Raw genomic sequence first — 55,891 nt, 5'->3', positions numbered from 1 at the left:
CAAGCCTGTTATTGCTCGCTGTGCTGATCCTGCTGTACGGCGAACGCCGTGCCCGCGGTGCAAGCCGTCCGACCAACGAGCGCCCACGCGGCAGTGCGCTTTACCACCTGCGCGGCATCAAGGCGCTTGCAGCCACGATGTGGTGTGGCCTGGTGTTTCTCTGCGCATTTGTAGTCCCGATCCTGCAACTGGTTGTCTGGGTCTGGCAGCGCGGACGGTTCGACCTGGACGAACGCTACACCGGCCTGATTCTGCATACCCTTTATCTCGGCGGCATGGCAGCGATGATCACTGTCAGCGTGGCGTTGATTCTGGCGTTCGCTCGCCGCATGGCACCGACGCCTGCGATCCGCTCCGGCGTCAGCCTCGCCAACCTCGGCTACGCGTTGCCGGGTTCGGTGCTGGCGGTGTCGATCATGCTGGCGTTCAGTTATCTGGACCGTGAATGGGTAATTCCGCTGTCCGGCTGGCTGGGTGGCGCGGGCAAGCCGTTGCTGCTGGGCAGTCTGTCCGCACTGCTGCTGGCTTATCTGGTGCGCTTCATCGCCGTAGCGTTCGGGCCGCTGGAAAACAGCCTGTCGCGCATTCGCCCCTCACTGCCAGAGGCGGCTCGCAGTCTGGGTGTCAGCGGGCCTAAGTTGTTTCTCAACGTGTATCTCCCGCTGCTGGTTCCGGGCGCCCTGAGCGCCGCGCTATTGGTGTTCGTGGATGTGCTCAAGGAAATGCCTGCCACGCTGCTGATGCGCCCATTTGGCTGGGATACGCTGGCTGTGCGCATTTTCGAAATGACCAGTGAAGGGGAATGGGCGCGAGCTGCTTTGCCTGCATTGACCCTCGTACTTGTAGGATTACTGCCTGTCATTGGGCTGATTCGGCGTTCAGCCCGGCAGATTGGCTAGGTGCGGGGCTCTCACCTTGCGGCTACAATGCGCCGCAATTGGTGCGGTCTGTCAGATCATTCGTCCAGCTGTCATGTGCTTCAAACCCCGGTTTATTGGGGGCTTGCCGTGATGTCCCTGCGCGCACCTTCGCCACGCCCGGAAGGAGAAACCCATGGGACAGCGCACCCCCCTGTATGACCTGCACCTCGCCCTGGGTGCGAAAATGGTCGACTTCAGTGGCTGGGACATGCCGTTGCATTACGGATCGCAGGTCGAGGAGCACCACCAGGTGCGCCGCGATTGTGGAGTCTTCGATGTCTCCCACATGAACGTGATCGATGTGGTTGGCAGTCAGGCCAAGAGCTGGCTGCGTTACCTGCTGGCAAACGATGTCGACCGCCTCAAAACCCCGGGCCGTGCGCTGTACAGCGCCATGCTCGATACCCAGGGCCGAATCATCGACGACATGATCGTCTACCTCACCAGCAGCGGCTATCGGCTGGTGGTCAACGCGGCGACCGGCACCAAGGACCTCGCCTGGATGCAGTCCCAACTGGCTGGCTTCGACGTGCAATTGATCGAGCGCAGCGAAATGGCCATGCTGGCAATTCAAGGGCCCAAGGCCAGAAGCAAGATAGCTGAGCTGGTCAGCAACGACCGTGCCGAGCTCATACGCCAGCTCAAGCCGTTTGAAGGCCTGGACAACGCCGACTGGTTTATTGCACGCACCGGCTACACCGGCGAGGACGGTCTGGAGATCATGCTGCCTGCCGAACAGGCACCAGGCTTTTTCAACGATCTGGTCGGCGCAGGTATTTCGCCAATCGGTCTGGGGGCCCGCGATACGTTGCGACTGGAAGCAGGCATGAATCTGTATGGCCAGGACATTGGCGAACAGGTAACGCCGCTGGTCTCCAATATGGCCTGGAGCATTGCGTGGGAACCCGTAGAGCGCGATTTTATCGGTCGTGAAGCGCTTCAGGGCGAAAAATCCGAAGGCGTTGCCTCGAAACTGGTCGGGCTGGTGCTTGAAGAGCGCGGCGTACTGCGGGCTCATCAAGTGGTACGGGTCGCAGAAATTGGCGAAGGAGAGATCACCAGTGGTAGCTTCTCTCCTACGCTGAGCAAGTCAATCGCTCTGGCGCGCGTTCCAATGGCAACAGCCGACCGGGCAGAGGTTGAAATCCGTGGCAAGTGGTACCCGGTGCGGGTGGTACAACCCGCGTTTGTGCGTCACGGCAAGACCCTGATCTAACTTAATCCGGCGGGTTTTCCGCTGACCCGATGTTGAGGATGACTAAATGAGCAATATTCCCGCCGAACTGCGTTTCGCCGAAAGCCATGAATGGGCACGTCTGGAATCGGATGGCACAGTAACCGTCGGCATCTCGGATCATGCGCAAGAAGCACTGGGCGACGTGGTATTCGTTGAGCTGCCGGAAATCGGCAAAGTGTTCGCAGCCGGTGATGCCGCTGGCGTCGTCGAGTCGGTCAAGGCTGCCTCTGACATCTACTCGCCCGTTGCGGGCGAAGTGTTTGCTGTCAATGAAGCACTGGGTGACGCGCCTGAAACGCTCAACAGCGAGCCTTACAGCGCGTGGATCTTCAAGCTCAAGGCAAGCAATGCAGATAGCGATGTGGCAAAACTGCTGGACGCTGCCGGTTACAAAAGCGCCATCGGCGAATAACCGACAGGCAAAAAAATGCCGCTCAATCGAGCGGCATTTTTTATGAGCGTGACTTATTGGTTTTCTGCGACCAGGTTCTTGTCCAGGATCGCGTTCGCCAACTCCATGTCAGAGGCTTTCAAACTTGGGTTGTCATTGCGCACTTGCTGGATGGCCGCGTCAAGGAATGGCCCACGAATGTCACCGTTACTGGCGACGAAACTGCTGGCGTCATCCTGCGCTGCGACGATCAGTTTGTGGTCCTTGAAAGTCAGATAGGTCGAGCCGGTGGTGGCACCCGAGGAAATCACGTTACGCCAGAAACTGTCAGCCATCGCTGAACCAACTGGGAGAGACAGCAAGGCTAACGTGGCTACAGCGAACTTGAGACGCATGGTGAGGTACTCCAACTGTGGTTGTTCTGAGGGGTTGGATAGCCAGAGTCGCTAACTAGTTCAATTCAATCTGTACCGCTGTGTTCACTTAAGCCGCCGTACCCTCGACAAGGGTGCTGTTTCTGCACCCAAAGCTCGATGCGAGGTTACGTGCAGCCGTGTTCAGCGCTGCTCACTCTGTGGCGTCACGCGCAGCACTTCTTCCAGTGTAGTCAGCCCTGCCGAGACTTTTTGAGCACCCGACAGCCGCAAGCTGCGCATGCCTTCCTTGAACGCCTGTCTTCGCATGGCCGTCAGATCCAGATCTGAGCTGATCAACGCTTTGACACTGTCAGTCATCATCATGATTTCATACACCCCCGCACGGCCTCGATAGCCGGTTTCGCGACACTCCACGCACCCTACCGCCTGATGTGCGCCGGACGGAACAGGGGCCTGCCATGGTCGGGTCAGGGTCTGCCAGTCGGTCTCATTCAGCGTGATCGGGGCCTTGCAGTGCGGACACAGAGTCCGCACGAGGCGCTGCGCCATGACGCCGAGAATCGTCGCCTTGAGCAGATAATGCGGCACGCCCAGTTCAAGCATCCGGCTGATGGCACTGGGCGCGTCGTTGGTGTGCAGCGTCGAAAGCACCAAGTGACCGGTCAATGCCGCCTGGATAGCCATCTCGGCTGTCTCCAGATCACGGATTTCTCCGATCATGATGATGTCCGGGTCCTGACGCATCAGGGCGCGTACACCGCTGGCGAAGGTCAGGTCGATATTGTGCTGCACCTGCATCTGGTTGAAGGCAGGCTCGACCATTTCGATAGGGTCTTCGATGGTGCAGAGATTGACCTCTGACGTCGCCAGCTTTTTCAGAGTTGTGTAAAGAGACGTGGTTTTGCCTGACCCGGTTGGACCGGTCACCAGAATTATTCCATTCGGTTGCCGGGTCATTTCCTGCCAGCGGCGCAGATCATCAGTGGAAAAGCCCAACTGATCGAAATCCTTGAGCAGCACCTCGGGGTCGAAAATCCGCATGACCAGTTTTTCGCCGAAGGCCGTGGGCAGTGTCGACAGACGCAGCTCCACTTCGCCGCCTTCGGGCGTGGTGGTCTTGACCCTGCCGTCCTGTGGCTTGCGCTTTTCAGCCACGTTCATGCGGCCAAGGCTCTTGAGGCGACTGACAATCGCCATCACCACCTGCGCCGGAAATTGATAAACGTTGTGCAGCACGCCATCGATACGAAAGCGAACCGTACCCTGTTCACGGCGAGGTTCGATGTGAATGTCACTGGCGCGCTGCTGGAAGGCGTACTGGAACAGCCAGTCGACGATATTGACGATATGAGCATCATTGGCGTCTGGCTCCTGGTCACTGGCGCCGAGCTTGAGCAACTGTTCGAAGTTGCCCATGTTGCTCATTTTCTGCTCAGTGGAACTGGCGCCGCTGACCGACTTCGCCAGCCTGAAAAACTCCACGGCCATGCGCTGGATATCAGCCGGGTTGGCGACCACGCGCTTGATCTGCAGCTTCAGCACATGCGCCAGATCGGCCTCCCACGAGCGCACGTACGGCTGCGCGCTGGCAATCGTCACGGTTTCCCGGTCAACGGCCACCGCGAGGATCTTGTGACGCTGGGCAAACGCATAGGACATCAGTGGCATGACCGCTGCCACGTTGATCTTGAGCGGATCGATACGCATGTAAGGCTGGCCACATGCATTCGCAAGCCACGCTGTCAGTGTTTCCAGATCAAGCTTTTTGCCGGGACGTTTCAAGTCATCGAACTGTTGAGACGCCAGAAACTCCAGCGGATGCAGCTGAATATTGGCTGCGCTGCGGCGCTGTGCGACCGCTGTTTCGGCGTCGTCCTGACCGAGAAGGCCCTGAGCGACCAAATCACGCAAAACGTCGTTCAGATCGAGCCAGCGATCCTGAGAAGAGGGGGCCAGGGCTGCCATGCGCGCTCCTTGAGGCAATTCATCATCGAATAGTGAGCAAGCGTAGCCCTCAAGCCTGACAGCGTTGCTCTCTCTATGCGACCAGGAATTTCAGCCGCAGCTCAATGCAATTACCCAGCGGCAAGGGCAACGTGCGTTTGAGCCGGCTCGTGCCGGTCGACTTCATCGAGTTGCACCGAGCAGACGTCGATCAGGTTGCGCATTTTTTCACCCACCACCTGGGCGCGATGCCAGCTCAGTTTATCCACCTGAACATCAATGCTCAGTAGCCCGTCGCGCTGCACGGCACTGACTTGAGAGGGCACCAGGTATTGCATCGCAAACAGGTTGAGGACCTGACACAGCAGGGCAGGCTCGGCCTCGGCGAGGATCTGATAGCGCGCGCAGCACAGGCTGTTATTGGCCGACCAGTGGTCCGGACGGTGGGCGACGACGGTAACGGCTTCGAGATTCGGCATGCAGGCATCTCCTTGGGATTGGGAGAAATTCTTGCACGCACAAAAAGAAATTTCTGGTCCATGATCAGTTGAATTAAGCTCTGTACGACTTGATTATGCGCCAACCGAACTTAATGGGAATAGATAATGCAAATCGACCTGGATGTTTACGATCGTAAAATCCTGGCTCTGCTGCAGGAGGACGCCTCGCTCTCCAGCGCGCAGATTGCCGAACAGGTCGGCTTGTCGCAGTCGCCCTGCTGGCGCCGCATTCAACGGCTCAAGGACGAGGGCGTCATCCGGCGTCAGGTTTCGCTGCTGGATCGCAAGAAGATCGGGCTCAACACGCAGATTTTTGCCGAGGTAAAACTCAACGCGCATGGGCGCTCCAACTTCACCGAATTCACGGATTCGATTCGAGGCTTTCCCGAGGTGCTGGAGTGCTACGTCCTGATGGGCTCAGTGGATTTTCTGCTGCGTATCGTGACGCCCGACATCGAAGCGTATGAGCGGTTCTTTTTTGAAAAGCTGTCGCTGGTGCCCGGGATTCAGGAAGTGAATTCGACCGTCGCGCTGTCGGAAATAAAATCCACAACCAGCCTGCCATTGCTGCGCTGACTGATCGCCATGTTGAATTGAAGCCAGCCCCGAACCGGACGCTGCCCCCGACAAAGCCATGCCTGCACATGCGAAAAGGCCCGCAAACAGAAAGTTTGCGGGCCTTTTTTACAGCAGTTTAAACGCGGTGCATCAAGCCGGTACGGCCTTGGCCTTGGGCTCGCGGTCCCAGACCCGGTGCTGCGAGATGGCCTTGAAGAACGCTTCGAATGATTTCTCATCGGAAACAGTCAGCAACCCGGCGTCCTCGTCCAGCTTCAGCAAGCTCAACAGCTCCTTGGCTTCACCGGCAAGGGAGATAGCCTTGAGGTGCTTGTAGGCTTCCAGAATGAAGTGCAATGCCACACCATCGCCGCTCAACGCTTTCACCGAAGCAGCGCCGCCTGGTACGAATACCGCGTCGAACGCCACCGAAGGCAGGCCCTCGGCTGAAGCGTCCACTGGCAGGCTTTTGCCATCAGCTGTTTTGACCGGTGCAGAAGTCGGGCCGAGTACCTTGGCATGTGCGCCTTTGGCTTGCAGCGCGGCTTTCATCACCTCGACCGCTTTGCCGTCCACACCGTTGGCAACCAGAATCGCCACCTTGCGCGATGCAATATCACCGGACAGCAGATTGACCTGGCTGAGCGCTGGCGACTCTTTGACCGATGTCTTGCGCGCTGGCACGGTTCCGGCTGTCGGGGCTGGCAAGCCGAGGTTTTCAGCCACTCGCTTGGCCAGTTCAAGATCGATGTTGGCCAGGATCTCGTTGACCTGACGGGCGCGAATGTACTCGCGATCGACCTTGCCCAACTCGAAGCTGTACGCCGCGATGATGTGTTCTTTCTCGTGGTGGCTCATGCTCTGGAAGAACAGGGTCGCCTGCGAGAAATGGTCGCCGAACGACTCACTGCGCTCACGAACCTTGTGCGCTTCGACACGCTCAGGGTACGTCTCGAAGCCGCCATCCTGCGGACCTGCCGGGGTTTCTTTCGGCCAGCCGCCATCGATGGAGTTCGGCTCGTAGGAGGCGCGACCCTTGTCGATGGTGGTGCGGTGTTGCGCATCACGCTGGCCGTTATGGTTGGGCGCGATCGGACGATTGATCGGGATCTCGTGAAAGTTCGGCCCACCCAGGCGGCTGATCTGCGTGTCCGTATAGGAAAACAGACGGCCTTGCAGCAGCGGGTCGTTGGAGAAGTCGATACCCGGCACGATGTGGCCTGGGCAGAACGCGACCTGCTCGGTCTCGGCGAAGTAATTGTCCGGGTTGCGGTTGAGCACCATCTTGCCCAGCGGCGTCACCGGGACCAGTTCTTCCGGGATAATCTTGGTCGGGTCGAGCAGATCGAAGTCGAACTTGTGCTCGTCTTCCTCGGCGACGATCTGCACGCCCAGCTCCCATTCCGGGTAGTCGCCCATCTCGATGGACTCCCACAGATCGCGGCGATGGAAATCAGTGTCTTTGCCCGCGAGCTTCTGCGCTTCATCCCAGACCAGCGAGCACACGCCGTATTTGGGTTTCCAGTGGAACTTGACGAAGCTGGACTTACCTTCGGTGTTGATCAGGCGGAAGGTATGAATCCCGAAGCCTTGCATGGTGCGCAGGCTTTTCGGGATGGCGCGGTCGGACATGGTCCACAGCACCATGTGCGCGGACTCAGGCACCAGCGATACAAAGTCCCAGAACGTATCGTGGGCCGAACCGCCGGTAGGGATTTCATTGTGCGGCTCGGGTTTCACGGCATGGACGAAATCTGGAAACTTGATCGCATCCTGGATGAAAAAGATCGGCATGTTGTTGCCCACCAGGTCGAAGTTGCCTTCGTCGGTGTAGAACTTGACCGCAAAGCCGCGCACGTCACGCACGGTATCACCCGAGCCACGCGGGCCCTGCACGGTGGAAAAACGCACGAAAACCGGCGTCTTGTGCCCCGGATCACGCAGGAAACCCGCCTTGCTCAGCGCGCTGTGGTTCTCATAAGTCTGGAAATAGCCATGCGCTGCGGTGCCGCGGGCGTGGACGATACGCTCCGGGATACGCTCATGGTCAAAGTGCGTGATTTTTTCACGCATGATGAAATCTTCGAGCAGCGACGGGCCACGGCTGCCTACTTTGAGGGTGTTCTGGTTGTCGGCAATCTTGACGCCATGATTGGTGCGCAGCGCCTGGCTGGTGGCGTCCGAGCGGAACTGCTCAAGGCTATCCAGCTTCGCATTGGTGTTGCCTCGGTCGAGCGTATCAGTGCCGGCCATCTCGCTTTTGGGCGTTTCGGTCACGGGTGGTTTTTTCTCGCTAGCCATCAAAAAAATTCCTCATGTTCGACCCAATCATTGAGTTGGGTTCGCTGAATACGACTTCGCAGGCCTTGGCCGGAAATCACGGTATCCAAGAAGTGACCGGGCTGAAAAACAGCCGTTCCGTTTAATTTCCCACCTTTGGCACCAACGGTCGCGTTATGCCCATTCCACAGGCGATCCAGCAAATAAATGCTAAGCACTGTGGGCCGGACAGGCTAAAATGCGCGCCCGGCCCAACCCGGCCGAGGTAACGAAGCAAGTGGCATCCAGCCCACTGCGCTGATTTTTTAACGCGCCCCCACAAGGTTCGCTCCGTGATCGAGTTTCATAACGTCCACAAAACCTATCGGGTGGCAGGCAAGGAAATACCGGCCCTGCACCCCACCAGCCTGCGCGTCGAAGACGGCCAGGTGTTCGGGCTCATCGGTCATTCCGGTGCTGGCAAAAGTACGCTGCTGCGTCTGATCAACCGTCTCGAAACCCCGAGCGGCGGACAGATCGTGGTCGACGATGAAGACGTCACCGCGCTCGACGCCAACGGTTTGCGGCGCTTTCGCCAGCAAGTCGGGATGATCTTCCAGCACTTCAATCTGCTGGCGTCCAAGACCGTGGCTGACAACGTCGCCATGCCGTTGACCCTGGCCGGTGATATGTCACGCAAGGACATCGACCGGCGCGTAGCCGAACTGCTGGAGCGGGTCGGCCTGTCCGATCACGCCAGAAAGTACCCGGCGCAACTGTCGGGCGGTCAGAAACAGCGCGTCGGCATTGCTCGCGCACTGGCGACCAAACCCAAGATTCTGCTCTGCGACGAAGCCACCAGCGCACTGGACCCGCAGACCACGGCGTCGGTCCTGCAACTGCTGGCCGAGATCAACCGTGAGCTGAAACTGACCATCGTACTGATCACTCACGAGATGGACGTGATTCGTCGCGTCTGCGATCAGGTTGCCGTCATGGACGCTGGTGTGATTGTCGAGCAGGGCAACGTCGCTGATGTGTTCCTGCACCCGAAGCACCCGACCACCAGGCGCTTCGTACAGGAAGACGAGCAGGTCGACGAGAACGAACAGCGCGATGACTTCGCCCACGTACAAGGCCGCATCGTGCGTCTGACGTTCCAGGGTGACGCCACCTACGCGCCGTTGCTCGGTACCGTGGCCCGCGAAACCGGCGTCGACTACAGCATCCTGGCCGGTCGCATCGACCGCATCAAAGACACGCCTTATGGGCAACTGACGCTGGCCATAACCGGCGGCGACATGGACGCCGCGTTCGCACGCTTCACCGCAGCGGATGTTCATATGGAGGTGCTGCGCTGATGGACGCGTTTCTGAATCTGTTTTCCAACGTTGACTGGTACGAGATCTGGGTCGCCACGGGTGACACGTTGATCATGCTGGGTGTTTCGCTGGGCTTCACCATACTGCTCGGCCTGCCGTTGGGCGTATTGATGTTCCTGACCTCGCCACGTCAGTTGCTTGAAAACAAGCCGCTGTACGCCACGGTCGGGCTGGTCGTGAACATGCTGCGTGCCTTGCCGTTCATCATTCTGCTGATCGTGATGATGCCGTTGACCGAAGTGATCACCGGCACGTCGCTGGGCATTCTCGGGACGCTGCCGCCTTTGATTGCAGGCGCCACGCCGTTTTTCGCACGACTGGTGGAAACCGCCTTGCGTGAAGTGGATCGCGGCATCATCGAAGCCACTCAGGCCATGGGCGCGACTACTCGGCAGATCATCCTCAAGGCGCTGCTGCCTGAGGCACGGCCTGGCATTCTGGCGGCGATCACCGTCACCGCCATTGCGCTGGTGTCGTTCACGGCCATGGCAGGTGCAGTGGGTGCTGGCGGACTGGGCGACCTGGCAATCCGTTACGGATACCAACGCTTCCAGAACGATGTGATGTTTGTGACGGTCGTATTGTTGCTGGTGCTGGTGCAGATCCTGCAAACCATCGGCGACAGACTGGTCGCGCATTTCACACATCGTTGATCGAAACAGTTGGCATCGGCCCGCCACAGGCGGGCCTCAAAGGAGTTGTTGCATGAAAAAGCTATTGGCCGTATTTGCCGCTGTGACCGCATTGTCTGCACAGGCCAACGAAACCCTCACGGTCGCGGCCTCAGCAGTGCCGCACGCCGAGATCCTGGAGTTTGTGAAGCCGACCCTGGAAAAGGAAGGTGTGGACCTGAACATCAAGGTCTTCAACGATTACATCCAGCCAAACGTGCAGGTTTCGCAGAAGCGCATGGATGCCAACTTCTTCCAGCACCAGCCGTACCTCGATGAGTTCAACAAGGGCAAGGGCACCGATCTGGTCGCCGTGGCCAAGGTGCACGTAGAACCCTTCGGCGCTTACTCGGACAAGTTCAAGAAGCTCGAAGACTTGCCAAATGGTGCGAACGTCGCGCTGCCAAATGACGCCACCAACGAAGGCCGTGCCTTGTTGCTGCTGGCAAAGGCAGGCTTGATCACGCTGAAGGACCCGACCAGCATTCTGGCCAAGCCTTCTGATGTGGTGAACAACCCTAAAGACCTGAAATTCCGCGAGCTGGAAGCGGCTACGTTGCCGCGCGTGCTGACTCAGGTCGATCTGGCGCTGATCAACACCAACTATGCGCTGAGCGCCAAGCTTGATCCGACCAAGGACGCGCTGATTATCGAAGGTGCCGAATCGCCTTACGCCAACATCCTTGTGGCCCGCCCGGACAACAAGGATTCTGACGCGATGAAAAAACTGGTCGCAGCGCTCAACAGCCCTGAAGTCAAAGCGTTCCTGATCGAGAAGTACAAAGGCGCGGTCGTTCCGGCGTTCTAAGCTGTACCGTTTGCAGATGAAGAAGCTGGTACATCCATTCGAGATGTATCAGCCTGCAAACGCCCTTCATACCATCAATCTCTTTCCAGCAAACGTGGCAGTTGCGCCAGCAGCTTCTGGCTGTTCAACGGCGCGCGGATGAAGCCTCGCTGAGTACCGTCCGGGCCTATCAGGGCCAGGTTTCCGCTGTGATCGACGAAGTAGTTCGGCTTGCTGGTGTCTGGCGGGATGAACGGGATACTCACCGCATTGGACAGCTTCTGAATATCCCCGACCGGCGCACTCAGGCCTACATATTGAGCATCGAAGTAGCCCAGGTACTGTTTGAGCTGCTGCGGTGTGTCGCGATTCGGGTCAACGCTGACCAGCACCACGCGCATGCGATCAACTGACTCTTTGGGCAGCTTGAGCCGGATGTCGCGTATCTGCGCCAGCGTCGTCGGGCAGATATCGGGGCAGAAGGTGTAGCCGAAGAACATCAGCGTCCACTTGTCTTTCAGCTCGTTCAGAACAACCGGCGCGCCATTCTGATCGACCATGCCCAAGGGCGGCAGCTTGCGGCTTTGTGGCAGCAGGATCACCCCCGCATCAACCAGTGCAGTCTGATCGCCCGGTCTGTTGCCGGACAGAACCTGGCTGACGACAAGGCCCATGATCAGCGCGACGATGGCAACAACGATGAAGACGGTTTTCTGAGTTCGAGTCATGGCATCAACGGTGGCTGAGTCGGCGGGGAGCGTATTGAACCAGAAACCCGTACCGGACAGCACACAAGATGGCCGTGGAGAGACGGATGACCGGCCTCATCCGCCGCTTTTGAGCACGGGTCTATCCGCTGATGTCTCGCGGACCGTGATGTCGAAGAGGGTGTAGCTCAGGGTCAGATGCGTCACGTCACGGGGCAGGTCGCGGTCGACGATGAAACGCACCGGCATTTCAATGCGTTCGCCCGGCCTCAACGTTTGCTGGGTAAAGCAGAAACATTCGGTCTTGTGAAAGTAGGCACCGGCCTGGCTCGGCGAAATACCCGGTACTGCCTGGGCCTTCATGTTGTTGTCAGTAGGGTTCTGTGCCACGAACAGCATCTCGGTGGTGGCGCCAGGATGAACATCGACATGCTCGGCCTTGGGATAAAAGGTCCAGGTCATGCCTGCAGCATTGGCAGACACGAATTGCACCCGCACCTGACGGCTTTCATCCACCGGCTGCAAGGTCTGCTCAACGCCATGCCCCGAGAGACCAACCGCGCTGCGCAGCGACTGATAGAGCGGCATCAGGGCCAATCCGCAGCCAAACATGACGGCCGCCACCGCCAGCAGCCGAACAACATTCCCTGTAGAAACCCGGCGTTTACTCATGGGCAGCTCACTTCGGACAGGCCAACAGCGCCAAGGCAATCGACCAGCCGCAAGGCTGATCACCACAGCTCTGACGATAGCTGGAATAAGCAACGGTCGCAGGCCAGCAAATCACGTGGCTGCCAACACCTCGTCAATCGCTGTGCCCAGACAAGCCCCACAGTCGTCAATCGACGTGCTCTACCAACCGCATACGCTATTTGGAACCCAGGCACCGGTAAAAAACACGCAAAAAGGCGCATTTAAAACCAATTCATATAAACGTTACGTTGTTATGACAAATTCGTCTTAGGCATTTAGTTAAGCAAGCTAACGTATGACATTCCATCCACCACCCCTGGTCATATGTCTTCAGGAGCCCTTACCGTCATGAACACGGCCGCATTGCGCGAGCAGATACAACGGGCACATCAACACGAGGCCGATACGGGTCACTTGTTGCAACAGCTGGAAAAACAGCTTCCACACCTTCACCCCGCCATCCACTTGCCGGATGTCGATGCACGAGGAGTCTTGACGCGTTTTGTAACGGCCTACATCGATCTGGTCCCGGACCTGCTCGATGCTGCCCACCAGGTAGCGATCGAAGCAGGCATAGAAGGGCAGATAAAACCGGTGCTGAAAATTGCCGAGCAGTTTTTCACCACACCACCCGCCATCATGGCTGGGCATGAAGGGCTGGACAGCCTGCTGGATGAGGCTTATCTGGCGCATCGCCTGGTTGAAGAAGTGAATGATCTGTACATCACGCATTTCGGTCAGCCGCTGATCCCGTCCAACACCACGGTTGCCAGCGTGATCGCCCACCAGTTGATCGGTGAAGATTTCGCCAATCAACTTGATGAAGCCGTTCATCATGCCGTCGATCAACTGCTGGACAAGGAAGACTTTGCGCTGGACTCGGTTGAGGCCTATCGCGAAAAGCTGAACAGTCCCGACACGGAAGCAGCGTGGAAACGCTGGCCGAGTCTGTCGCGACAATTGGGTATCGGTCTGGAACTGGAACGTTCCGTGGTCTGAGTGCCGCCGAATCTCATGTCTTCGCCAGCAATGGAAGGGGCCGATAGTGCTCCGCTGCTTCGCGAAGACCCATCAGCCCCTTTTTGGCATCGATCAGGCGGCGCCCGAGCCAATCCCCGTCGTAGTGTGAATTCGTCCTTCCAGACGACGCTTCAGGCCACGAGACTCGATCACCAGCTTCGTACCGTGAGCGGCATTGGCACGTCCCCATTCCTCCAATAGCTCCAGGCAGGAATGGTCGATATAGGACAGGTTGCTCAACGGCACATGTACGGTGCTGCCTTGCGGGATAGTGCCCAATACACGCGTCAACGCGGGCACCTTGAGAAAGGTCGCAGCGCCGACCAGACGCAATTCATACTCTTTCTCGCCACTCAGCTCGACAAGGTTGATCTTCAACCGCGCGGCCTTCAGTGCCAGCTTGACCAGAGTCAGTCCGAAGCCGACCAGCACGCCGGTTAACAGGTCAGTAAAGATAATCGCGCCAGCGGTCGCCGCGTAGGTGAACATCGGCATACGACCATAACGACCCAGCCCACGGAAGGTTTTCAGGTCCACCAGCTTCAAACCGGTATAAACCAGAACACCTGCCAGACTCGCGACCGGAATACTCTGCAGTACGCTCGACAGCAGCAGCACGAATGCCAGCAGCCAGAGGCCGTGGAAAATCGTCGAAAAGCGCGTCGTTGCACCGGCCTGAACGTTGGCCGAGCTGCGCACGATAACGCCGGTCATCGGCAGCGCACCCAACAGTCCGCAAAGCATGTTGCCCAAGCCCTGGGCACTCAGTTCCTTGTCAAAATCCGAGCGCTGGCCACTGTGCATACGGTCCACGGCGGCGGCAGAGAGCAGCGTTTCGGCACTGGCGATAAAGGCGACGGCAATGGCTGCGATCAGAATCGAAGGGTTTGCCAGGCTCAGCAGGTCGCCCGGACGCAACCAGTCAATCGCGTCAGCCAAATTGTCAGGCACCTCGACACGCTTGACCTCAAGCCCCATGAACAGGCTGATGGCTGTTGCGATGCCCACGCCCAACAATGCACCCGGCACGAAACGCAGAGACTTGGGACGCAGTTTGTCCCAGCCCCACATGATCAGAATGGTACCCAGACCCAGCATACCGGCCTGCATCCCTGTGCCTGGCCCGATGGCTTGAATCAGCGTGGATGGAAAACCGATCAGGTTACTGAGCCCGGAAGGTTTGGGTCCGCTGTCGAACATGACATGCGCCTGTGACAGCACAATGAGCACGCCGATACCGGCCAACATGCCGTAGACCACCGCAGGCGCAGTTACCCGGAACCAGCAGCCCAGCTTGAAGCGGCCCGCCAGCAACTGGAGCAGACCCGCCAGCAACAGGATAGGGCCCAGCATGGCCATCCCGTGTTCGCGTACCAACTCAAATACCAGTACCGCCAGGCCAGCAGCCGGACCACTTACCTGCAACGGCGAACCCGCGACCCAGCCCACGATAAGGCCACCGATGATACCGGTGATCAAGCCTTTGGCCGGTGGCATGCCGGAAGCGATTGCAATACCCATGCACAGCGGCAAGGCAACGAGGAAAACAACCACGGAAGCGAGTAGCTCCCGTGGCAGGACGGATTTCAATTCTGTAACACCCATGGCGCTTCTCCGGGGGATTCTCCAGACGAGGCAAAGCTGGCGGCGCGCGTTGAGCGCAGCCGCCACCAGCTATAAAGCTTTACCGTCAGTCGTGACTGAAATCAGTCGGTTGAAAAACGAGCTTTCGGGGAAGCCATCGGCACAGGACCGGAGCCATCGAGCGGCACGAAACGATCCTGCTCGGCGTCGTAAGCCAGAATTTCACTGGTTTCGATGCTGTAGACCCAGCCATGTATGAACAGTTGACCGCTGGCCATCTTGGCCGCGACCGACGGGTGAGTGCGCAAATGATGCAGCTGGGAAATGACGTTTTCCTGAGTCAGAACCTGCATGGTTTCCAACTCGCCGCTGCAATTGCAGTTTTGCTCGACGACGGTGCGAGCGACCTCAGCGTGACGCAGCCAGGCTTTTACCGTTGGCATCTTGTCCAGGCTGTCGGGGTTGAGCACGGCGCGCATGGCACCGCAATCGGAGTGTCCACAGACAATAATGTGTTGAACACCCAAGGCTACGACCGCGTATTCCAGCGCAGTGGAAACACCACCGTTCATCTGGCCATACGGCGGAACCACGTTGCCCACGTTACGGGTTACGAAAAGGTCGCCGGGCGAACTTTGAGTAATCAGCTCAGGCACGATGCGCGAGTCGGCGCAGGTGATGAACATGGCGCGAGGCGACTGGGCGGTTGCCAGTTTTTTGAAGAGCTCTTCCTGCTGAGGGAAGACCTCCTTACGAAAATGTACGAAACCATCCACGATGTGTTTCAACGCTACGTCGGCGCTTTCCGCGTGGCTTTGTGTACTGGACGACGTAGCCGACGGCTGTTTATCAGTATCTCTCATGTCTTCATCCTCTCTGACGGATTGATAGTGGACTCTTACGCTGTTTAACCAGAGCCGGATGTGATCCCTGTTATTTGGCATGGCGCACAAATCCTTTGAGCGCTACCGCTGGTGTCACTCCGAGTTACACACTAAACGCCGAAGCTTAAGTGAAACTGAATGCGATGGCTCTGGGACGCGGGTTTGCACGATAGTCCCAATTTCATTACAACAATGACATCTGTCCACCAGGCGGACAAAAAGCCTCACAATCGAGTACAAAACTGCCCCTTTGGTTCAGTCCCAGCCGTTTGACAGCCATGGCGTAACGCTGCGCCAGCAGGTCTGCAAATGGGCCTTCGCCGCGCATTCGTGACCCGAACGCGCTGTCGTACAGCGCGCCGCCCCGACTCTGCCGAATCAGGCTCATGACATGATCCGCACGCTGCGGGTAATGCGTCTTCAACCACTCATCGAACAAAGGCGCAACTTCCAGTGGCAAGCGCAGCATCACGTAGCTTGCGCTCAACGCGCCGGCGGCCTTGGCCTCGCTCAGCAGCGCTTCGAGTTCGCTGTCATTGATCATCGGGATCATCGGTGCGCACAGCACACCGACCGGCACGCCAGCCTGACGCAACACGCGAATCGCACGCAAACGAGCCTTGGGCGCTGCGGCTCTGGGCTCAAGAATGCATTTGAGTTCGTCATCCAGCGTGGTCAGGCTGATGAACACCGAAACCAGCCGCAACTTCGCCATCTCGGCCAGCAGATCCAGGTCACGCAGGATCAACGACCCCTTGGTAATGATGCTTACCGGATGACGATAGCGCAGCAACACCTCAAGCGTGGCGCGGGTAATTCTGTATTCGCGCTCGATGGGCTGATAGGGGTCGGTGTTGGCGCCCAGGGTAATGGGTGCACAACGATAGCCAGGCTTGGAAAGTTGCTGCTCCAGCAAGGCCGCCGCGTTGGTCTTGGCGATCAGCTTTGTCTCGAAGTCCAGCCCCGGCGACATGTCCCAATAGGCGTGACTGGGTCTGGCGAAACAATAAATGCAGCCATGCTCACAGCCCCGATACGGGTTGATTGACCGATCAAAGGGAATGTCGGGTGAGCTGTTACGCGTAATAATGCTCTTGGCCGTTTCACTGGTGACCTGCGTGCCCTGCGTCAGCGGGACTTCCTGGTACCAGCCGTCATCCTCGGCCACGGTGCGGTTGGGAGCGAAACGATTGTGCGGGTTGCTGGCCGTGCCACGACCTCTTACTGCTGGTGAGCTGGACATCGGCAGATACTCGAATACTGTTTATCCATACAGTACAGTATTCTTCGGCGGGATCTCCAGCGCCGGCCGTTGAAAACCCTGCGCGCCTGACCGGCGGCGTCCAGACACCGCTGTATAAATATTCACCTGTCATTTCTGTCAGTAGACGACTTTTTAATCCGGGACTAGCTTAAGCGCACGCCAGATTCGACCCGACGCTGGCAACTACCTGACAGCGAGGTGGGCAATGGCGAGTTATGAGATCCGGTTGACGGCAGACGACTTCAAAAAAACGAGGTATCCAAAAATAGAGGCTGAACTGTACGAAAATAATGAATTGCTGAGTTCAATTTTTATGTCAGTGGATACACAGCCCGAAGAAGAGATCGCTTTTGAGGGAGACTCATATATAGCCAAGCATGTCCTCGTCGACGTGGCTTTTTCATTCAGGAAAAAGATCTCAAAGCTCCCGCACGCATGAGCTTTGCCGAGCGTCAGTGAATATAAAAACCCGGATTGATGCTCCAGGCACACAGGTGCGTATATTGATGCGCACCTGTGTATCCAGCTGCATGTTCAGCTCGGATCAACCGGCTTCTTCAACTTCGGATTTGGAAAGAACTGCACGCCCTGGACCTTGGGATCGGCCGGTTTGACCACCGGCTTGTTGACCCGTGTGCCGAGCTCTTTCGGGACCGAAAGACCCTGTTCGTTGAGGGTGTCGCTATAGCCGCAACCCACGCATTCGCGGTGGGGCACGTCGTTTTCGCTCCACATCATCAGCTTGTCAGGCTCGCTGCACGCCGGGCACACAGCCCCGGCGATGAAGCGTTTTTTGGTAATGACTACCGGTGTATCGGTCATGCTGCCGCGTCCTCGCTCAAACCACTGTGGCGCAAGAGTGCGTCAATCGAAGGCTCGCGTCCGCGGAAGTCGACGAACAGCACCATCGGTGCCTGCGAACCGCCACGCGCCAGAATAGCCTCGCGGAAGGCTCGTCCGGTTTCGGCATTGAGCACGCCGTCTTCTTCAAACCTGGAGAACGCATCGGCAGACAGCACTTCAGCCCACTTGTAGCTGTAATAACCCGCGGCATAACCGCCGGCAAAGATGTGCGCAAAGCTGTTCGGGAAGCGGTTATAGGCAGGTGGACGCATGACCGAGACTTCATCACGAATGCCTTCGAGCACTTGCAACACGCCGCGCCCGTCGCCGTGGGTAGCGTGCAGTTCGAAGTCGAACAGCGAAAACTCCAGTTGACGCACCATCATCAGGCCCGACTGGAAGTTGCGCGCAGCCAGCATCTTCTCCAACAAGTCCTGTGGCAGTGGCTCGCCAGTTTCATAGTGACCGGAAATCAGCGCCAGACCTTCCGGCTCCCAGCACCAGTTTTCCATGAACTGGCTTGGCAGTTCGACTGCATCCCACGCCACGCCATTGATACCCGAAACACCGGCATGCTCGACACGGGTCAGAAGGTGATGCAGACCGTGGCCGAACTCGTGGAACAGCGTGGTGACTTCATCGTGCGTCAGCAGAGCAGGCTTGCCGCCTACCGCAGGTGTGAAGTTGCACACCAGGTTGGCGACCGGGCTCTGCAATGTGCCTTCGGCAGTACGACGACGATCGCGCGCACCGTCCATCCACGCGCCACCACGCTTGTTGGCGCGCGCATACAGGTCGAAGAAGAAACGTCCGACGTGCTGGCCGTTTTCCTTGATTTCAAACAGGCGAACATCCGGGTGCCAAGTGTCGAAACCTTTCTGTTCGGCAATTTCAATACCGTACAACCGCTGAACGATGGCAAACAACCCGCCCAGCACTTTGTCGATCGGGAAATAGGCACGCAGGATTTCCTGTGAAACGCTATAGCGCTGCTCACGCAGTTTTTCACCGTAAAAACCGCTGTCCCAGCTTTGCAGGTCCGGGCAGCCCTGTTCGGCGGCATAGGCTTTCAGCTGTTCCAGGTCCTGCCTGGCAAATGGCTTGCTGCGCTTGGCGAGGTCGCGCAAAAAGCTCAGCACCTGATCGCTGGACTCAGCCATTTTGGTGGCCAGGCTCAGCTCGGCAAAATTGTCATAACCCAGCAACTGGGCAAGTTCCTGACGCAGGTCCAGGATCTGCTCCATCACCGGACCGTTGTCGTTGTTGCCCGCGTTGGGGCCTTGATCCGAAGCGCGCGTGCAGTAGGCTGCATACACTTCTTCACGCAGAGCGCGGTCTTCGGCGTAGGTCATTACCGCGTAGTAGCTCGGAAATTCCAGAGTGATCAGGTAGCCTTCCAGATCCTTGGCCTTCGCAGCGTCGGCCATCTGCTCCTTGGCAGAGTCGGTCAGACCGGCAAGGGCTGACTCGTCGGTGACCAGTTTGGTCCAGGCCTGAGTCGCGTCCAGCAGTTGGTTGGAAAACTGGCTGCCCAGCTCGGAAAGCTTGCTCTGTACTTCGGCATAGCGCTTCTGCTGCTCGGGCGGCAGATCGATACCGGACAGGCGGAAGTCACGCAGCGACTGTTCAAGAATGGTTTTCTGGCCGACATCGAAACCGGCCGCTTCCGGGCCGTTGGCCAAGGCTTCATAGGCCTGGAACAGCGCGCGGTTCTGACCCATTTCGGTCGAGTAGGCGCTCAGCGCTGGCAGGCAGGACTCGTAGGCCTCACGCAGCTCGGCGCTGTTGCGCACGGCATTGAGATGGCTGACCGGACTCCAGGCAGCGCCCAGACGATCATTCAGTTCGTCCATGGTCAGCACCAGGCCAGCCCAGCTCGGAGTCGAACCCTGTTTGGCAAGAATGTCGGCAATGGCAGCGCGGTTGTCAGCCAGAATCTGTTCGATGGCAGGTTTGACATGCTCGGCACGGATCGCCGAGAAGGGTGGCAGGTCGTACGGTTGCAGAAGAGGGTTGTTCGCGCTCACGGTTTTGCACCTTGGCTGGAAGAAACACTCAGCCATCTTAATTACAATCGACGCTGACCGCAGCATCGAAACCTGTTGCACGCACCTATCAGTGCCAAAGAAGGAGCCTATCGTGGCCATTCGCAAGTTTCAGGACCATACCCCAGCCCTCGGCGAGCGGGCGTTTGTCGATTATTCAGCGGTGCTGATCGGCGATGTCGAAATCGGTGCAGACAGTTCTGTCTGGCCGCTCACTGTCGTGCGTGGCGACATGCACCGCATCCGTATCGGTGTCCGCACCAGCGTGCAGGATGGCAGCGTGCTGCACATCACCCATGCCGGTCCCTTCAACCCTGACGGCTTTCCGTTGTTGATCGGCGATGAAGTCACCATTGGCCACAAGGCCATGCTGCACGGCTGCACCATTGGCAACCGGGTCCTGATTGGCATGGGTACGACCATCATGGACGGCGCGGTGGTAGAAGACGAAGTCATCATCGGGGCGGGCAGCCTGGTACCACCGGGCAAAGTGTTGGAGAGCGGCTTTCTGTACGTGGGTCGCCCAGTCAAGCAAGTGCGTGCGCTGACCGAAAAGGAGATCGCGTTTTTCCCGTACAGCGCGACCAATTACGTGAAACTCAAGGATCAGCATCTGGCTGAAGGTTACGATCAACCATGCTGATTTCCGCGCCATTCAAACCGCCGCTGCATTATCAGAACATTCTGTTCGACCTGGACGGCACGCTGACCGACCCGCGCCTTGGGATCACCCGCTCGATCCAGTTCGCGCTGGCGCAACTGGGTATCGATGAGCCAGACATAACCCGGCTAGAGCATTTCATCGCCCCGCCACTTTTGCAGGCTTTCATGCAGTTTTACCACATGGACGAAGCCAGAGCCTGGCAAGCCGTAGGCTTTTACCGTGAACGGTTCAGGGTGACCGGGCTTTACGAAAACCAGATGTTCGAGGGCGTTGTACCGTTGCTTGAAGCATTGGGCGAGCAGGGCAGACAGTTGTACATCGCAACGTCCAAACCATGGGAGTTCGCCAGAGAAATTGCCCGCCACTTCGATTTCGCCCGGCACTTCAAGGTGATCTACGGCAGCGAGCTGGACGGCACCCGTACCGACAAGGTCGAACTGATCGCCCATCTGCTGGCCGAGGAAAAACTGGACCCTGCCCAGACCCTGATGATCGGGGACCGCAAGCACGACCTGATTGGCGCACTGCGCAACGGCCTGGATGTCGCAGCCGTGGGGTATGGGTTCGGCAGCCGCGAGGAATTGATGGCTGAAAAACCGACCTTCCATTTCCAGACCCTGGCAGAGCTGCACAGGGCGCTCGTACCGGCATGAATGGTTGCGGCTTTCAGCCAGGCATCAATGCCTGCAAAGCCGCCTTGCGCGACTCGACGGGCTGGCCGCCGAGTTTTTCTACTGCGCGATAAAACGCCTCCCAATCGCCACCGGCTTGTTTGAACAGCGCTTCAAACGCTGGCACCCATTGATCATAGAGCCCGAAAGGCAAGAGCTTGGCGTTGTTCATCGGGCTGTTGATCCAGCCGTCGAAACGTTTGTCACCGTTCCATTGGGTATCACGCAGCTGTCGGTAGTTCTGGCGCATGCGCTCGAATTCGGCTGCCTTGCGCTGGCGCATGAGCGACGCTGAAAGTGGCTGCTGGTACAGCGTTTTCAAGCGACCGCGAGCCTCCAGCACCAGCTGAATGAACTGATCGCGCCGCGTGGATTGCGAGATGCTTTCAGGCGGCAAACCACGTGCCGCACGCCATTGGCGTGTGCCTTCCTGTTCGACGAAGCTGGCATAGGACTCGTTGAACTCAGTGTCGTCCTTCACGTAAAAACGCTGGTGGGCCAGCTCATGGAAAATCAGCGTAGCCAGACGTTCATCTCCCCAGCCCATCATCGAACTGAGTATCGGATCGTTGAACCAGCCCAGCGTCGAATAGGCTTCGACGCCACTCAGGTAAACGTCCTTGCCTGCCTGGCGCTGCAACGCGGCCTCACCCCGAGCACCGCCCACGCTGTAGTAACCGCGATACGCCACGCAACCGGCAATCGGAAAACAATGGGTCAGAGGATCGAGCGAGAACTCGTCGGTCGCGAAGACGTTCCAAACCACATAAGGGCGACCCAGATCGGCATAGAGGCGATAGCTCTGGTTGTCCGGCAGACGCAAGTGGTTGCTGGCGAACACGCGAGCCTCTTGAGAGCGAGCGAGGTGTTCACGCAACGCAGGATCGCGATCCGGGTCCGCCACGATCTGGTCGACCGGCTCACGCGCCTGCAACAGCTGCCATTGACCTTTCGCCAGTTGGCCATAGTAAGCAGCACTGGAGCATCCACCCAGCAACAGGACTGTCATCAGTGCCAGAGCCTGACAGAGGCGTAGAACAATGAGTCGCGACATACAGGACCTTCGAATTCGATACAGCGTCGTTATGCAGGACAGACACGACGCGCGCAACTATCATCGCCATCGGTCAACGCCAACGCCCAGAGTACGGAGCCTGCCATGCGCCTCATGACACTGATTATCGCCCTTGCGACACTCGTTGGCTGCGCGGGGCCATTGCCTGCGGTAAATCCGGACATGGCCTGGGTCGACATGCGCACCGTGGGTGGAAAGCTGGTGATGGCGGACAAGCTGGATGGCAAACACACCTATGACGGCCGCTACTTTCAAGTCACACCCGGCAGCCACACGCTGCAGGTGCGTTACGACTATGAGTATCGGGCGGGTGGTCTGGGGATGATGGGCGATGATTACACTGAAATAACGTGCTTCATCGGTGTTCGTTACGAACACTTCGCCGCGGGGCAGCGCTACATGCTTGAGGTGCGCTCACTGGCCAATGACGTAGACGCCTGGCTGTATGACGCACAGCGCAATACGGTCGCCGAAGAAGCGGACGTTCACTGCATCTGATCAGCGATCATTGCGTTGGTAGATGATTTTCCGGGTGCCGTTGTCGCAACTGCCGACCACCATGTTTTCGTCGTGAACCTCTTCATTGGTTACGACCTCCAGGGTGTACGACGTCACGTTGTTGGCCTGAATCTTGGCTTCGATTTCGTCCTTGAGTTCATCACAGGACTTCGGAGCTGCCAGGGCACTGGTCGCCAACAGGGTACAGGTCACCGCTAAAGCAAAACGTTTCATGCTCGACTCCCATGATGCAAAGCACTACTGAACCCGATGAGGTTTCAAGTTGAAATCGCGCGTGTCCGTGATGAGCGCCAGCGAACCGTCAAACGGCTCGCTACGTAAAGCTCTGATCACGGACAAGCACGTTGCTGTGGACCGACCGAGGTCGGTCCGGCCTTGATCAGCTCAGCAATGTCGCGTCCAGCGTGATCTTGGCGTTAAGCACTTTGGACACCGGGCAGCCTTCTTTGGCTTGCTTGGTCAGGTCGTCGAACTGTTCCTGAGTAGCGCCCGGCACCTTGGCTTTCAGAACCAGATGCACCGCGCTGATCGCAAAGCCGCCTTCAACCTGGTCCAGAGTCACTTCGGCCTGAGTGTCGATGCTGTCAGCCGTGAAGCCTGCGTTACCCAGAATCATCGACAGGGCCATCGAGAAGCAACCTGCATGGGCCGCGCCGATCAGTTCTTCAGGGTTGGTACCCTTGCCGTCTTCGAAGCGCGCCTTGAAGCCGTAAGGCGCTTCACGCAGCACGCCGGTTTCGGTAGAGATGCTGCCGATACCGTTTTTCAGATCACCTTCCCAGTGGGCAGATGCTTTCTTGACGATGCTCATAATGGCTCCTTCTGAAATGGAATGGATCTTTGCTCGTACCAAGGTTCTGAGGATAGACGGCTCTGGAAAGTTCAATGGTCGGAAAGACCGAGTATTTAAGTAGGTTTTTTCGCGTCAAACATTGAAAAGTCGGGATTGCGCCCACACTGCTGTTGCATCGTGGGCAGCTCCAGAAGCCAGCCCTACACACTTCAAGGAGCTACCCTGGCCTATGAAACGTCTGGCAGATGTAAAAATTTCAACCCTTGATCTGGTGCCCGTGCGCCACGACAAAGGCCCCGCCGAATCGCTGCGCAACTCACTCAGTCTGGCTCAACACGTCGAAAAACTGGGCTACAACCGCTTTTGGGTTGCCGAGCACCACAACATGGACGGCATCGCGAGTTCTGCGACGTCGGTGCTGTTGGCCTATCTGGCTGGCGGCACCTCGACCATTCGAGTGGGCGCAGGCGGCGTCATGTTGCCCAACCATGCGCCGCTGGTGGTTGCCGAGCAGTTCGGCACGCTGGCAAGCCTGTATCCGGGTCGGATCGACCTGGGTCTGGGCCGCGCGCCGGGTTCCGATCAGATGACCGCACGCGCCCTGCGCCGTGAGCGCTCTGGCAGCGCCGACGACTTCCCGGATGACGTGACCGAGCTGATGGAGTACCTCGGCCCGCGCACACCGGGTCAAAAAGTGATCGCCGTTCCGGGTTCAGGTACGCAAGTGCCGATCTGGCTGCTGGGTTCGAGCCTGTTCAGCGCTCAGTTGGCCGGGATGCGCGGCTTGCCGTATGCCTTCGCTTCGCACTTTGCGCCGCGTTACATGCATGAGGCGATTCGCGTTTATCGCAATCACTTCCAGCCGTCCGAAGTGCTCGACAAGCCCTATGTGATGCTCGGCGTACCGCTGTCGGCGGCCGACACCGACGACCACGCCGAATACCTGGCAACGTCGGTCTACCAGCGCGGCCACAGCCTCATGCAGCGTCCGCCCGTCGAATCCATGGACGGCCTGTGGTTGCCACACGAACGTGAAGCGGTGGCGAGCTTTCTGGGGTTGGCAATGGTCGGTGGCCCTGAAAAGATCCGCGCCAAACTCGATGTGTTGCTGGAGCAGACAGAAGCTGACGAACTGATCTTCACTTGCGACATGTACGAACACGAAGACCGGTTGCGCTCCTACGAAATCCTGGCTCAGGTCGCTCACGGTTGAAGCAGATCGTCAAATTGAGCGCATGAACGAAAAAGCCCGCACTCCAGACTGAATCAGTATTCAGCCTGGAGGCGGGCTTTTTTTCAGCGTTCACACGGGGTCGAGCAACTGGCTGGACTTACATCGAGCCGGCCTGACAATCAACCGCGCTTGTAGACGATTTCCTTGGCGCCGCCTTCGCAAGTACCGACCACTTTCTGATCAGCAGCAGCGCCTTTCTCGACCACTTCAAGCGTGTAGGACGAAACGCCCTTTGCCTGAAGCTTGGCATCGATATCGCTTTTCAGTTCTTCACATGGCTTGCCTGCCGCCAGCGCGGTGCCAGCGATGCTCAACAAGCCTACAGCCAACAAAAACTTCTTCATGGGTATTCCCTCTCGTCCGGCCAAGTGCAGACGCCATCGGAACAGGCGCCCATTAAACGTTCCCACGCCGGCAGACGAACCCCAAAGGGTCGCTTGCGCAAAGGCAACGCAGGTTATGGCAATCGGCCAGCCGAAAGGTTCAGGTCGTATCAGCTATGTTCGATGCGGAAACCCACTTTCAAGGTGACCTGATAATGGCCGACCTTGCCTTCCACGATGTGGCCGCGGGTTTCGGTCACTTCGAACCACTCCAGATTCTTGAGGCTCTTACTCGCTTCAGCCAGCGCATTCTGAATAGCGTCTTCGATGGTGGTCGTCGACGAGCCAACGATTTCGACTTTCTTGTACGTGTGGTGATCAGTCATGGCAGTTCTCCTGAAGGTCGATAAAAGCGCAGCTGAGGCCACGCACCTAGGTTCTGTCAGGGAAACGGCTATAAAAGTTCAGCTCTTTGCAAAATGCAATCGCACTTTCCAAAAACCCCGGAGTCGGAAACAACACACGCCACTCACCCATTGCAGGAGAAACACCATGGCTAGTACTTCACTTCGCAAGGCCTCGTTGCAGAGTATGGAAGCAGAAATCGAAAGCCTGTTGAAGTCGCTTGAAGGGTTGAAGGACGATGCAACCGACGAGTCGCGCAAAACCTTGAAAAACCTCAAGGCCAACGCTGAAAGTGCACTGAGCCATTCGCGCAGCCTGCTCAGCGATGTTTACGAAGACGTCAAAGAAAAAACCCGCGAAAACGCGCTGGCAACTCGTGACTACGCTCAAGAACACCCATGGACTACCGCTGGCGTTGCCGTCGGTGCCATCGGCCTGCTGGCAGCGTACCTGCTGTGCAAGCGCGGCAACTGATCAATTTCTGATCGGGTCTCCAGACCGCTTCAGCTCATTTTTCAACCAGTGAGCCAACTGTTGCGCGCGTCCATCGGACACACGTCTGGGCACCCATAGCGCCAGCTGCGCCGGGGTTTCATTGAAACCCCATGGCGCAGCCAGGCGACCGGCTTTCAGGTCGTCAACCACCAGCGGTTCTGGCGCAATCGCAATACCGAGGCCTGCCACGGCCGCCTCAAGCAAATAATACAAATGCTCGAAACCCTGTCCGTAACGCAAGGCGTGCGGGTCCATGCCGTTCTGCTGCGCCCAGCTGGGCCAGGCCTGTGGCCGCGAAGTAGTCTGCAGTAATGACTCTTCAAGCAACGCGCTGGCAGGTGCCTCACTCAAACTCTCGAAACGGCTGAAGCGCGGGCTCAGCACCGGGCCGATTCGCTCGCTGGCCAGCTCGAAAACCTGCATGTCTGCAGGCCATGGTGGCTCGGCGAAAATCAGCAACGCATCCAGGCCAGGCCGGCGCGGATCCACATCACCTTCACCCGCCGACAGGTGCAAGCGCAGGTCCGGCAACTCGGCATTCAGCCGCCCCAGGCGCGGGATGAACCAGCGCGCCAACAGGCTGCCCGAACACCCCAACACGAAAGGCGCGTCGGCACTGCCCTGGCTCAATTCGGCGCAGACACTGCGCAACCGATCAAAGGCTTCACCGCTGGCATCACGTAACCGAACACCGGCATCTGTGAGTTTAAGGCCGCGCCCGTCCTTGATGAACAGGCTGAGCCCAAGATGTTCTTCAAGCACTTTCAACTGACGGCTGACCGCACCGTGCGTCACATGCAGCTGTTCGGCAGCTTGACTGACGCTGCCCAGGCGGGCTGTGCCTTCAAATGCACGCAAGGCATTCAGCGGCGGAAGGTCGCGGCTCATGATCTGTGAGTTTTCCTGACAGGTTGTGGCGATCTTATCGGTTTTCAACCGGGCATGCGCTGGTTAAAGTGACGTCATTGCCGATTCGGCTCACTCAATTCGCCCCATACAGCTACTGGAGTACTTCATGACCCAGACCAATTTCCGCAGCGGCCCCGACGCCAACGGCCTGTTCGGCTCATTCGGCGGCCGCTACGTGGCTGAAACCCTCATGCCACTGGTGCTCGACCTCAATCGTGAATATGAAGCCGCCAAAGCCGACCCTGAATTCATCAAGGAAATGGCTTACTTCCAGCGTGACTACGTGGGTCGTCCAAACCCGCTGTACTTCGCCGAACGCCTGACCGAGTTCTGTGGCGGCGCCAAGATCTACTTCAAACGCGAAGAGCTGAATCACACTGGCGCGCACAAGATCAACAACTGCATCGGCCAGGTGCTGCTGGCCAAACGCATGGGTAAAAAACGTCTGATCGCTGAAACCGGTGCAGGCATGCACGGTGTAGCGACGGCGACCGTAGCGGCGCGCTTTGGTCTGCCTTGCGTGATCTACATGGGCGCTACCGACATCGAGCGTCAACAGGCCAACGTGTTCCGCATGAAGCTGCTGGGCGCTGAAATCGTCCCGGTCACTTCCGGTACGGGCACCCTGAAAGATGCGATGAACGAAGCCCTGCGTGACTGGGTGACCAACGTCGACGACACCTTCTACCTGATCGGCACCGTGGCAGGCCCGCATCCGTACCCGGCGATGGTGCGTGATTTCCAAGCCATCATCGGCAAGGAAACCAAGGAGCAGATGCTGGAGAAGGAAGGGCGTCTGCCCGACAGCCTGGTCGCTTGCGTGGGCGGCGGCTCCAATGCCATGGGTCTGTTCCATCCGTTCCTCGATGACGCCAGCGTACAGATCATTGGCGTTGAGGCCGGCGGCCATGGCGTGAACACCGACAAGCACGCGGCGAGCCTGAATGGTGGCGTACCGGGCGTGCTGCACGGCAACCGCACGTACCTGCTGCAGGACAACGATGGTCAGATCACCGACGCACACTCGATCTCCGCTGGTCTGGACTACCCGGGCATTGGCCCTGAGCACGCCTTCCTGCACGAAGTGAAGCGTGTTGAATACGTCAGCATCACCGATGACGAAGCGCTGGACGCGTTCCATCAGTGCTGCCTGCTCGAAGGCATCATCCCGGCGCTGGAAACCGCCCACGCACTGGCTGAAGCCATGAAGCGTGCGACCAATCTGCGCGACGATCATTTGATGGTGGTGTGCCTGTCCGGGCGCGGCGACAAAGACATGCAGACCGTCATGAACCACATGGCTACTGCTGAAAAAACTCAGGAGAACCTGGTATGAGCCGTCTCGAACAACGTTTCGCTCAGCTGAAAACCGAAGGCCGTGCCGCGCTGGTCACCTTCATCACCGCCGGTGATCCGGGTTACGACACTTCGCTCAAGGTCCTGAAAGGCCTGCCTGCCGCTGGCGCCGACGTGATCGAGTTGGGCATGCCCTTCACCGACCCGATGGCGGACGGCGTAGCCATTCAGCTGGCGACCCTGCGTGCACTGGACGCTGGCCAGACCCTCCAGAAAACCCTGCAGATGGTGAGTGAGTTCCGGGGCGACGACCAGACCACTCCGATCGTGCTGATGGGCTACTACAACCCGATCCACCGCTTCGGCGTCGAGGCCTTCGTGGCTCAGGCCAAGGAAGCGGGCGTGGATGGCCTGATCATCGTTGACCTGCCACCGGAGCACGACGGCGAGCTGGCGACACCGGCACAGGCCAGCGGTATCGACTTCATCCGTCTGACCACGCCGACCACGGACGATGCTCGTCTGCCTCGCGTACTCGAGCGCAGCTCAGGCTTCGTCTACTACGTATCGGTTGCGGGCGTGACCGGTGCAGGCTCAGCCACCACCGAGCACGTGACCGAGGCCATTGCGCGCCTGCGTCGTCATACCAGCCTGCCGATCAGCGTCGGTTTCGGTATCCGCACACCTGAGCAGGCAGCGGCCATTGCACGTCTGGCAGACGGTGTAGTAGTGGGTTCGGCACTGGTCGACAAGATCGCCACCGCCGAGTCGCCGGAACAGGCCATCGATGGCGTGCTGACACTGTGTGCAGCCCTGGCCGAAGGCGTTCGTAACGCCCGTGTAAGCTGAGGTAAAGTTTCTGATACAGAGGAATCAAAGCGCCGGTAGCCGTTCTACTCTGCAGTAAGACACAAGGGGTTCATGACCATGTCATGAACCCCTTTTTGCTGCATCGTGAGAAGTTGAGGAGCGCCCCATGAAACTGCCAAGTCGTTTTATCACCGGTCTGGGTATCTTGATGATCAGCGCCAGCCCGCTGCTTCAGGCAGCACCGCCGGATCAGCGCGGCCCTGGCCAGGACGACAATCGCGGCGGACAGCAACAGGGCCATCGCGACAACGACGGTCCAGGCAACCGTGGCAATGGCAAAGGTCACGGCAATCAGGCCCATCAGGATAATCGCCGCGGCCCACCGGAAGACTTCGGCCCGGTGCGCCAGACCTTTCAACAGCATCGCGACGTGATAGGTCGCGGCCAGCCGCTGCCGCCGGGCGTGCACATCGCCAAAGGCCGGCCGCTGCCACCGGGCTACGGCAAGCGTCTGGACAGCCGTTCGCTGCAATACCTGCCTCATTACGAAGGATATGAATGGTGTCGACTGGGCACTGATGTGGTACTGATCGCGGTGGGCTCGGGAATCGTGTACGCCATTCTGGACGGCGTGCTGAACTGACCTGAAAAGTCCGGAAGGTATCAGGCGACCGGTCTGGTCGCCTGATACTGGTTCACGGCGTCCTTGAAGCTCACGCCTGTTTCTGATGAAGCCCGGCCAGAAACGTCATCAGGGCGCCCGTGACAAACGCCGGGTTTTCGAGGCTGGCTATGTGTCCGGCCTCTGGCACCAGCACATAGGGACAGCCAATCAGACGTGCCATTTCCCGCGCCTCCAGAGGAGGGCGGGGGATGTCCGCGTCGCCACAGATCACCAGCGTGGTGTCGGCATCAAGCTGGCAAAGAAGGTCCAGCCGGTCTTCCCGACCAAAGATGATGCGCCCAAGCGGTGCCACCGTTTCACGCAACTGCTGTGCACCCATACGGGCCAGCGACGCCCGAAAATCCTGATACAGCGCAGACTGACGATCAATGCCTGGACGGAAGAAGATAGGCGCAACCACGTCCAGCAGGGGCTCGGGGAACGCACCGTGTTCTGCGAGCTGATCGATCAGCGAAAAATAGTAGGCTTTTTTGGCGTCCGGCTCTTTGCCCAGATAGGTGTCCATCAGCACCAGCCCATTGATCCGCTCGGGCGCGACCAGTGCCGCAATTGCACCCCACATGCCGCCCACCGACAAACCGATGATGGTGCAGCGCTCAATGCTCAGATGATCGAGCAAGGCCAGCGCATGCCGGGCGAGGTCATCCAGATTGTCGGTGCCCTCCGGGAACGTGTCAGAAGCGCCATGACCCCACAGATCGGGCACGATTACACGATACTGGCTGGCCAGCGTGTCGATCTGTGCGCTCCACATGGCATGGTCCCAAAGGTAACTGTGACCGAGCAGAACGACCGGGCCAGTGCCTTGATCTGTGTAATGAAGTTTTTTACCTTCGATGATGAGTTCGGGCATTTCATGATCCTCTGTCCTGGTACTTCAACAATTCGAGGCAAGCGGTAATTTGCTTGCAGAAAAGACGGCCTGCGACAGACCTCAAGTGCCGGATCAACGGGCGCTTGCGTGACCTTTTATTGAACATTCGTACGCCAGACGACCGAGCGGTCATTTGGCGCGGGTTATCTTACACGAACGTTTCGCTGGCTGTCTTGCGTGAAGCGCGATCAACACCGGGGTTGCGCTCAGGCCCCACTCAGCACGCTCAGATCCAGAGGCCTGACAGCACCCATCCAGACAGCATGATCCGTGTGGTCGCGTAGTTCATTGCCAGTGAGTGGGTGCAGAAACACTACCAGCCCTTTGCGATTCAGCGCGAGCCACAGAGTGACATCGGCAAGCTGTGCGTGCTCGAACGCCAACTGACAGCTCCAGTCAGGGTGCGGACCGACCCGCTTTTCATGAACCCGGCCCATCTGCACACCAAATCGGGCGGATGCCGCCTCACACAGCGAGCGAGCCTGTTCGAGGGTATGTGAATCAAAGTAAACATGGGCGTGGTAGCCCTGAACGTCCGGCATCGGTGTATCTCCCATCCCCAGAAAACCTCCCAATCTGAAAACACGTGGTCACACAGCAATCGACGGTAACGGCCTGCCCGCCAGTGAAACGCCGCTCAGCGCCTGCTCACTGGCCAGCCAGTCCACAAACTGCTGGACGATCTGCACCCGGCGCTTGCGCTGCGGCAACACCACGTAATAACCGTAGCCAGAGATCGCTGACGCGGCGATGGGCCGACACAACAGGCCCTGGTCGAGCAAGTCGTCGACCAGATGCCGCCAGCCGATGGCAACACCTTGTCCGCCAATGGCCGCCTGAATGAGCAGCGTGTAGTTGTCGAATCTCAGTTGACCGGGTGCGGGCGCCTGCGGAATGTCCAACGCGCGGAACACGCCGCCCCAGTCGAACCAGTTGTTGCTGCTTTCACCGCGCAAATGCAGCAGCGGAAACTCGCGCAATATCTCATTGGGCAGCGGTGCGGCGCGCCCGGCGATCAACTGCGGGCTGCACACCGGAAACACCTCTTCACTGAACAGCCAATGGCTTTCGCCCTGCTTGAAACGCCCGTCACCAAACAGCACCGCAACGTCGATATCAGCACGCAACATGCTGTGCGTACGCTCGCTGGTCACCAGACTCACGTCCACATCGGGGTTGGCCTTGTGAAACCGGTGCAGCCTGGGCATCAACCAATACGCGGCGAAGGCGAAGTCGGTGGCGACCTGCAGGACCTCATGCTGGTGCTGCTCGGTGATCGCCACCAGTCCGCTGTCTATGGACTGCAAGCCGGCCTGAACGTGACTGAACAGGACTTCGCCCGCTTCCGTCAGCTCGATGCCGCGATAAATACGGTCAAACAGACGGGTTGCCAGTTGATCCTCAAGACGCTTCATCTGTTGGCTGATAGCAGGCTGAGTGGTGCCCACCTCACTAGCAGCTGCGGTAAAACTGCGCAGTCGTGCCGCTGCTTCGAATGAACGCAGCAGGTCCAGAGATATGTCGCCGAGGGCTTCAAACATAAGCGCTACTTATCCTAGGTATTGTCACGCAAGGGCTTTACCCCGCAACCGTGAGCCTTCATTCTCATTGCCAGCACTTTCGCATAACTTTTCACGATGGGATGCAGCGATTACATGAAGCGCAAAAATATTCTGTTCATCATGGCCGATCAAATGGCCGCGCCAATGTTGCCGTTTTACGCTCAATCTCCAGTACTGATGCCCAACCTGAGCCGCCTCGCAGCCGAAGGCGTGGTGTTCGACTCGGCCTACTGCAACAGCCCGCTGTGCGCGCCTTCGCGTTTCACGCTGGTCAGCGGCCAGTTACCCAGCAAAATCGGCGCCTACGACAACGCAGCCGACTTTCCAGCGGACATTCCAACCTACGCTCACTACCTGCGCGGTCTGGGCTACAAGACCGCACTGTCCGGCAAGATGCACTTTTGCGGCCCGGACCAATTGCACGGTTACGAAGAGCGCCTCACCAGCGACATCTACCCGGCCGACTACGGCTGGGCTGTCAACTGGGATGAGCCGGACGTGCGCCCCAGCTGGTATCACAACATGTCGTCGGTCTTGCAGGCGGGCCCTTGCATACGCACCAACCAGCTCGATTTCGACGAAGAAGTGCTTTTCAAGGCCCAGCAGTATCTCTACGACCACGTACGTCAGGACGGTGATGCGCCTTTCTGCCTGACCGTGTCCATGACCCACCCGCACGACCCGTACACCATCCCCAAACCGTTCTGGGATCTGTACAGCGACGACGAAATCCCGATGCCACCGGCACACGCCGATCAGGACGCTCTGGACCCTCATTCGCAACGTCTGCTGAAGGTTTACGACCTGTGGGACAAACCCATGCCCGCAAACAAGATCCGGGATGCGCGCCGCGCCTATTTTGGTGCCTGCAGCTACATCGATCTGAACGTCGGCAAGCTGATGCAGACGCTGGATGACGTCGGGTTGTTGCGCGACACCATCGTTGTGTTCTCCGGCGACCACGGCGACATGCTGGGAGAAAAGGGGCTCTGGTACAAAATGCACTGGTTCGAGATGGCTGCCCGCGTGCCGCTGCTGGTCTACGCTCCAGATCAGTTCAAGCCAGGCCGCGTGAGCGCATCGGTGTCGACCGCCGACCTGCTGCCGACGTTCGTCGAGCTGGCGCATGGCGAGCTGGACAAAGGCCTGCCGCTGGATGGCCGCTCGCTGGTGCCGCATCTGCAAGGCAAGGCCGGACACGATGAAGTGTTCGGTGAGTACATGGCCGAAGGCACAACCAGCCCGCTGATGATGATTCGTCGCGGCAATTACAAATTCATCTACTCGGAACAGGACCCGTGCCTGCTGTTCGACGTGACGAACGACCCGAAGGAACAGGAGGACCTGAGCCAGTCACCTGACCATCAAAAATTGTTCAACGACTTTTTGGTCGAGGCACGCGCCAAGTGGGACATACCGGCGATACACCAACAGGTGCTCGCCAGCCAGCGTCGGCGACGTTTTGTCGCCAACACCCTGGCAACCGGCAAGCTGAAGAGTTGGGATCACCAGCCACTGGTCGACGCCAGTCAGCAGTACATGCGCAACCACATTGATCTGGACGATCTGGAGCGCAAGGCACGTTATCCGCAACCTTGAACCCTGCCCAAACCAAGAAAACCAAAAGGGGTACATCAATGAATACGTTATCCAAAACGCTGGCAATCAGTCTTATGTCGCTGGGCAGTTTCGCAGCAGTGGCTGCGGACTCAAGCTGTAGCACGGTGAGAATGGCTGATCCGGGCTGGAGTGACATTGCGGCCACCAACGCCATCACCAGTGTTCTGCTTGAAGGCATGGGCTATACAACCAAGATCGATACGCTGGCAGTACCGATTGCCTATGGCGGTCTGAAAGACGGCAAACTGGACGTTTTTCTGGGTAACTGGATGCCTGCGCAACAGGGTTTCTACGACAAGTTCGTGGCGACCGGTGACGTGACGCAATTGGCCAAGAACCTGCAGGGCACCGAGTTCACGCTGGCCGTGCCGGACTACGTGTGGAATGCAGGCGTGCATGACTTCGCCGACCTGAACAAGTTTGCCGACAAGTTCAGCAAGAAGATCTATGGCATTGGCTCGGGGGCGCCTGCCAACCTGTCCTTGCAGGAAATCATCAAGAAGAACGAGTTTGATCTGGGCGGCTGGAAACTGGTGGAATCGAGTGAGCAGGCAATGCTCGCCGAGGTCAATCGCAACGTGAAGCGTGAAGCGTTCGTGGTGTTCCTGGGCTGGACCCCGCACCCGATGAACGTGCAGATCAAAGGCATGCATTACCTCAAGGGCGGCGAGAAGTACTTTGGTGACACCGGTTCGGTCTTTACCCTGACCCGCAAGGGCTATGCTGAAGCCTGCCCGAATGTCGGCAAGCTGCTGACCAACCTGAGCTTCACGCTGGACATGGAAAACACCATCATGGCTGAGGTGGCGAACAAGAAAGTCAGCAACAGTGAAGCGGCCAAGGCGTGGATAAAAGCCAACCCGGCCGTACTGGAAAAATGGCTCGATGGCGTGAAAACCATTGATGACAAAGATGCACTGGCAGCGGTGAAGGCGAAAATCTAAGCCGTAGGGCTGCGTATTTGCAGCGCCTGACAAAGCCTCTTCGCGAGCAGGCTCGCACAAAGTTCAGTGCTCTCGCGGGAGCAGGCTTGCTCCACAAAGGTCCAGTGCCTCTTGTGTGCGAGCTTGCTCGCGAAGGCTGACTATCAATGATTCAATAGCTGACGGTCAAAACCCTGGCCACGCTCCACCCACCATGAGGGACTGATGCGCTGGCTCAACCGCCATAAATTTCTGCCGTTTCTGGCCTGGCTGCCTAACCAGACCCGCGCCAGTGTCGGGCGTGATGCGCTGGTGGGCCTGAGCGGCGCCATACTGGCCCTGCCGCAGTCCATCGCCTACGCCCTCATCGCCGGCCTGCCGCCCGAGTACGGCCTGTACGCGGCCATCGTTCCAGTACTCATCGCCTGTCTGTGGGGTTCTTCCTGGCACCTGATCTGCGGCCCGACGGCGGCGATATCCATTGTGCTCTACGCCAGCGTCAGCCCGCTCGCCGTCCCGGCCAGCCAGGACTACATCACCCTGATCCTGCTGCTCACATTCATCGCCGGGGTTTTCCAGTTGCTGCTGGGCATGATGCGCTTCGGCGCACTGGTGAACTTCGTATCGCACTCAGTGGTGCTGGGCTTCACCCTCGGCGCCGCCATCGTCATCGCGCTGGGGCAGATGCCCAATCTGATGGGCGTCGACCTGCCCAGCCAGACGACAGCGCTAAACAGCCTGACCGCCATACTCGAACACCAAGGCGAAATCGATCTGCCATCGATGGTGCTGGGGCTTGCGACATTGGCGCTGGGCATCCTGCTCAAGTCGCTGGTGTCACGCTGGCCAACCCTGTTGATCACACTGGTCGCAAGCAGCCTGCTGGTCTGGCTCTGGCCTGCGATGTTCGGCCATGTGAGGGTGGTCAGCGCTTTCGTCGGCCATTTGCCGCCGTTCAGTCCACTGCCGCTGGATGCAGAACTGATTCTCAAGCTGCTGCCTACTGCTGTCGCCGTGGGCATGCTGGGGCTGGTCAACAGCCTGTCGATTGCCCGCTCGCTGTCGGCACGCTCACAGCAAATGCTCAACGCCAACCAGGATGTCCGGGCACAGGGCCTTTCGAACATGGTCGGCTCACTGTTCTCGGGCTATTTGTCGGCAGGCTCATTCACCCGCGCGGCACTGAGTTACGAAGCGGGCGCCCGCTCACCACTGGCCGGTGTATTTTCGGCGCTGTGGGTGGCGCTGTTCGCCGTTGCCGGCGCCTCATTGATCTCGCACATTCCGATCCCGAGCATGGCTGCTTCCATCCTGCTGATCTGCTGGGGGCTGGTAGATCGTCGCGGTATCTGTGCGTTGTTCCGGGTCAGTCGTTCGGAGTTTTTCGTCATGGCACTGACCTGCCTGGCCACCTTGCTGCTGGAGCTGCAAACCGCGATTTATGCCGGTGTACTGGCCTCGCTGTTCTTCTACCTCAAGCGCACCTCGCAGCCCCGCGTGCAGCAGTGGCGTGAAGGCGATGAAGACGTGCTGCGTGTGGGCGGCTCAATCTTTTTCGGCGCCAGCCATTACCTGCAAACCCGCTTGCAGCGCACTCAGGGTAAACGGGTGGTAATCGACGCCCAGCAAATCAACTTCATCGATTACTCGGGCGTGGAAATGCTCCATCAGGAGGCCCGCCGCCTGGGGCAACAGGGCCGTGTGCTGGTCCTGCGCAACACCCGGCCGCAGGTGATCGAAGAGCTGCACAAGCTGGAAGGTGCCGAAAAATGTCCGATTCTGTTTGAGGCGTGAAAAGCAGATCAGCCGGCCGCCAGTTGCCTGCGCAACTCAGCCAGTACCGGCGCTGAATCCGGCCGAACACCGCGCCACAACAGGAACGCTTCGGCCGCCTGCTCGACCAGCATGCCGAGCCCGTCGACCGAACGACCCGCACAGTGCTCAGTGGCCCAGCGACAAAAAGCGGTGGGCTCCTTGCTGTACATCATGTCGTAGCAAAAGGTCGCGCCGGGTTGAATCAGGCTGGGCGCGATAGGCGGTAATTCACCTGCAAGGCTTGCAGACGTAGCGTTGATAATCAGGTCCACCGGTTCTTCGAGCCAGTCAAAGCCGCTGGCAAATACAGGCCCCAGATCCGTGAACTCCTGAACCAGCGTTTCTGCTTTTTCAATCGTGCGGTTGGCAATCACCACCGCCAAAGGTTTCTCCGCCAACAACGGTTTCAGCGCACCACGCACCGCGCCACCGGCGCCCAGCAACAGAATGCGTTGACCGTGCAGGCTCATCCCGCAGTTGACCGTCAGGTCGCGCACCAGTCCGGCACCGTCCGTGTTATCGCCCAACAGCGTGCCGTCATCCAGCGTGTGCAGCGTATTGACGGCGCCTGCACGCTGAGCGCGTTTGGTCAGGCTGTCAGCCAGGCGAAACGCCTCTTCCTTGAACGGCACAGTGACGTTGGCGCCCCGACCGGTCTGAAAAAACGCCCGCGCAAACGCAGTGAAATCGTCCAGCGGCGCAAGCGAGGTCCGGTACGCCAGTGCCTGCCCGGTCTGCTCGGCAAACAGGCTGTGAATCAGCGGCGACTTGCTATGGCCGATGGGATTGCCGAAGACGACGTACTGGTCCATGTGGGTTCCTATTGTGTTCATGTGCACAGCAACGGCGGCAAGCAAACGCCGCCGAATGCTGCTTCAGTCTTGCGCCAGCCAGTCGCGGTCGGTCAGGTAGTACTCGGTCAGGCGTGCTTCTTCACTGCCCGGTGCGGCTTTCCAGTCATAACCCCAGCGTACTTGCGGCGGGAGCGACATGAGGATCGACTCGGTACGACCACCCGATTGCAGCCCGAACAACGTGCCCCGGTCATACACCAGGTTGAATTCGACGTAGCGGCCGCGACGAAACTCCTGAAATTCGCGCTGCTGTACGGTGTAGGCATTGGCCTTGCGACGGCGCACGATGGGCAGGTACGCATTGATGAACGCGTCGCCAATCGCCCGGATAAACGCAAAGCTGGTCTCGAAATCCCACTGGTTCACGTCATCGAAAAACAGTCCGCCAATGCCGCGCGGCTCGTCACGGTGCTTGAGATGGAAATAGCTGTCGCACCAGGCTTTGTAGCGCGGATAAACGTCGTCGCCAAACGGGGCGCAGGCGCGCTCGGCAACCCGGTGCCAGTGCACGCAGTCTTCCTCGACGCCGTAATAGGGCGTCAGGTCGAAACCACCACCGAACCACCAGACCGGCTCTTCGCCTTCTTTTTCAGCGATGAAAAAGCGTACGTTGGCGTGGGAGGTTGGCACGTGGGGGTTATGCGGGTGAATCACCAGCGACACACCCAGCGCTTCAAATCCACGGCCCGCGAGCTCAGGGCGATGCGCACTGGCAGAAGGCGGCAGGTTGCTGCCAAATACATGAGAAAAGTTCACGCCGCCTTTTTCGATGACAGCTCCGTTTTCGATTACCCGCGTGCGACCGCCGCCGCCCGCCGGGCGTGTCCAGGCATCTTCGACGAAATGCGCATTGCCATCTTCCTGTTCAAGCGCGGTGCAAATGCGGTCCTGCAGGTCGAGCAAGTAAGCCTTCACGGCTTCGGTACGGGTACTCATGACGATCCCTTACGGCTGACTTCAAACGGCTGGGCCCCGGAACAAAAGGGCCGCAGGCAAACTGGCGCGTAGCATACCATTGGCAGACAGCACTGGCAGTTGACGAAGCCCGGATGAAGGAGTCCGATAGCTCTTTGCAATCCGTTTCGACATTCATGGAGAGAGCACATGGCAAAGCGTATCCAGTTCAACACGGTCGGAGGACCCGACGTTCTTGAATATGCCGACTTCGAGTCAGCAGCGCCCGGTCCGCAAGAGGTTGTGGTGCGCAACAAGGCCATCGGCCTGAATTTCATCGACACCTATTACCGCAGCGGGCTGTACCCGGCGCCCGCATTCCCGTCCGGGCTTGGTACAGAAGGGGCAGGCGTTGTCGAAGCAGTCGGCGCCGAAGTGACGCGCGTCAAAGCCGGTGATCGCGTGGCCTATGCGACCGGGCCGCTGGGCGCTTACAGCGATCTGCACACATTGCCGGAGGCCAATCTGGTCAAGCTCGCCGACTCGGTCAGCTTTGAAAAGGCTGCGGCCGTGCTGCTCAAGGGCCTGACGGTTCAGTACCTGCTGCGTCAGACTTATCAGGTCAAACCGGGCGAGATCATTCTGTTTCATGCCGCCGCAGGCGGTGTGGGCTCGCTGGCGTGCCAATGGGCCAAAGCGCTGGGTGCAAAACTGATCGGCACGGTCAGCTCGCCTGAAAAGGCGGCGCATGCCAAAGCACTCGGCGCATGGGAAACCATCGATTACAGCCATGAAGACGTGGCCAAGCGCGTGCTGGAACTGACCGAAGGCAAAAAATGCGCGGTGGTGTACGACGGTGTGGGCCAGGACACATGGCTGACATCACTCGATTGCGTCGCACCGCGCGGTCTGATGGTGAGTTTCGGCAATGCGTCCGGGCCAGTGGCCGGGGTCAATCTGGGGATACTGGCGCAGAAGGGTTCGCTGTACGTCACTCGCCCGACACTGGGCAGCTACGCCAACAGTGCGCAAAACCTGCAAACCATGGCGGACGAGCTGTTCGACATGCTTGCCAGCGGCAAGCTCAAGGTCGACAACATTCAGCAATATGCGCTCGAGGACGCTGCCAAGGCACACATCGAACTGTCGGCCCGCCGCACCACGGGCTCGACGATTCTGATTCCCTGAGGCAGTACAACGCAACGCAACGCGTCCCGGCACTAGCCGGGACGTACCACCTGCCCGGTGGCGATGTCACGAATCACGCTCGGGTTTCGACGACCACCCAGCGCGCCACACAGAACGGTGTCGATCTGACCACGGAAATACTGCTCAACACGCAATCGTGACTTGGCAGCAGGGCGACCTGCCGGGTTGGCAGAGGTCGAAATCAGCGGTCCTACCAATGCGCACAGCTCACGCACGGTCGGGTGATCAGTCACGCGCAGCGCAACGGTTTCGTGAATCCCGGTTATCCACTCGGGCAGCAGGTTCTGGTGCGGCACCAGCCAAGTGTTCGGCCCGGGCCAGGTGCTGGCCATACGATCGAGCCACAGCTCGGGAAAGTCCTCGAACAGGAAGTCGAACTGACGAATGTTGTCAGCGATCATGATCAGCCCTTTTTCCACAGGCCGGGACTTGATCGCCAACAAGCGGTAAACCGCCTCTTCGTCCCACGGGTCGCAACCCAGCCCCCAAACTGCCTCGGTCGGGTAGGCAATAACCGCTCCGGCCCGGATATCCCGAGCGACTTGCTGCACACGCCAACTGCTGACCATTCTTTCTCTCCGCTAAATCATGGCGGGCAGTTTAACCTCACGGCGCGCTGGCGAACCATCGTCCCGCTTCACTGCTTATCCGCCCATCGAGCTCAAGCTCCGTCAATGCTGCCAGTACCTTGGGCAACGGCCAGCCCATGGAATTCGACAAAGCTTCGCTGGTGTGCGGCGCAGCATGCAACAGCGCCAACAAAGGGTTATCGCAAGCGGCAGGACGTTGCTCGGCATCAGGTTCAGTTGCAGGCGCCACCCGATGCCAATGCTGCAGGGCTTCGAGGATATGGTCGACCGTCTCGACCAGTATCGCGCCGTCACGAATCAACTGGTGACAGCCGCGTGCACCAGGGTGGTGGATCGAACCGGGAATTGCATACACTTCGCGGCCGTGTTCGGCTGCCAGCCGTGCCGTGATCAGCGAGCCGCTGGCCACGCTGGCTTCGACAACCAGCACCCCAAGCGACATTCCACTGATGATCCGATTGCGTCGAGGAAAGTTGCTGGCATGCGGGCCGGCGTCGAGCGGGAACTCGGAAATCACCGCGCCGCCCTGCGCCGCCATCTGTGCGGCGAGCGCCCGATGCTGCTGTGGATAAAGTTTTTCGAGCCCTGTGCCGAGCACGCCGATTGTGAGCCCGCCGACGGCCAGCGCGCCCTGATGCGCAGCGCCGTCAATCCCGCGGGCCAGACCGCTGGTGATCACAAAACCGGCACCGGCAAGGCTTCTCGCGAACGCAGCAGCGGTGTCCATTCCGGGTTTCGATGCGCGACGGCTGCCGACCATTCCCAACTGCGGCCGCTCGAGAATCGAGGGGTCGCCTGCGATGAACAGCAGCGGCGGGGGATCGGCAATCTGGGCGAGCAGCGCCGGGTAGCAAGGATCGTCCCACATCAGCAAATGCTGGCCCGGACGCTCAAGCCATGCCAATGCAGCACTGGCACCGTCGCGTACCGAAGGCTCACGCCGGGCCTCGGCAGCAGCCGTCGGCATGCCCAGTGAACGCCATGCACTGGCTGGCGCAGACAGCGCCGCCGAGGCACAACCGAACGCATCGATAAGCCTGGAAAAGCGCTTCGATCCAATCTCTGGCAAACGATGCAGACGAAGACGTGCTTCCAGTTCCGACGGTGACGGAACAGCTTTTTCAAACAGCGGCATAAGATCGTCCCTGATCCATGGCGCACCTCGGACGGTGCGCAAACCTGTGGATAACTCTGTTGACAACAATTTGATAAGTGAATGAAACAGTCAGGAAATCCGTATCAAAACTGAAACATGGCGCTAGGGGTTACGGACCTTGTCCATAATGGCCAAAGATCGGTTCGCGTGCAGCACCAAGGCGTAACTGAGCTTGTCGTAAGTGCGGAAAACCATCAGCAGACCAGACCGTTCGTCCGGGATTTTTACCTGCTCACCGGTCACCCGGTCACGCACCCGCTCACCCGTCTTGTAGATGGCCAGCACGTTGCCTTCGACCAGACCGTCGCGCCTGCCTTTGTTCAGCGTGACCACGTCATACACGCCGACTTGGGTAACGCCACGCGGTACGTCAAGAATCAGCCCTTCGACCGGCGATTGTGGCGCGCTGGGCATGAACGTCGAAGTGATTGCACGCTCTTCGCTGGCAAACAGCCGGTCACCCAGACGAACTTCCTGCGTGGAGCGTTGAAGCGTCAGCGTCGATACGTCGCCTTCAGTGGCGACCACCTCCGCACTGCCAATATCGTCGGCGTTGATGCCCAGCACTTCCTCGGTATCAGGGTCGATATAGGTCTTGCCCTGACGGAAGATGCCGTACACCGAGTGCGCCGCGTCCAGCGTGCCACGCGAATAGACACGATCACCGCTGCCACTGAGCACCCGCTCGGCGTTACCTGCCACGATATAGGGCGCTTGTTCAAACGCTTCGGCGCTGTCGACGATACGGTTGCTGATCAGAAAGGCATTGATGGCACCCAGCGGGATGCTCGGGATAGCCTCAACCACCGGCGTGCTGCGCACACGCGGTGACAATTTGATGGTGCCTCGGGATTCGCCACGGTTGACCATCACACGCGGCTGGCCGTCGACATACGTCAGTGAGAGAGTGTCACCGGGGTAGATCAGATCAGGGTCGTGCACCTGGGGATTGGCCCGCCAGATCTCTCGCCACTGCCAGGGTTCGCGCAAAAACTTACCGGAAATGTCCCAGAGTGTGTCACCCGGAACAACGGTGTAATTCTGCGGATGGCCTTCCCTGAGCTGCACTTGCGCCTGGACAAGACCGCTGGCGGTCAACAGCAGCAGGGCGAGTAGTGATTTCCTCATGCGGTGAATCCCTTTATCATGTTGCCTCGCGTGAACAATAGAGTCCCATCATGGGTTGCCGCCTTGAAATCCCGAGCCTGGCGCCCGACATTGACTTTACCCTAACAGTGCAGCTCTTACGTATATGGCTATTTTAAACATCCTCGAATTTCCCGATTCGCGCCTGCGCACCATCGCCAAACCTGTGGCGATAGTAGACGACGGCATTCGCCAGTTGGTCGACGACATGTTTGAAACCATGTACGAAGCGCCTGGTATCGGTCTGGCCGCAACGCAGATCAACGTCCACAAGCGGGTCGTCGTGATGGACCTGAGCGAAGATCGCTCCGAGCCGCGCGTCTTCATCAACCCCGAGATCGAAATGCTGACCGACGAAATGGATCAGTATCAGGAAGGTTGCCTGTCGGTGCCCGGTTTCTACGAGAACGTCGACCGGCCGCAGAAAGTCCGCGTCAAGGCGCTGGGCCGTGATGGCCAGCCTTACGAACTGGTAGCCGAAGGCTTGCTGGCGATCTGCATTCAACACGAGTGCGATCACCTGAACGGCAAACTGTTCGTCGATTATCTCTCCAATCTCAAGCGTGACCGGATCAAGAAGAAGCTGGAAAAACAGCACAAGCTCAACGCCTGATCCGTCGTCACCCCAAAAAGGCCTGTCGAAGGCCTTTTTCTTTTTTCAGAACGAGAAGTCCATGACTGAGCCACTGCGCATCGTTTTCGCCGGCACCCCGGAATTCGCCGCCGAACACCTCAAGGCCCTGCTCGACAGCCCTCACCAGATCATCGCCGTTTACACCCAGCCTGATCGCCCGGCCGGTCGTGGACAAAAGCTGATGCCAAGCCCGGTCAAGCAACTGGCGCTGCAACATGATGTGCCTGTCATGCAACCGCCGACCCTGCGCGACCCTGCCGCCCAGGCCGAGCTGGCGGCGCTCAAGCCCGGCCTGATGGTGGTGGTTGCCTACGGCCTGATCCTGCCGCAAGTGGTGCTGGATATCCCGCGTCTGGGCTGCATCAACAGCCATGCTTCGCTGCTGCCTCGCTGGCGCGGTGCGGCGCCCATCCAACGGGCTGTGCAAGCGGGCGATGCTGAAAGTGGCGTGACCGTGATGCGCATGGAGGCGGGCCTCGACACCGGCCCCATGCTGCTCAAGGCCGTGACCCCGATCAGCGCCCAGGACACCGGCGGCACGCTGCACGATCGCTTGGCGGAGCTGGGCCCACCGGCCGTACTGCAGGCGATTACCGGCTTGGCAGACGGCTCGTTGGTCGGCGAAGTGCAGGACGACAGCCTGGCCAACTACGCACACAAATTGAACAAGGACGAGGCGCGCATCGACTGGGCTCGCCCGGCCGTTGAACTGGAGCGCCTGATACGCGCCTTCAATCCGTGGCCGATCTGCCACAGCACGCTGAACGAAGAAACCCTGAAATTACTGGCCGCTGACCTGGCTGAAGGGCAGGGCGTGCCGGGGACCATTTTGAGCGCCAACAAGGACGGGCTGATCGTCGCGTGTGGCGAGCACGCCCTGCGTCTGACCCGCCTGCAATTGCCCGGCGGCAAACCGTTGAGCTTCGCTGACCTGTTCAACAGCCGCCGCGAGAAGTTCGCTGTCGGCACGGTACTGGGCCAATGAACCCGCGCCTGGCCGCCGCCAAGGCCTTGGCTGCCGTCCTCAGCGGCAAGGCATCGCTGAACAGCTCACTGCCGACCCAACTGGACAAGGTCGACGCCCGTGACCGCGGCCTGACCCAGGATTTGGCGTTTGGTACGGCGCGCTGGCAGCCTCGTCTTTCAGCGCTGGCCGTCAAGCTGCTGCAGAAACCGTTCAAAGCGGCCGACGCTGACGTTGAAGCATTGCTGCTGGTCGGCCTGTATCAACTGTTCTACAGCCGTATTCCGGCCCATGCCGCAATCGGCGAGACCGTGGGCTGCGCCGACAAACTGAAAAAACCGTGGGCCAAGGGCCTGCTCAACGCCGTGTTACGCAATGCCCAGCGAGACGGCGCGGCATTGCTGACTGAGCTGGAACATGACCCCGTGGTGCGCACTGCTCACCCGCGCTGGCTGCAAAAAGCCTTGAAAGCGGCGTGGCCGGAGCAGTGGGAAGACGTCTGCGCCGCCAACAACGCGCACCCGCCTATGATCCTTCGGGTCAATCGTCGCCACAACAGCCGCGATCAATACCTCGAACTGCTGAAAACGGCGGGCCTGGACGCAAATGCGTGCACGTTCAGCCAGGACGGCATCGTGCTGACCGAGCCGTGTGATGTGCGCACATTGCCCGGTTTTGCCGAGGGCTGGATCAGCGTTCAGGACGAAGCCGCGCAACTGGCTGCCGACCTGCTGGAGCTGGCGCCCGGCCAACGTGTGCTCGACGCCTGCTGTGCGCCCGGCGGCAAGACGTGTCACCTGCTGGAAGTACAGCCGCAGCTGAGCGATGTGGTCGCCGTGGACCTGGAAGCCAAACGCCTGGTGCGAGTACGGGAAAACCTCGACCGCCTGGGTCTGGACGCCCAACTGATTGCCGCCGACGCCCGGGAAACCGCGCAATGGTGGGACGGCCAGCCGTTCCAGCGCATTCTGCTCGACGCGCCGTGCTCGGCCACCGGCGTGATTCGTCGCCATCCCGACATCAAACTGACCCGCCAACCCGAAGACATCGTGGCGCTGGCAGCCTTGCAGGGCGAGCTGCTGGACGCCTTGTGGCCTACGCTTCAAGTGGGCGGCATGTTGCTGTACGCGACCTGTTCGACGTTGCCGACAGAAAACACCGAGGTGATCGAGGCGTTTCTGGCCCGGACCTCCGGGGCACGCGAGCTGGACATCGCAGGCCAGTCGGGACAGCCGCCAGCCGGGATCAAGCAAAAACACGGTCGCCAACTGCTGGCCCAGCAGGGCGGTCATGATGGTTTCTACTACGCCAAACTGATCAAGATCGCGGCGGCAAGGGAGTAGTCAGTTGAAAATCATCATTCTGGGTGCAGGCCAGGTCGGCGGCACGCTGGCCGAACACCTTGCCGGTGAGGCCAACGACATTACGGTGGTCGACACAGACGGCGACCGCCTGCGCAATCTGGGTGATCGTCTCGACATCAGGACCGTGCAGGGCAAGGGCTCCTACCCCGCCGTGCTGCGTCAGGCCGGCGCGGACGACGCGGACATGCTGGTCGCCGTGACCAGCAGCGACGAAGCCAACATGATCGCCTGTCAGGTGGCATTCACGCTGTTCCACACGCCAACCAAGATTGCGCGAGTGCGTGAAGCGGCCTACCTGACGCGCTCCGACCTGTTCGACAACAGCGCTATCCCGGTCGATGTACTGATCAGCCCGGAGCAGGTCGTTACCCACTACATCAAGCGTCTGATCGAATACCCCGGCGCTTTGCAGGTGATCGATTTCGCTGACGGCAAGGCGCAACTGGTGGCGGTCAGGGCCTATTACGGCGGCCCGTTGGTCGGTCAGCAACTGCGCCAGCTCAAGACCCACATGCCCACCGTTGAAACCCGTGTCGCCGCGATCTTTCGTCGCGACCGGCCGATTATTCCCCAGGGTGATACGGTGATCGAAGCCGACGACGAAGTGTTCTTCGTGGCGGCCAAAGCCGATATCCGGGCGGTAATGGGTGAGATGCGCCGCCTGGACGAGAGCTATAAACGCATCGTGATCGCGGGCGGCGGCAACATCGGCGAGCGGCTGGCCGAGGCCATCGAGAGCCGCTACCAGGTCAAGATCATCGAGATGAATCCGGCGCGCTGCCGCTACCTCTCCGAGAACCTCGACAGCACCGTGGTGCTGCAAGGCAGTTCATCGGATCGCGACTTGTTGATCGAAGAAAACATCGGCAACACGGATCTGTTTCTCGCGCTGACCAACGACGATGAAGCCAACATCATGTCGTCGTTGCTGGCCAAACGTCTGGGCGCTCGCAAGGTCATGACGTTGATCAACAACCCCGCGTACGTTGATCTGGTGCAGGGTGGGGAAATCGACGTGGCGGTCAGTCCACAACTGGCGACCATCGGTACCTTGCTCGCACACGTGCGGCGCGGCGACATCGTCAGTGTGCACTCACTGCGTCGAGGCGCAGCGGAAGCCATCGAGATCGTGGCGCATGGCGACGCCAGATCCAGCAAAGTGATTGGTCGTGCCATCAGAGACATCAACCTGCCAACCGGCACAACGATTGGCGCCATCATCCGCGACGAAGAGGTCCTGATCGCCCACGACGTCACCGTGATTGAATCAGGCGACCACGTGATCATGTTTCTTGTGGATAAAAAGTACATCCGCGACGTCGAGCGCCTGTTTCAGGTGGGCTTGAGCTTCTTCTGAGCACCGGTCGGCGCCCAGTGCCGTGCCAGCCGGGCTGCAATGCGTCTGACTGACTGAACCTCAAAAAGCCTTCGGCGGTCGGGCACGCTCGTCGATTCTGGCGAATTTTCCCTTGAGCCTGTGTATCCCAAAAATACGCGCAACTGCTCAACAGGCCCACACAGGGCTTTATCAGGGAGAACCTTTTCCATGGCCAAACTCGCCCATTCCCAAGCACCTCTGCAAGGCTCACAAACTGACGGCCCGCCTGCCGGCGGCTGGGGCGCGCTGCGTTCGGTCACCAAACATCTGATGCACCAGCATGTGCTGATCCGCGGCAATCGTGCGTTGATGTCGATGAACAAACCGGAGGGCTTCGATTGTCCCAGCTGTGCCTGGCCCGATCCCAAGAAGCCGCACGCGTTTGAATATTGCGAAAACGGCGCAAAAGCACTGGCTTGGGAAACCACCACCAAGCGTGTCACGCCCGAGTTTTTTGCGCAGCACACCGTCAGCGAATTGGCCACATGGTCCGATCACGACCTTGAAGACCAGGGCCGCCTGACCGAGCCGATGCGCTACGACGCCGCCAGCGACAAGTACCTGCCGGTCAGTTGGGATGAGGTGTTTGCTGATATCGGCCATGAGCTTCGTCATCTCAGTGACCCTTGGAAACTGGAGCTGTACACGTCCGGCCGCACCTCCAACGAGGCGGCATTTCTGTACCAGCTGTTTGGCCGCCTGTACGGCATGGCCAACTTCCCAGACTGCTCGAACATGTGCCATGAAACCACTTCCGTCGCATTGCCCGAGGCAATAGGCGTCGGCAAGGGCACGACGTCTCTGGAAGACTTCGAGCAGGCCGATGCCATTTTTATCATCGGTCAAAACCCAGGGACCAACAGCCCGCGCATGATGTCCGAGCTGCACACTGCCGCCAAGCGGGGCGCGAGCATCATCTCGTTCAACCCGCTTCGCGAGAAGGCACTGGTGCGTTTCGCCTCGCCACAGAACCCGCGCGACATGATCGGTCGCCGTGGCGTGGAGATCAGCTCTCAGTATCATCAGGTCAGAACCGGCGGCGATATGGTCGCCATGCAGGGCATCTGCAAGGTCGTGATCGAAGCCGATGACGCGGCGCAACGAGAAGGTCGCCCGCGGGTTCTGGATGTGGCGTTCATCGACGAGCACACCCACGGCTTCGAGCAGTACGCCGACTACTGCCGAGGATTGTCCTGGGACATCATCGAGCGTCATTCGGGCCTGAGTCGTCAGGCGATTGAAGACGTGGCGGCGGTTTACATGCGTTCCGAGCGAGTGATCTGCTGTTGGGGCATGGGCGTTACCCAGCACAAGCGTGGCGGCGATGCGATGCAGCAGATCATCAACCTGTTGCTGCTGCGCGGCAATATCGGCAAACCGGGCGCTGGCGCCTGTCCGATCCGTGGGCATTCCAATGTGCAGGGCGACCGCACCATGGGGATTTACGAGAAAGCCCACGAACCTTTTTTGGCGAGCATGAGCAAGGTGTTCGGCTTTGAAGCCTCACGTAAAGGTGGCCACGATGTGGCCGAGGCGTGTGAAGCACTGCTGCGTGGCGAGGTGGAAGCGTTCATCTCGATGGGCGGCAACTTCTTCCGGGCGATCCCGGACATCGACATCGTTTGCCCGGCCGTGAGCCGCCTGAAAATGACTGTCCTGGTGAATACCAAGCTCAATCGCAGCGCCACGGTGCACGGCCAGAAAGCTTATTTGCTGCCCTGCCTGGCGCGCTCGGAAACAGACCTGCAGAACGGCGTGGCGCAAACGGTAACGGTCGAAGACTCCATGTCGATGGTGCACGGCTCGACCGGTATGCTGGAGCCAGCCTCCGAGCATTTGATATCTGAAATTGCCATTATTGCCGGGATGGCCAAGGCGACATTGCCGCCCAACCCCAAAGTGAACTGGGACAGCTATGTGGGTGACTACGCGCGCATTCGCGACAAGATTGAAGAAGTAATGCCCGAGCAGTTTTACGACTTCAACGTACGCATTTGCCAGCCGGGCGGCTTTCAGTTACCCAATGCCGCCAGGGTCCGCAAATGGGACACCGACACTGGCAAGGCCAACTTCCTGTTCCCGGCAGGGGTCTACGACGAAGACGACACGCCGCCGGGCGCCGATCATCTGCAATTGATGACGATCCGCAGCCATGACCAGTTCAACACCACGGTGTATTCCAACGATGACCGCTATCGGGATATTTATGGCGACCGCATGGTCGTGATGCTCAACCCCGAAGACATGGCGAGGCTGGACCTGAAGGCTGGCGATTACGTCGAGTTTCAGACCGCGTTGGACCTCAAAACAGAACGACGGGCAGCTGGCTTCAAGGTCGTGCCGTTCGATGTACCTGCAGGCTGTTGCGCTGCGTATTACCCGGAGACCAACGGCTTGCTGCCCTTGGCCAACCGCGACAGCCGCAGCAATACACCTGCGGCCAAGTCAGTACCCGTCAACCTGGTCCGCATGAGCCCACAGGCGGCTCAAGCCGCAGTAGAGCGACGCGGACTGATTGCGGCGGCGAGTTAGGCAGAGGCATGCTTGCTTGCGCAGGCCGGTGACCCGCCAGAACATCTCTGGCGGATGCACCGGCAACCTATCTTTTACGGGCCGCTGCGCAGACGGCTACTCAGTACCAGCGCGCTTCGCCTGCCGGGCGTTTCTTGAAGCGTTTCATCGTCCACATGTACTGGCTTGGGTAGGCCCGCACATACTTCTCGACCACCTTGCTCATCGCCGCCGCCGAGGTTTCGGTGTCGGTGCTGTACATGGCTTCAGGAGCCGCTTCCAGCACCACCTTGTAGCCTGAGCCGTCCGGCAGGCGCATGGCATGCAGGAAAACCCCGACCGCCTTGCCGCCCGCCAGCATGTTCGGCACAAACTTGCTGGTCAGCGCCTGAGTGCCGCAGAACGGGACGAAGATACCCGCTGACTCAGCCGGCTCCGGGTCCGCTGGAATGCCTACCGAGCCGCCTTTACGCACTTCCTTGATAACGCTGAGGATGCCCTCCTTGGTAGACGCTGCAACGCGGTTACCCAGTTGCACTCGCTGTTTACGCAGCAAGTCATCGACCGCCTTCAACTTTGGCGGACGATAGAAAATGATCGGCTTGCACTGGCTGCAATAGAAGTGATTCAGCACTTCCCAGTTGCCCAGGTGGCTGGTGATACCGACCACGCCCTTGCCGGACGCCAGCGCATCCTTGAGCACGTCGAGCCCTTCGACTTCGCGAACCAGATTGATCGATTTCTGAGCAGGCCAGATCCAGGCACAAGCGCTTTCGGTCAGCGTCTTGCCGATGTCCATCAGGCTGCGACCCACGAGTTTCTCCAGCTCCGGCTCGCTCAGCTCAGGAAAACACTTGGACAGATTGATCCGCGCCACTTCACGTGACCGGTTGGGAAGCTTCCACATCAACCAGCCGATCGCGGTGCCCACCCACTGCACAGCTCGCCATGGCAACAGAGCAAACAACCGCAACGCCCCGACCATTACGGCGCCTTTGAACTTATCCACAGAACACTCCCAGATTCTCGAGGCGGGTATTGTAACCGTCAGCGGCTCAGGATCGCGTATCGATCGCAATCCACAGTGTGGTCCATGACCATACCGCTGGCCTGCATGTACGCATAACAGATGGTCGGACCGACAAACGTGAACCCGGCTTTCTTCAATGCCTTGCTCATGGCCTCGGCCTGAGCGGTAATGGCCGGTACTTCGCTGCGGTCCTTGAAGTGGTTGACCTTCGGCGTGCCGTCGACAAACGACCAGAGCAGGCCAACCGGGTCGGGCAGCGCCAGCCAGGCCCGGGCGTTGGTGCGGACCGCCTTGAGCTTGAGTCGGTTGCGGATAATCGTCGGATCGAGCATCAACGCATCGATTTCAGCATCGGTGAGTTGCGCCAGACGCTGGGCATCAAAGCCAAACAAAACCTCGCGATAACGGGCGCGACGCTTGAGAATCGTGATCCATGAAAGGCCCGCCTGGAACCCTTCGAGCAAAAGCAACTCGAAGAGCTTCTGCGCATCGCGCAGCGGCACGCCCCACTCCTGATCGTGATAAGCGATGTAAAGGGGGTCTTCGTTGCACCAAAAGCAGCGTGTCATAGGGCTCCCAAGGGTGGACGTGCAGCCGAATCGGGTATACTCCCGCTCTTTGAATCGCAGCCCAGCACAGGTGAAATTTGTGAGCCAGCCTACGCCAGCCGTGCGTACCTTCCAAGACTTGATCCTCGCCCTCCAGCAATACTGGGCAGAACAAGGTTGTGTGGTACTTCAGCCCTACGATATGGAAGTAGGCGCCGGCACCTTCCACACCGCCACGTTTCTGCGCGCCGTAGGCCCGGAAACCTGGAACGCCGCTTACGTACAGCCAAGCCGTCGCCCGACTGATGGCCGCTACGGCGAGAACCCGAACCGCCTGCAGCACTACTATCAGTTTCAGGTGATTCTCAAGCCGAACCCGGACAACTTCCAGGAACTGTACCTGGGCTCGCTCAAGCACATCGGCCTCGATCCACTGGTCCACGACGTGCGTTTTGTCGAAGACAACTGGGAATCGCCGACGCTGGGCGCCTGGGGTCTGGGCTGGGAAATCTGGCTCAACGGTATGGAAGTCTCGCAGTTCACCTACTTCCAGCAAGTCGGCGGCATCGAGTGCTACCCGGTGACCGGCGAAATCACCTACGGCCTGGAACGTCTGGCGATGTACCAGCAGGGCGTGGATTCGGTCTACGACCTGGTCTGGGCTGACGGTCCGTTCGGCAAAGTCACCTATGGCGACGTGTTCCACCAGAACGAAGTGGAGCAGTCGACTTACAACTTCGAACACGCCAACGTCGACAAGCTGTTCGAGCTGTTCGATTTCTATGAAAGCGAAGCAGCGCGCCTGATCGAGCTGGAGCTGCCGTTGCCGGGCTACGAAATGGTCCTCAAGGCCTCGCACACCTTCAACCTGCTGGATGCGCGCCGCGCCATCTCCGTGACCGCGCGTCAGCAATACATCCTGCGCGTGCGCACGTTGGCCCGCTCGGTCGCCCAGGCCTATCTGCAAGCCCGAGCCAAGCTCGGCTTCCCGATGGCGCCGCCCGATCTACGCGATGAAGTGTTGGCCAAGCTGGAGGCAGCGCAATGAGTGCTCAAGATTTTCTGGTCGAACTGGGCACGGAAGAACTGCCACCCAAGACCCTCGTTTCCCTGGCCGACGCATTCCTGGCCGGGATCGAAAAAGGCCTGCAGTCCGCTGGCCTGACCTACAGCGCCAAGCAGGTCTACGCCGCACCGCGCCGTCTGGCCGTGCTGATCACCGCGCTGGCCACTCAACAGCCGGACCGCAGCGTCAATCTGGACGGCCCGCCGCGTCAGGCTGCTTTCGACGCTGATGGCAACCCGACTCAGGCCGCACTGGGCTTCGCCAAGAAATGTGGCGTGGACCTGAGCGAAATCGACCAGAGCGGTCCGAAACTGCGCTACAGCCAGAGCATCGTCGGCAAGCCGACCGCATCGCTGCTGCCGACCATCGTCGAAGACTCGCTGAACGACCTGCCGATTGCCAAGCGCATGCGCTGGGGTGCACGCAAGGAAGAGTTCGTGCGGCCGACCCAATGGCTGGTGATGCTGTTCGGCGACCAAGTCATTGATTGCACGATTTTGGCGCAGAGCGCTGGTCGTCATTCTCGCGGTCACCGCTTCCATCATCCGGAAGACGTGCGCATTTCCTCGCCTGCCGGCTACCTCAGCGATCTGCGTGCCGCTTATGTACTGGCCGACTTCAATGAACGTCGTCAGATCATCAGCAAGCGCGTCGAAGAGCTGGCCACCCAGCAGGAAGGCACCGCCATCGTGCCGCCGAGCCTGCTGGATGAAGTTGCTGGCCTGGTCGAATGGCCGGTTCCGTTGGTGTGTTCCTTTGAAGAGCGCTTCCTCGAAGTGCCTCAGGAAGCCCTGATCACCACCATGCAGGACAACCAGAAGTACTTCTGCCTGCTGGACGTCGACGGCAAGTTGCTGCCGCGCTTCATCACAGTGGCCAACATCGAGAGCAAGGACCCGGCGCAGATCATCGCCGGTAACGAGAAAGTCGTTCGTCCGCGCCTGACCGATGCCGAGTTCTTCTTCAAGCAGGACAAGAAGCAGAAGCTGGAAACCTTCAACGAGCGTCTGAAAAACGTCGTGTTCCAGGCCCAGTTGGGCAGCGTGTACGACAAGGCAGAGCGCGTTTCGAAGCTGGCAGCCTACATCGCGCCACGCATCGGTGGCGATGCTCAACGCGCAGCGCGCGCAGGCCTGCTGTCCAAGTGCGACCTGTCGACCGAGATGGTCGGCGAGTTCCCGGAAATGCAGGGCGTTGCCGGTTACTACTACGCCAAGGCTGACGGCGAGGCCGAAGATGTCGCGCTGGCGCTCAACGAGCAGTACATGCCACGTGGCGCAGGTGCCGAGCTGCCAACGACGCTGACCGGTGCGGCAGTCGCCATCGCCGACAAGCTGGACACCCTGGTCGGCATCTTCGGTATCGGCATGCTGCCAACCGGCAGCAAAGACCCGTATGCGCTGCGTCGCGCCGCACTCGGCATCCTGCGGATCCTGATCGAGAAGAAGCTGGACCTGGACCTGATCGATACCGTGAAATTCGCGGTCACTCAGTTTGGCGCCAAGATCAAGCCAGCCGGTCTGTCGGAGCAGGTTCTGGAGTTCATCTTCGACCGTCTGCGTGCACGCTACGAAGACGAAGGCGTCGAAGTTGCCGTGTACCTGTCGGTTCGTGCCTTGCAGCCGGGTTCGGCACTGGACTTCGATCAGCGCGTGCAAGCCGTTCAGGCATTCCGCAAACTGCCGCAAGCCGCTGCGCTGGCTGCCGTGAACAAACGCGTGTCGAACCTGCTGAGCAAGGCCGAGGGCAACATTGCCCAGACGGTCGAGCCCAAGTATTTCGACAACGCCAACGAGTTCTCGCTGTATTCGGCAATCCAGCAGGCAGACCATGCGGTCCAGCCAATGGCTGCCGGGCGTCAGTACAGTGAATCGCTGGCGCGTCTGGCCACCTTGCGTGAGCCGGTCGATGCGTTCTTCGAGGCCGTCATGGTCAACGCGGAAGACGCCAATGTGCGCGCCAACCGTTATGCATTGCTGGCTCGTCTGCGCGGCCTGTTCCTCGGCGTTGCCGACATCTCGCTGCTGGGCTGACAAGGGGTTGATGTTGAAACTGCTGATTCTCGATCGGGACGGAGTGATCAACCATGACTCCGACGCTTATATAAAGTCGGTGGAGGAGTGGATTCCCATTCCGGGCTCGATCGAGGCCATCGCAGCGCTGAGCAAAGCCGGCTGGACGGTGGCCATCGCCACCAACCAGTCCGGCATTGCCCGAGGTTATTACGACCTGGCCACCCTGGACGCCATGCACGCTCGTTTACGCGAGCTGGTGGCAGAGCAGGGTGGCGAGGTTGGTTTGATCGTCTATTGCCCGCACGGGCCAGACGAAGGCTGTGACTGCCGCAAACCCAAACCCGGTATGTTGCACACCATCGCCCACCATTACGCAGCAGACCTGAAGGGTCTATGGTTTGTGGGCGACAGCAAAGGTGACCTGCAGGCTGCTTTGGCCGTCGATTCACAGCCAGTGCTGGTGATGACGGGCAAAGGGCGCAAGACCCTGGACGGCCAGGTGCCAGCCGGCACTCTGATTTTTGACGATCTGGCGGCGGTTGCCGCAGAGCTTATCCACACTAGCGTTTCGCTGAACACTTAGTTCTCGCGCTTCAGAACGCTCAAGGAGCGGGCACCTGCCCGTACGGTAAACGTAACTATGTCGATCTTGCAGGCAATCAGGACTTTCTTCTTTTACCTGTTGCTGGGCACCAGCTCGTTGCTGTGGTGCACATTGAGCTTTTTCATCGCGCCTTTTCTGCCATTCAAAGCCCGTTATCGCTTCATCAATGTCTATTGGTGCCGTTGCGCCATCTGGCTGACCCGCGTCTTTCTGAACATAAAGGTTGAGGTAACGGGCGCGGAGAACGTGCCCAAAACGCCATGCGTGATCATTTCCAATCATCAGAGCACATGGGAAACGTTCTTTTTGTCAGCGTACTTCGAGCCTCTGAGTCAGGTGCTCAAGCGCGAGCTGTTGTACGTGCCGTTCTTTGGCTGGGCAATGGCCATGCTGCGCCCGATCGCGATCGACCGTGACAACCCGAAAGCGGCGCTACGGGAAATCGCCAAGAAGGGCGATGAACTCCTCAAGGACGGCGTCTGGGTACTGATCTTCCCGGAAGGCACACGCGTGCCATACGGTCAGGTCGGCAAGTTCTCGCGCGGTGGTACGGCACTGGCAGTGAATGCTGACCTGCCAGTGCTGCCTATCGCTCACAACGCTGGCAAATACTGGCCGAAAGAAGGTTGGGGCAAAAAGCCCGGCACCATTCAGGTTGTCATCGGCGCACCGATGTTTGCCGAAGGCACCGGTCCTCGTGCCATTGCCGCACTGAACGAGCGCGTGCAGACCTGGAACGAGGATACCCAGCGTGCCATGGGCTCACCGGTCGCGCCCGCAGCGGTCAGCGAAAAAGTACCTGCCTGATTTTGTGGATAACCTGTGCACGCTTTTTGGATAAACGGTAAAAAAACGCCCTAACCAACTGATTTCATTATTTATTTCTTAAAGCCATCAATGACCCGAAAACGTGCATAAGTTTTGGTGATGTCTTGAAAAGCGACCTTTTGAGGTCGTTTTTTTTTGCAAAAAAATACATTTATACCGCAGGTCATGCGTAAGCGGCCAGCGAACACACCTTCAGAAATCCGGAATTAAGGGCGATGGTGTCCGCCTATTTTTAAGCGGACGCGATCACCCTTATCGCCAGGATTTCCATGCGCAAACGAAGCTCCTATCCCAAACCCTTCAAGGCCCAGGTTGTGCAGGAATGCCTGAAACCCGGTGCCTCAGTTTCCAGCGTCGCCAT

58 protein-coding genes (1 of these 58 cut by a window edge) are annotated in these 55,891 nt (G+C 59.1%); 31 read left to right on the top strand and 27 right to left on the bottom strand.

The window, feature by feature from the left end; translation table 11 throughout:
• The 3 genes from KDX37_RS00285 to gcvH all read left to right on the top strand — a co-directional run.
• Positions 1-899 carry the 3' portion of an ABC transporter permease gene (locus KDX37_RS00285; RefSeq protein WP_231650579.1) on the top strand. It extends 718 nt beyond the left edge of the window, so the window shows 899 of its 1,617 coding nt (coding positions 719-1,617); its start codon lies beyond the left edge, outside the window; its stop codon occupies positions 897-899.
• A gap of 154 nt (positions 900-1,053) precedes the next feature.
• Positions 1,054-2,136, top strand: a complete 1,083-nt coding sequence (gcvT, locus tag KDX37_RS00280; protein WP_231650577.1) for a glycine cleavage system aminomethyltransferase GcvT — start codon at positions 1,054-1,056, stop codon at positions 2,134-2,136.
• 46 nt (positions 2,137-2,182) lie between these two features.
• On the top strand, positions 2,183-2,569 hold the full coding sequence (gene gcvH / locus KDX37_RS00275) for a glycine cleavage system protein GcvH (RefSeq protein ID WP_231650575.1): 387 nt from the start codon (positions 2,183-2,185) through the stop codon (positions 2,567-2,569).
• Between the two features lie 53 nt (positions 2,570-2,622).
• On the opposite strand, the gene KDX37_RS00270 is transcribed toward gcvH, so the two are convergent.
• The 3 genes from KDX37_RS00270 to KDX37_RS00260 all read right to left on the bottom strand — a co-directional run bounded on the left by KDX37_RS00270 (position 2,623) and on the right by KDX37_RS00260 (position 5,348).
• Positions 2,623-2,943: a DUF2388 domain-containing protein gene (locus KDX37_RS00270; RefSeq protein ID WP_231650574.1), complete on the bottom strand. Its 321-nt coding sequence runs from the start codon at positions 2,941-2,943 to the stop codon at positions 2,623-2,625.
• Between the two features lie 162 nt (positions 2,944-3,105).
• Positions 3,106-4,890 carry a GspE/PulE family protein gene (locus KDX37_RS00265; RefSeq protein ID WP_231650573.1) on the bottom strand — a complete coding sequence of 595 codons (1,785 nt, stop codon included), beginning with the start codon at positions 4,888-4,890 and terminating at the stop codon, positions 3,106-3,108.
• Between the two features lie 110 nt (positions 4,891-5,000).
• Positions 5,001-5,348: a hypothetical protein gene (locus tag KDX37_RS00260; RefSeq protein WP_231650572.1), complete on the bottom strand. Its 348-nt coding sequence runs from the start codon at positions 5,346-5,348 to the stop codon at positions 5,001-5,003.
• Positions 5,349-5,474: 126 nt separating this feature from the next.
• Between KDX37_RS00260 and KDX37_RS00255 the strand changes: the two genes are divergently transcribed.
• Positions 5,475-5,945 carry an Lrp/AsnC family transcriptional regulator gene (locus KDX37_RS00255; RefSeq protein ID WP_231650571.1) on the top strand — a complete coding sequence of 157 codons (471 nt, stop codon included), beginning with the start codon at positions 5,475-5,477 and terminating at the stop codon, positions 5,943-5,945.
• Positions 5,946-6,077: 132 nt separating this feature from the next.
• Here the strand turns inward: KDX37_RS00255 and katE are convergent, their stop codons facing one another.
• Positions 6,078-8,228 carry a catalase HPII gene (gene katE, locus KDX37_RS00250; RefSeq protein WP_231650570.1) on the bottom strand — a complete coding sequence of 717 codons (2,151 nt, stop codon included), beginning with the start codon at positions 8,226-8,228 and terminating at the stop codon, positions 6,078-6,080.
• A 311-nt stretch (positions 8,229-8,539) separates the two neighbouring features.
• On the opposite strand from katE, the gene KDX37_RS00245 reads away from it, so the two are divergent.
• From KDX37_RS00245 to KDX37_RS00235, 3 genes are read left to right on the top strand one after another with little or no spacing between them, the layout of a single operon-like run.
• Complete coding sequence (locus KDX37_RS00245) at positions 8,540-9,547, top strand: methionine ABC transporter ATP-binding protein (protein ID WP_231650569.1); 1,008 nt, start codon at positions 8,540-8,542, stop codon at positions 9,545-9,547.
• Complete coding sequence (locus tag KDX37_RS00240; protein ID WP_231650568.1) at positions 9,547-10,221, top strand: methionine ABC transporter permease; 675 nt, start codon at positions 9,547-9,549, stop codon at positions 10,219-10,221. The genes KDX37_RS00245 and KDX37_RS00240 overlap by 1 nt, the downstream gene beginning before the upstream one ends.
• A gap of 52 nt (positions 10,222-10,273) precedes the next feature.
• Positions 10,274-11,047: a MetQ/NlpA family ABC transporter substrate-binding protein gene (locus tag KDX37_RS00235; RefSeq protein WP_231650567.1), complete on the top strand. Its 774-nt coding sequence runs from the start codon at positions 10,274-10,276 to the stop codon at positions 11,045-11,047.
• Between the two features lie 74 nt (positions 11,048-11,121).
• Here the strand turns inward: KDX37_RS00235 and KDX37_RS00230 are convergent, their stop codons facing one another.
• Positions 11,122-11,754 carry an SCO family protein gene (locus tag KDX37_RS00230; RefSeq protein WP_231650566.1) on the bottom strand — a complete coding sequence of 211 codons (633 nt, stop codon included), beginning with the start codon at positions 11,752-11,754 and terminating at the stop codon, positions 11,122-11,124.
• Between the two features lie 96 nt (positions 11,755-11,850).
• Complete coding sequence (locus KDX37_RS00225; protein ID WP_231650565.1) at positions 11,851-12,405, bottom strand: cytochrome c oxidase assembly protein; 555 nt, start codon at positions 12,403-12,405, stop codon at positions 11,851-11,853.
• A 369-nt stretch (positions 12,406-12,774) separates the two neighbouring features.
• Here KDX37_RS00225 and KDX37_RS00220 point away from each other — a divergent pair, with 369 nt between their 5' ends.
• Positions 12,775-13,425, top strand: a complete 651-nt coding sequence (locus tag KDX37_RS00220) for a hypothetical protein (RefSeq protein ID WP_231650564.1) — start codon at positions 12,775-12,777, stop codon at positions 13,423-13,425.
• A 93-nt stretch (positions 13,426-13,518) separates the two neighbouring features.
• On the opposite strand, the gene KDX37_RS00215 is transcribed toward KDX37_RS00220, so the two are convergent.
• From KDX37_RS00215 to KDX37_RS00205, 3 genes are all read right to left on the bottom strand, one after another.
• Positions 13,519-15,051 (bottom strand): SulP family inorganic anion transporter, encoded by a 1,533-nt coding sequence (locus tag KDX37_RS00215; RefSeq protein ID WP_231650563.1) that lies wholly within the window; start codon positions 15,049-15,051, stop codon positions 13,519-13,521.
• Between the two features lie 101 nt (positions 15,052-15,152).
• The gene (locus KDX37_RS00210; protein WP_231650562.1) at positions 15,153-15,893 is read right to left on the bottom strand and encodes a carbonic anhydrase; all 741 of its coding nucleotides are present in this window, start codon (positions 15,891-15,893) and stop codon (positions 15,153-15,155) included.
• A gap of 205 nt (positions 15,894-16,098) precedes the next feature.
• Positions 16,099-17,157: a PA0069 family radical SAM protein gene (locus KDX37_RS00205; RefSeq protein ID WP_231650561.1), complete on the bottom strand. Its 1,059-nt coding sequence runs from the start codon at positions 17,155-17,157 to the stop codon at positions 16,099-16,101.
• Between the two features lie 226 nt (positions 17,158-17,383).
• Between KDX37_RS00205 and KDX37_RS00200 the strand changes: the two genes are divergently transcribed.
• Positions 17,384-17,617 (top strand): hypothetical protein, encoded by a 234-nt coding sequence (locus tag KDX37_RS00200; RefSeq protein WP_231650560.1) that lies wholly within the window; start codon positions 17,384-17,386, stop codon positions 17,615-17,617.
• Positions 17,618-17,712: 95 nt separating this feature from the next.
• Here the strand turns inward: KDX37_RS00200 and KDX37_RS00195 are convergent, their stop codons facing one another.
• Complete coding sequence (locus KDX37_RS00195) at positions 17,713-18,000, bottom strand: YheV family putative zinc ribbon protein (RefSeq protein WP_231650559.1); 288 nt, start codon at positions 17,998-18,000, stop codon at positions 17,713-17,715.
• Positions 17,997-20,084, bottom strand: a complete 2,088-nt coding sequence (prlC, locus tag KDX37_RS00190; protein WP_231650558.1) for an oligopeptidase A — start codon at positions 20,082-20,084, stop codon at positions 17,997-17,999. Before prlC ends, KDX37_RS00195 begins: the two co-directional genes overlap by 4 nt.
• A 76-nt stretch (positions 20,085-20,160) precedes the next feature.
• Between prlC and KDX37_RS00185 the strand changes: the two genes are divergently transcribed.
• The gene (locus tag KDX37_RS00185) at positions 20,161-20,709 is read left to right on the top strand and encodes a gamma carbonic anhydrase family protein (RefSeq protein WP_231650556.1); all 549 of its coding nucleotides are present in this window, start codon (positions 20,161-20,163) and stop codon (positions 20,707-20,709) included.
• A 23-nt stretch (positions 20,710-20,732) separates the two neighbouring features.
• The gene (locus tag KDX37_RS00180; RefSeq protein WP_231650993.1) at positions 20,733-21,383 is read left to right on the top strand and encodes an HAD family hydrolase; all 651 of its coding nucleotides are present in this window, start codon (positions 20,733-20,735) and stop codon (positions 21,381-21,383) included.
• Between the two features lie 13 nt (positions 21,384-21,396).
• Here the strand turns inward: KDX37_RS00180 and KDX37_RS00175 are convergent, their stop codons facing one another.
• Complete coding sequence (locus KDX37_RS00175) at positions 21,397-22,455, bottom strand: aminopeptidase (protein ID WP_231650555.1); 1,059 nt, start codon at positions 22,453-22,455, stop codon at positions 21,397-21,399.
• 105 nt (positions 22,456-22,560) lie between these two features.
• On the opposite strand from KDX37_RS00175, the gene KDX37_RS00170 reads away from it, so the two are divergent.
• Positions 22,561-22,974: a PA0061/PA0062 family lipoprotein gene (locus tag KDX37_RS00170; protein WP_231650553.1), complete on the top strand. Its 414-nt coding sequence runs from the start codon at positions 22,561-22,563 to the stop codon at positions 22,972-22,974.
• On the opposite strand, the gene KDX37_RS00165 is transcribed toward KDX37_RS00170, so the two are convergent.
• A complete protein-coding gene (locus tag KDX37_RS00165; protein WP_231650551.1) occupies positions 22,975-23,208 on the bottom strand; it encodes a DUF1161 domain-containing protein in 234 nt (77 codons plus the stop codon).
• Between the two features lie 166 nt (positions 23,209-23,374).
• Positions 23,375-23,806 carry an OsmC family protein gene (locus KDX37_RS00160; RefSeq protein WP_231650549.1) on the bottom strand — a complete coding sequence of 144 codons (432 nt, stop codon included), beginning with the start codon at positions 23,804-23,806 and terminating at the stop codon, positions 23,375-23,377.
• 211 nt (positions 23,807-24,017) lie between these two features.
• On the opposite strand from KDX37_RS00160, the gene KDX37_RS00155 reads away from it, so the two are divergent.
• Entirely contained in the window at positions 24,018-25,001 is a 984-nt protein-coding gene (locus KDX37_RS00155; RefSeq protein ID WP_231650547.1) for an LLM class flavin-dependent oxidoreductase, read from the top strand.
• Between the two features lie 140 nt (positions 25,002-25,141).
• Here the strand turns inward: KDX37_RS00155 and KDX37_RS00150 are convergent, their stop codons facing one another.
• Both KDX37_RS00150 and KDX37_RS00145 read right to left on the bottom strand, forming a co-directional pair.
• A complete protein-coding gene (locus KDX37_RS00150; RefSeq protein WP_231650546.1) occupies positions 25,142-25,366 on the bottom strand; it encodes a DUF1161 domain-containing protein in 225 nt (74 codons plus the stop codon).
• Between the two features lie 149 nt (positions 25,367-25,515).
• Positions 25,516-25,731, bottom strand: a complete 216-nt coding sequence (locus tag KDX37_RS00145; RefSeq protein WP_231650545.1) for a dodecin — start codon at positions 25,729-25,731, stop codon at positions 25,516-25,518.
• A gap of 166 nt (positions 25,732-25,897) precedes the next feature.
• On the opposite strand from KDX37_RS00145, the gene KDX37_RS00140 reads away from it, so the two are divergent.
• Entirely contained in the window at positions 25,898-26,224 is a 327-nt protein-coding gene (locus tag KDX37_RS00140; RefSeq protein WP_231650544.1) for a DUF883 family protein, read from the top strand.
• Here the strand turns inward: KDX37_RS00140 and KDX37_RS00135 are convergent, their stop codons facing one another.
• Positions 26,225-27,181, bottom strand: a complete 957-nt coding sequence (locus tag KDX37_RS00135; RefSeq protein WP_319941620.1) for a LysR family transcriptional regulator — start codon at positions 27,179-27,181, stop codon at positions 26,225-26,227. It abuts the gene before it with no gap.
• 79 nt (positions 27,182-27,260) lie between these two features.
• Here KDX37_RS00135 and trpB point away from each other — a divergent pair, with 79 nt between their 5' ends.
• The 3 genes from trpB to KDX37_RS00120 all read left to right on the top strand — a co-directional run bounded on the left by trpB (position 27,261) and on the right by KDX37_RS00120 (position 29,903).
• Positions 27,261-28,490, top strand: coding sequence for a tryptophan synthase subunit beta (gene trpB / locus KDX37_RS00130; RefSeq protein WP_231650542.1), 1,230 nt, complete (start codon positions 27,261-27,263; stop codon positions 28,488-28,490).
• Positions 28,487-29,299, top strand: a complete 813-nt coding sequence (trpA, locus tag KDX37_RS00125) for a tryptophan synthase subunit alpha (protein WP_231650541.1) — start codon at positions 28,487-28,489, stop codon at positions 29,297-29,299. Before trpB ends, trpA begins: the two co-directional genes overlap by 4 nt.
• A 127-nt stretch (positions 29,300-29,426) precedes the next feature.
• Positions 29,427-29,903, top strand: a complete 477-nt coding sequence (locus tag KDX37_RS00120) for an anti-virulence regulator CigR family protein (RefSeq protein WP_231650540.1) — start codon at positions 29,427-29,429, stop codon at positions 29,901-29,903.
• Between the two features lie 70 nt (positions 29,904-29,973).
• Here KDX37_RS00120 and KDX37_RS00115 read toward each other — a convergent pair whose 3' ends face one another.
• The 3 genes from KDX37_RS00115 to KDX37_RS00105 form a co-directional block, all read right to left on the bottom strand.
• The gene (locus tag KDX37_RS00115) at positions 29,974-30,798 is read right to left on the bottom strand and encodes an alpha/beta fold hydrolase (RefSeq protein WP_231650539.1); all 825 of its coding nucleotides are present in this window, start codon (positions 30,796-30,798) and stop codon (positions 29,974-29,976) included.
• Between the two features lie 227 nt (positions 30,799-31,025).
• On the bottom strand, positions 31,026-31,361 hold the full coding sequence (locus KDX37_RS00110; RefSeq protein ID WP_231650992.1) for a DOPA 4,5-dioxygenase family protein: 336 nt from the start codon (positions 31,359-31,361) through the stop codon (positions 31,026-31,028).
• A 48-nt stretch (positions 31,362-31,409) separates the two neighbouring features.
• Entirely contained in the window at positions 31,410-32,360 is a 951-nt protein-coding gene (locus tag KDX37_RS00105) for a choline sulfate utilization transcriptional regulator (RefSeq protein WP_231650537.1), read from the bottom strand.
• A 114-nt stretch (positions 32,361-32,474) separates the two neighbouring features.
• Here KDX37_RS00105 and betC point away from each other — a divergent pair, with 114 nt between their 5' ends.
• The 3 genes from betC (at position 32,475) to KDX37_RS00090 (ending at position 36,718) form a co-directional block, all read left to right on the top strand.
• A complete protein-coding gene (gene betC / locus KDX37_RS00100; RefSeq protein WP_231650536.1) occupies positions 32,475-33,980 on the top strand; it encodes a choline-sulfatase in 1,506 nt (501 codons plus the stop codon).
• Between the two features lie 38 nt (positions 33,981-34,018).
• Positions 34,019-34,945, top strand: coding sequence for a choline ABC transporter substrate-binding protein (choX, locus tag KDX37_RS00095; RefSeq protein ID WP_231650535.1), 927 nt, complete (start codon positions 34,019-34,021; stop codon positions 34,943-34,945).
• A 204-nt stretch (positions 34,946-35,149) separates the two neighbouring features.
• Positions 35,150-36,718 carry a SulP family inorganic anion transporter gene (locus tag KDX37_RS00090; protein ID WP_231650534.1) on the top strand — a complete coding sequence of 523 codons (1,569 nt, stop codon included), beginning with the start codon at positions 35,150-35,152 and terminating at the stop codon, positions 36,716-36,718.
• 8 nt (positions 36,719-36,726) lie between these two features.
• Here KDX37_RS00090 and aroE read toward each other — a convergent pair whose 3' ends face one another.
• Together aroE and hemF are read right to left on the bottom strand one after the other, a co-directional pair.
• Complete coding sequence (gene aroE, locus KDX37_RS00085; protein ID WP_231650532.1) at positions 36,727-37,551, bottom strand: shikimate dehydrogenase; 825 nt, start codon at positions 37,549-37,551, stop codon at positions 36,727-36,729.
• A gap of 63 nt (positions 37,552-37,614) precedes the next feature.
• Positions 37,615-38,529, bottom strand: a complete 915-nt coding sequence (gene hemF / locus KDX37_RS00080; RefSeq protein ID WP_231650530.1) for an oxygen-dependent coproporphyrinogen oxidase — start codon at positions 38,527-38,529, stop codon at positions 37,615-37,617.
• 168 nt (positions 38,530-38,697) lie between these two features.
• Here hemF and KDX37_RS00075 point away from each other — a divergent pair, with 168 nt between their 5' ends.
• Positions 38,698-39,675, top strand: a complete 978-nt coding sequence (locus KDX37_RS00075) for an NADPH:quinone reductase (protein ID WP_231650528.1) — start codon at positions 38,698-38,700, stop codon at positions 39,673-39,675.
• A gap of 32 nt (positions 39,676-39,707) precedes the next feature.
• Here KDX37_RS00075 and KDX37_RS00070 read toward each other — a convergent pair whose 3' ends face one another.
• The 3 genes from KDX37_RS00070 to KDX37_RS00060 form a co-directional block, all read right to left on the bottom strand.
• Positions 39,708-40,265, bottom strand: a complete 558-nt coding sequence (locus tag KDX37_RS00070; protein WP_231650526.1) for an L-threonylcarbamoyladenylate synthase — start codon at positions 40,263-40,265, stop codon at positions 39,708-39,710.
• Positions 40,266-40,302: 37 nt separating this feature from the next.
• On the bottom strand, positions 40,303-41,421 hold the full coding sequence (dprA, locus tag KDX37_RS00065) for a DNA-processing protein DprA (RefSeq protein WP_231650525.1): 1,119 nt from the start codon (positions 41,419-41,421) through the stop codon (positions 40,303-40,305).
• 123 nt (positions 41,422-41,544) lie between these two features.
• Positions 41,545-42,570, bottom strand: coding sequence for a LysM peptidoglycan-binding domain-containing protein (locus tag KDX37_RS00060; RefSeq protein ID WP_231650524.1), 1,026 nt, complete (start codon positions 42,568-42,570; stop codon positions 41,545-41,547).
• A gap of 124 nt (positions 42,571-42,694) precedes the next feature.
• Here KDX37_RS00060 and def point away from each other — a divergent pair, with 124 nt between their 5' ends.
• The 5 genes from def to KDX37_RS00035 all read left to right on the top strand — a co-directional run bounded on the left by def (position 42,695) and on the right by KDX37_RS00035 (position 49,460).
• Positions 42,695-43,201 (top strand): peptide deformylase, encoded by a 507-nt coding sequence (def, locus tag KDX37_RS00055; protein WP_231650523.1) that lies wholly within the window; start codon positions 42,695-42,697, stop codon positions 43,199-43,201.
• A 61-nt stretch (positions 43,202-43,262) separates the two neighbouring features.
• Positions 43,263-44,207 (top strand): methionyl-tRNA formyltransferase, encoded by a 945-nt coding sequence (gene fmt, locus KDX37_RS00050; protein ID WP_231650522.1) that lies wholly within the window; start codon positions 43,263-43,265, stop codon positions 44,205-44,207.
• Entirely contained in the window at positions 44,204-45,529 is a 1,326-nt protein-coding gene (gene rsmB / locus KDX37_RS00045; RefSeq protein WP_231650521.1) for a 16S rRNA (cytosine(967)-C(5))-methyltransferase RsmB, read from the top strand. The genes fmt and rsmB overlap by 4 nt, the downstream gene beginning before the upstream one ends.
• Before the next feature lie 4 nt (positions 45,530-45,533).
• Positions 45,534-46,907 (top strand): Trk system potassium transporter TrkA, encoded by a 1,374-nt coding sequence (gene trkA / locus KDX37_RS00040; protein ID WP_231650520.1) that lies wholly within the window; start codon positions 45,534-45,536, stop codon positions 46,905-46,907.
• A 189-nt stretch (positions 46,908-47,096) separates the two neighbouring features.
• Positions 47,097-49,460, top strand: a complete 2,364-nt coding sequence (locus KDX37_RS00035; protein ID WP_231650519.1) for an FdhF/YdeP family oxidoreductase — start codon at positions 47,097-47,099, stop codon at positions 49,458-49,460.
• A gap of 100 nt (positions 49,461-49,560) precedes the next feature.
• On the opposite strand, the gene KDX37_RS00030 is transcribed toward KDX37_RS00035, so the two are convergent.
• Both KDX37_RS00030 and KDX37_RS00025 read right to left on the bottom strand, forming a co-directional pair.
• Positions 49,561-50,448: a lysophospholipid acyltransferase gene (locus KDX37_RS00030; RefSeq protein ID WP_084916055.1), complete on the bottom strand. Its 888-nt coding sequence runs from the start codon at positions 50,446-50,448 to the stop codon at positions 49,561-49,563.
• A 38-nt stretch (positions 50,449-50,486) separates the two neighbouring features.
• Positions 50,487-51,038, bottom strand: coding sequence for a DNA-3-methyladenine glycosylase I (locus KDX37_RS00025; RefSeq protein WP_231650517.1), 552 nt, complete (start codon positions 51,036-51,038; stop codon positions 50,487-50,489).
• A gap of 79 nt (positions 51,039-51,117) precedes the next feature.
• Between KDX37_RS00025 and glyQ the strand changes: the two genes are divergently transcribed.
• The 5 genes from glyQ to KDX37_RS29620 all read left to right on the top strand — a co-directional run.
• Positions 51,118-52,065 (top strand): glycine--tRNA ligase subunit alpha, encoded by a 948-nt coding sequence (gene glyQ, locus KDX37_RS00020; RefSeq protein WP_231650516.1) that lies wholly within the window; start codon positions 51,118-51,120, stop codon positions 52,063-52,065.
• Positions 52,062-54,116 (top strand): glycine--tRNA ligase subunit beta, encoded by a 2,055-nt coding sequence (gene glyS / locus KDX37_RS00015; RefSeq protein WP_231650515.1) that lies wholly within the window; start codon positions 52,062-52,064, stop codon positions 54,114-54,116. Before glyQ ends, glyS begins: the two co-directional genes overlap by 4 nt.
• 7 nt (positions 54,117-54,123) lie before the next feature.
• A complete protein-coding gene (gmhB, locus tag KDX37_RS00010; protein WP_231650514.1) occupies positions 54,124-54,681 on the top strand; it encodes a D-glycero-beta-D-manno-heptose 1,7-bisphosphate 7-phosphatase in 558 nt (185 codons plus the stop codon).
• Between the two features lie 57 nt (positions 54,682-54,738).
• On the top strand, positions 54,739-55,509 hold the full coding sequence (locus tag KDX37_RS00005) for a lysophospholipid acyltransferase family protein (RefSeq protein WP_231650513.1): 771 nt from the start codon (positions 54,739-54,741) through the stop codon (positions 55,507-55,509).
• 290 nt (positions 55,510-55,799) lie between these two features.
• Positions 55,800-55,891 (top strand): transposase (locus tag KDX37_RS29620; protein WP_406641088.1); only part of this gene is annotated, 92 nt, incomplete at its 3' end.

The sequence above is a fragment of the Pseudomonas californiensis genome, assembly GCF_021147775.1.
GTDB classification, from domain to species: Bacteria; Pseudomonadota; Gammaproteobacteria; order Pseudomonadales; family Pseudomonadaceae; genus Aquipseudomonas; species Aquipseudomonas californiensis.
This window is presented reverse-complemented; position numbering and strand designations above follow the sequence as displayed.

Bases quoted from the DNA above. Each gene is read 5' to 3' on its own strand.
- KDX37_RS00140 (WP_231650544.1), top strand. From the start codon at position 25,898: ATGGCTAGTACTTCACTTCGCAAGGCCTCGTTGCAGAGTATGGAAGCA.
- prlC (WP_231650558.1), bottom strand. From the start codon at position 20,084: ATGGCTGAGTGTTTCTTCCAGCCAAGGTGCAAAACCGTGAGCGCGAAC.
- KDX37_RS00265 (WP_231650573.1), bottom strand. From the start codon at position 4,890: ATGGCAGCCCTGGCCCCCTCTTCTCAGGATCGCTGGCTCGATCTGAAC.
- dprA (WP_231650525.1), bottom strand. From the start codon at position 41,421: ATGCCGCTGTTTGAAAAAGCTGTTCCGTCACCGTCGGAACTGGAAGCA.
- fmt (WP_231650522.1), top strand. From the start codon at position 43,263: ATGACTGAGCCACTGCGCATCGTTTTCGCCGGCACCCCGGAATTCGCC.
- rsmB (WP_231650521.1), top strand. From the start codon at position 44,204: ATGAACCCGCGCCTGGCCGCCGCCAAGGCCTTGGCTGCCGTCCTCAGC.
- KDX37_RS00115 (WP_231650539.1), bottom strand. From the start codon at position 30,798: ATGCCCGAACTCATCATCGAAGGTAAAAAACTTCATTACACAGATCAA.
- KDX37_RS00075 (WP_231650528.1), top strand. From the start codon at position 38,698: ATGGCAAAGCGTATCCAGTTCAACACGGTCGGAGGACCCGACGTTCTT.
- KDX37_RS00170 (WP_231650553.1), top strand. From the start codon at position 22,561: ATGCGCCTCATGACACTGATTATCGCCCTTGCGACACTCGTTGGCTGC.
- KDX37_RS00200 (WP_231650560.1), top strand. From the start codon at position 17,384: ATGGCGAGTTATGAGATCCGGTTGACGGCAGACGACTTCAAAAAAACG.
- gcvT (WP_231650577.1), top strand. From the start codon at position 1,054: ATGGGACAGCGCACCCCCCTGTATGACCTGCACCTCGCCCTGGGTGCG.
- trpB (WP_231650542.1), top strand. From the start codon at position 27,261: ATGACCCAGACCAATTTCCGCAGCGGCCCCGACGCCAACGGCCTGTTC.
- KDX37_RS00240 (WP_231650568.1), top strand. From the start codon at position 9,547: ATGGACGCGTTTCTGAATCTGTTTTCCAACGTTGACTGGTACGAGATC.
- KDX37_RS00260 (WP_231650572.1), bottom strand. From the start codon at position 5,348: ATGCCGAATCTCGAAGCCGTTACCGTCGTCGCCCACCGTCCGGACCAC.
- KDX37_RS00255 (WP_231650571.1), top strand. From the start codon at position 5,475: ATGCAAATCGACCTGGATGTTTACGATCGTAAAATCCTGGCTCTGCTG.
- katE (WP_231650570.1), bottom strand. From the start codon at position 8,228: ATGGCTAGCGAGAAAAAACCACCCGTGACCGAAACGCCCAAAAGCGAG.
- KDX37_RS00225 (WP_231650565.1), bottom strand. From the start codon at position 12,405: ATGAGTAAACGCCGGGTTTCTACAGGGAATGTTGTTCGGCTGCTGGCG.
- KDX37_RS00090 (WP_231650534.1), top strand. From the start codon at position 35,150: ATGCGCTGGCTCAACCGCCATAAATTTCTGCCGTTTCTGGCCTGGCTG.
- gcvH (WP_231650575.1), top strand. From the start codon at position 2,183: ATGAGCAATATTCCCGCCGAACTGCGTTTCGCCGAAAGCCATGAATGG.
- KDX37_RS00155 (WP_231650547.1), top strand. From the start codon at position 24,018: ATGAAACGTCTGGCAGATGTAAAAATTTCAACCCTTGATCTGGTGCCC.
- KDX37_RS00215 (WP_231650563.1), bottom strand. From the start codon at position 15,051: ATGGGTGTTACAGAATTGAAATCCGTCCTGCCACGGGAGCTACTCGCT.
- KDX37_RS00070 (WP_231650526.1), bottom strand. From the start codon at position 40,265: ATGGTCAGCAGTTGGCGTGTGCAGCAAGTCGCTCGGGATATCCGGGCC.
- KDX37_RS00195 (WP_231650559.1), bottom strand. From the start codon at position 18,000: ATGACCGATACACCGGTAGTCATTACCAAAAAACGCTTCATCGCCGGG.
- glyS (WP_231650515.1), top strand. From the start codon at position 52,062: ATGAGTGCTCAAGATTTTCTGGTCGAACTGGGCACGGAAGAACTGCCA.
- trpA (WP_231650541.1), top strand. From the start codon at position 28,487: ATGAGCCGTCTCGAACAACGTTTCGCTCAGCTGAAAACCGAAGGCCGT.
- KDX37_RS00230 (WP_231650566.1), bottom strand. From the start codon at position 11,754: ATGACTCGAACTCAGAAAACCGTCTTCATCGTTGTTGCCATCGTCGCG.
- KDX37_RS00060 (WP_231650524.1), bottom strand. From the start codon at position 42,570: ATGAGGAAATCACTACTCGCCCTGCTGCTGTTGACCGCCAGCGGTCTT.
- KDX37_RS00220 (WP_231650564.1), top strand. From the start codon at position 12,775: ATGAACACGGCCGCATTGCGCGAGCAGATACAACGGGCACATCAACAC.
- KDX37_RS00270 (WP_231650574.1), bottom strand. From the start codon at position 2,943: ATGCGTCTCAAGTTCGCTGTAGCCACGTTAGCCTTGCTGTCTCTCCCA.
- KDX37_RS00025 (WP_231650517.1), bottom strand. From the start codon at position 51,038: ATGACACGCTGCTTTTGGTGCAACGAAGACCCCCTTTACATCGCTTAT.
- def (WP_231650523.1), top strand. From the start codon at position 42,695: ATGGCTATTTTAAACATCCTCGAATTTCCCGATTCGCGCCTGCGCACC.
- KDX37_RS00110 (WP_231650992.1), bottom strand. From the start codon at position 31,361: ATGCCGGACGTTCAGGGCTACCACGCCCATGTTTACTTTGATTCACAT.
- KDX37_RS00210 (WP_231650562.1), bottom strand. From the start codon at position 15,893: ATGAGAGATACTGATAAACAGCCGTCGGCTACGTCGTCCAGTACACAA.
- KDX37_RS00120 (WP_231650540.1), top strand. From the start codon at position 29,427: ATGAAACTGCCAAGTCGTTTTATCACCGGTCTGGGTATCTTGATGATC.
- KDX37_RS00150 (WP_231650546.1), bottom strand. From the start codon at position 25,366: ATGAAGAAGTTTTTGTTGGCTGTAGGCTTGTTGAGCATCGCTGGCACC.
- aroE (WP_231650532.1), bottom strand. From the start codon at position 37,551: ATGGACCAGTACGTCGTCTTCGGCAATCCCATCGGCCATAGCAAGTCG.
- KDX37_RS00165 (WP_231650551.1), bottom strand. From the start codon at position 23,208: ATGAAACGTTTTGCTTTAGCGGTGACCTGTACCCTGTTGGCGACCAGT.
- KDX37_RS00145 (WP_231650545.1), bottom strand. From the start codon at position 25,731: ATGACTGATCACCACACGTACAAGAAAGTCGAAATCGTTGGCTCGTCG.
- KDX37_RS00160 (WP_231650549.1), bottom strand. From the start codon at position 23,806: ATGAGCATCGTCAAGAAAGCATCTGCCCACTGGGAAGGTGATCTGAAA.
- hemF (WP_231650530.1), bottom strand. From the start codon at position 38,529: ATGAGTACCCGTACCGAAGCCGTGAAGGCTTACTTGCTCGACCTGCAG.
- KDX37_RS00105 (WP_231650537.1), bottom strand. From the start codon at position 32,360: ATGTTTGAAGCCCTCGGCGACATATCTCTGGACCTGCTGCGTTCATTC.
- KDX37_RS00035 (WP_231650519.1), top strand. From the start codon at position 47,097: ATGGCCAAACTCGCCCATTCCCAAGCACCTCTGCAAGGCTCACAAACT.
- choX (WP_231650535.1), top strand. From the start codon at position 34,019: ATGAATACGTTATCCAAAACGCTGGCAATCAGTCTTATGTCGCTGGGC.
- KDX37_RS00235 (WP_231650567.1), top strand. From the start codon at position 10,274: ATGAAAAAGCTATTGGCCGTATTTGCCGCTGTGACCGCATTGTCTGCA.
- KDX37_RS00005 (WP_231650513.1), top strand. From the start codon at position 54,739: ATGTCGATCTTGCAGGCAATCAGGACTTTCTTCTTTTACCTGTTGCTG.
- KDX37_RS00205 (WP_231650561.1), bottom strand. From the start codon at position 17,157: ATGTCCAGCTCACCAGCAGTAAGAGGTCGTGGCACGGCCAGCAACCCG.
- betC (WP_231650536.1), top strand. From the start codon at position 32,475: ATGAAGCGCAAAAATATTCTGTTCATCATGGCCGATCAAATGGCCGCG.
- KDX37_RS00175 (WP_231650555.1), bottom strand. From the start codon at position 22,455: ATGTCGCGACTCATTGTTCTACGCCTCTGTCAGGCTCTGGCACTGATG.